Source organism: Psychrobacter sp. WY6 (assembly GCF_018448495.1).
In the GTDB taxonomy this organism is placed as follows: Bacteria; Pseudomonadota; Gammaproteobacteria; order Pseudomonadales; family Moraxellaceae; genus Psychrobacter.
The window spans coordinates 2,537,542-2,595,212 of record NZ_CP049902.1; the positions used below are offsets into that span (position 1 = coordinate 2,537,542).

35 protein-coding genes, 1 tRNA gene and 17 pseudogenes (1 of these 53 running past the window's edge) are annotated in these 57,671 nt (G+C 42.7%); 24 read left to right on the plus strand and 29 right to left on the minus strand.

Going from position 1 to position 57,671, the window contains the following annotated elements; all coding sequences use genetic code 11:
• The first annotated feature begins 218 nt into the window (after positions 1 to 218).
• Positions 219 to 881: a hypothetical protein gene (locus tag G7Y90_RS12655; RefSeq protein ID WP_250162532.1), complete on the plus strand. Its 663-nt coding sequence runs from the start codon at positions 219 to 221 to the stop codon at positions 879 to 881.
• A 102-nt stretch (positions 882 to 983) separates the two neighbouring features.
• Positions 984 to 1,547, plus strand: a complete 564-nt coding sequence (locus G7Y90_RS12660; protein ID WP_045447249.1) for a hypoxanthine-guanine phosphoribosyltransferase — start codon at positions 984 to 986, stop codon at positions 1,545 to 1,547.
• Between the two features lie 80 nt (positions 1,548 to 1,627).
• On the opposite strand, the gene G7Y90_RS12665 is transcribed toward G7Y90_RS12660, so the two are convergent.
• The 5 genes and pseudogenes from G7Y90_RS12665 to G7Y90_RS12685 form a co-directional block, all read right to left on the minus strand.
• Positions 1,628 to 1,918, minus strand: a complete 291-nt coding sequence (locus G7Y90_RS12665) for a MepB family protein (RefSeq protein WP_250163995.1) — start codon at positions 1,916 to 1,918, stop codon at positions 1,628 to 1,630.
• Positions 1,919 to 1,956: 38 nt separating this feature from the next.
• The gene (locus G7Y90_RS12670) at positions 1,957 to 2,145 is read right to left on the minus strand and encodes a hypothetical protein (protein WP_250162533.1); all 189 of its coding nucleotides are present in this window, start codon (positions 2,143 to 2,145) and stop codon (positions 1,957 to 1,959) included.
• A 37-nt stretch (positions 2,146 to 2,182) separates the two neighbouring features.
• The gene (gene recD / locus G7Y90_RS12675) at positions 2,183 to 4,396 is read right to left on the minus strand and encodes an exodeoxyribonuclease V subunit alpha (RefSeq protein ID WP_250162534.1); all 2,214 of its coding nucleotides are present in this window, start codon (positions 4,394 to 4,396) and stop codon (positions 2,183 to 2,185) included.
• 74 nt (positions 4,397 to 4,470) lie between these two features.
• Positions 4,471 to 9,004 (minus strand): annotated as a pseudogene (locus tag G7Y90_RS12680) (UvrD-helicase domain-containing protein).
• Positions 9,005 to 9,080: 76 nt separating this feature from the next.
• Positions 9,081 to 13,619, minus strand: coding sequence for an exodeoxyribonuclease V subunit gamma (locus tag G7Y90_RS12685; RefSeq protein ID WP_250162535.1), 4,539 nt, complete (start codon positions 13,617 to 13,619; stop codon positions 9,081 to 9,083).
• Positions 13,620 to 14,076: 457 nt separating this feature from the next.
• Between G7Y90_RS12685 and G7Y90_RS12690 the strand changes: the two genes are divergently transcribed.
• The 4 genes from G7Y90_RS12690 (at position 14,077) to G7Y90_RS12705 (ending at position 15,592) form a co-directional block, all read left to right on the plus strand.
• A complete protein-coding gene (locus G7Y90_RS12690) occupies positions 14,077 to 14,598 on the plus strand; it encodes a hypothetical protein (RefSeq protein WP_201581311.1) in 522 nt (173 codons plus the stop codon).
• 69 nt (positions 14,599 to 14,667) lie between these two features.
• Positions 14,668 to 15,156 (plus strand): hypothetical protein, encoded by a 489-nt coding sequence (locus G7Y90_RS12695; RefSeq protein ID WP_250162536.1) that lies wholly within the window; start codon positions 14,668 to 14,670, stop codon positions 15,154 to 15,156.
• An 89-nt stretch (positions 15,157 to 15,245) separates the two neighbouring features.
• Positions 15,246 to 15,449 carry a hypothetical protein gene (locus G7Y90_RS12700; protein WP_250162537.1) on the plus strand — a complete coding sequence of 68 codons (204 nt, stop codon included), beginning with the start codon at positions 15,246 to 15,248 and terminating at the stop codon, positions 15,447 to 15,449.
• A gap of 67 nt (positions 15,450 to 15,516) precedes the next feature.
• Positions 15,517 to 15,592 (plus strand) — tRNA-Arg (locus G7Y90_RS12705).
• Positions 15,593 to 15,823: 231 nt separating this feature from the next.
• Here the strand turns inward: G7Y90_RS12705 and G7Y90_RS12715 are convergent.
• Positions 15,824 to 17,340, minus strand: a pseudogene (locus G7Y90_RS12715) (NAD(P)/FAD-dependent oxidoreductase).
• A gap of 672 nt (positions 17,341 to 18,012) precedes the next feature.
• Between G7Y90_RS12715 and urtA the strand changes: the two are divergent.
• The 13 genes and pseudogenes from urtA (at position 18,013) to G7Y90_RS12780 (ending at position 30,665) form a co-directional block, all read left to right on the plus strand.
• A complete protein-coding gene (gene urtA / locus G7Y90_RS12720; RefSeq protein WP_201560966.1) occupies positions 18,013 to 19,323 on the plus strand; it encodes an urea ABC transporter substrate-binding protein in 1,311 nt (436 codons plus the stop codon).
• A gap of 136 nt (positions 19,324 to 19,459) precedes the next feature.
• Positions 19,460 to 21,259, plus strand: a complete 1,800-nt coding sequence (urtB, locus tag G7Y90_RS12725; RefSeq protein WP_201560954.1) for an urea ABC transporter permease subunit UrtB — start codon at positions 19,460 to 19,462, stop codon at positions 21,257 to 21,259.
• Between the two features lie 10 nt (positions 21,260 to 21,269).
• A pseudogene (urtC, locus tag G7Y90_RS12730) lies at positions 21,270 to 22,336 on the plus strand (urea ABC transporter permease subunit UrtC).
• Positions 22,337 to 22,494: 158 nt separating this feature from the next.
• Positions 22,495 to 23,298 (plus strand): urea ABC transporter ATP-binding protein UrtD, encoded by an 804-nt coding sequence (urtD, locus tag G7Y90_RS12735; protein ID WP_349773351.1) that lies wholly within the window; start codon positions 22,495 to 22,497, stop codon positions 23,296 to 23,298.
• A gap of 63 nt (positions 23,299 to 23,361) precedes the next feature.
• Positions 23,362 to 24,060, plus strand: a complete 699-nt coding sequence (gene urtE, locus G7Y90_RS12740; RefSeq protein ID WP_201560956.1) for an urea ABC transporter ATP-binding subunit UrtE — start codon at positions 23,362 to 23,364, stop codon at positions 24,058 to 24,060.
• A 44-nt stretch (positions 24,061 to 24,104) separates the two neighbouring features.
• Positions 24,105 to 25,088, plus strand: a pseudogene (locus G7Y90_RS12745) (urease accessory protein UreD).
• 133 nt (positions 25,089 to 25,221) lie between these two features.
• Positions 25,222 to 25,523, plus strand: a pseudogene (ureA, locus tag G7Y90_RS12750) (urease subunit gamma).
• A 112-nt stretch (positions 25,524 to 25,635) separates the two neighbouring features.
• Positions 25,636 to 25,905, plus strand: a pseudogene (locus G7Y90_RS12755) (urease subunit beta); the annotation flags it as partial.
• Positions 25,891 to 27,669 (plus strand): urease subunit alpha, encoded by a 1,779-nt coding sequence (gene ureC / locus G7Y90_RS12760; RefSeq protein ID WP_284143875.1) that lies wholly within the window; start codon positions 25,891 to 25,893, stop codon positions 27,667 to 27,669. The pseudogene G7Y90_RS12755 and the gene ureC, both read left to right, overlap by 15 nt.
• A 127-nt stretch (positions 27,670 to 27,796) precedes the next feature.
• Positions 27,797 to 28,384, plus strand: a complete 588-nt coding sequence (gene ureE, locus G7Y90_RS12765; protein WP_201560959.1) for an urease accessory protein UreE — start codon at positions 27,797 to 27,799, stop codon at positions 28,382 to 28,384.
• A pseudogene (locus tag G7Y90_RS12770) lies at positions 28,377 to 29,190 on the plus strand (urease accessory protein UreF). Before ureE ends, G7Y90_RS12770 begins: the two are co-directional and overlap by 8 nt.
• A gap of 38 nt (positions 29,191 to 29,228) precedes the next feature.
• Positions 29,229 to 29,882, plus strand: a complete 654-nt coding sequence (gene ureG, locus G7Y90_RS12775) for an urease accessory protein UreG (RefSeq protein WP_201560961.1) — start codon at positions 29,229 to 29,231, stop codon at positions 29,880 to 29,882.
• A 105-nt stretch (positions 29,883 to 29,987) separates the two neighbouring features.
• Complete coding sequence (locus G7Y90_RS12780) at positions 29,988 to 30,665, plus strand: HupE/UreJ family protein (protein WP_201560962.1); 678 nt, start codon at positions 29,988 to 29,990, stop codon at positions 30,663 to 30,665.
• A 280-nt stretch (positions 30,666 to 30,945) separates the two neighbouring features.
• On the opposite strand, the gene G7Y90_RS12785 is transcribed toward G7Y90_RS12780, so the two are convergent.
• Both G7Y90_RS12785 and G7Y90_RS12790 read right to left on the minus strand, forming a co-directional pair.
• On the minus strand, positions 30,946 to 33,582 hold the full coding sequence (locus G7Y90_RS12785; protein WP_250162541.1) for an ESPR-type extended signal peptide-containing protein: 2,637 nt from the start codon (positions 33,580 to 33,582) through the stop codon (positions 30,946 to 30,948).
• Positions 33,583 to 34,038: 456 nt separating this feature from the next.
• Positions 34,039 to 35,181, minus strand: coding sequence for a M14 family metallopeptidase (locus G7Y90_RS12790; RefSeq protein ID WP_250162542.1), 1,143 nt, complete (start codon positions 35,179 to 35,181; stop codon positions 34,039 to 34,041).
• A gap of 59 nt (positions 35,182 to 35,240) precedes the next feature.
• Here G7Y90_RS12790 and G7Y90_RS12795 point away from each other — a divergent pair, with 59 nt between their 5' ends.
• Entirely contained in the window at positions 35,241 to 35,897 is a 657-nt protein-coding gene (locus G7Y90_RS12795; RefSeq protein WP_250162543.1) for an IS1595 family transposase, read from the plus strand.
• A 59-nt stretch (positions 35,898 to 35,956) separates the two neighbouring features.
• On the opposite strand, the gene G7Y90_RS12800 is transcribed toward G7Y90_RS12795, so the two are convergent.
• Positions 35,957 to 36,412: a hypothetical protein gene (locus G7Y90_RS12800; RefSeq protein ID WP_250162544.1), complete on the minus strand. Its 456-nt coding sequence runs from the start codon at positions 36,410 to 36,412 to the stop codon at positions 35,957 to 35,959.
• A gap of 302 nt (positions 36,413 to 36,714) precedes the next feature.
• Positions 36,715 to 37,659: a D-Ala-D-Ala carboxypeptidase family metallohydrolase gene (locus tag G7Y90_RS12805; RefSeq protein WP_201560924.1), complete on the minus strand. Its 945-nt coding sequence runs from the start codon at positions 37,657 to 37,659 to the stop codon at positions 36,715 to 36,717.
• A 263-nt stretch (positions 37,660 to 37,922) separates the two neighbouring features.
• Between G7Y90_RS12805 and rodA the strand changes: the two are divergent.
• Positions 37,923 to 39,063: pseudogene (gene rodA, locus G7Y90_RS12810) on the plus strand (rod shape-determining protein RodA).
• Positions 39,064 to 40,024: 961 nt separating this feature from the next.
• Positions 40,025 to 40,592 (plus strand): annotated as a pseudogene (locus G7Y90_RS18070) (septal ring lytic transglycosylase RlpA family protein).
• Positions 40,593 to 40,762: 170 nt separating this feature from the next.
• Here G7Y90_RS18070 and radA read toward each other — a convergent pair.
• The 13 genes and pseudogenes from radA to G7Y90_RS12875 all read right to left on the minus strand — a co-directional run bounded on the left by radA (position 40,763) and on the right by G7Y90_RS12875 (position 51,825).
• Positions 40,763 to 42,219 (minus strand): annotated as a pseudogene (gene radA, locus G7Y90_RS12820) (DNA repair protein RadA).
• 334 nt (positions 42,220 to 42,553) lie between these two features.
• Positions 42,554 to 43,258, minus strand: a pseudogene (gene lptB, locus G7Y90_RS12825) (LPS export ABC transporter ATP-binding protein).
• A gap of 148 nt (positions 43,259 to 43,406) precedes the next feature.
• A pseudogene (gene lptA, locus G7Y90_RS12830) lies at positions 43,407 to 43,887 on the minus strand (lipopolysaccharide transport periplasmic protein LptA).
• Positions 43,888 to 44,073: 186 nt separating this feature from the next.
• Positions 44,074 to 44,268, minus strand: a complete 195-nt coding sequence (locus G7Y90_RS18075; protein WP_284143742.1) for an LptA/OstA family protein — start codon at positions 44,266 to 44,268, stop codon at positions 44,074 to 44,076.
• Between the two features lie 10 nt (positions 44,269 to 44,278).
• The gene (gene lptC / locus G7Y90_RS12835; RefSeq protein ID WP_284143743.1) at positions 44,279 to 44,656 is read right to left on the minus strand and encodes an LPS export ABC transporter periplasmic protein LptC; all 378 of its coding nucleotides are present in this window, start codon (positions 44,654 to 44,656) and stop codon (positions 44,279 to 44,281) included.
• Entirely contained in the window at positions 44,653 to 45,219 is a 567-nt protein-coding gene (locus tag G7Y90_RS12840; protein WP_201560936.1) for a KdsC family phosphatase, read from the minus strand. Before G7Y90_RS12840 ends, lptC begins: the two co-directional genes overlap by 4 nt.
• A 98-nt stretch (positions 45,220 to 45,317) precedes the next feature.
• Positions 45,318 to 46,308, minus strand: a pseudogene (locus G7Y90_RS12845) (KpsF/GutQ family sugar-phosphate isomerase).
• A 213-nt stretch (positions 46,309 to 46,521) separates the two neighbouring features.
• A pseudogene (hfq, locus tag G7Y90_RS12850) lies at positions 46,522 to 47,054 on the minus strand (RNA chaperone Hfq).
• Positions 47,055 to 47,523: 469 nt separating this feature from the next.
• Entirely contained in the window at positions 47,524 to 48,672 is a 1,149-nt protein-coding gene (gene miaA / locus G7Y90_RS12855; RefSeq protein WP_087815931.1) for a tRNA (adenosine(37)-N6)-dimethylallyltransferase MiaA, read from the minus strand.
• 91 nt (positions 48,673 to 48,763) lie between these two features.
• Positions 48,764 to 48,988 carry a hypothetical protein gene (locus G7Y90_RS12860; RefSeq protein ID WP_250162545.1) on the minus strand — a complete coding sequence of 75 codons (225 nt, stop codon included), beginning with the start codon at positions 48,986 to 48,988 and terminating at the stop codon, positions 48,764 to 48,766.
• A 263-nt stretch (positions 48,989 to 49,251) separates the two neighbouring features.
• Positions 49,252 to 50,511 (minus strand): DNA mismatch repair endonuclease MutL, encoded by a 1,260-nt coding sequence (gene mutL / locus G7Y90_RS12865; RefSeq protein WP_250162546.1) that lies wholly within the window; start codon positions 50,509 to 50,511, stop codon positions 49,252 to 49,254.
• A gap of 176 nt (positions 50,512 to 50,687) precedes the next feature.
• Positions 50,688 to 51,210 (minus strand): annotated as a pseudogene (tsaE, locus tag G7Y90_RS12870) (tRNA (adenosine(37)-N6)-threonylcarbamoyltransferase complex ATPase subunit type 1 TsaE).
• Positions 51,203 to 51,825, minus strand: a pseudogene (locus tag G7Y90_RS12875) (6-pyruvoyl trahydropterin synthase family protein). The pseudogenes tsaE and G7Y90_RS12875 overlap by 8 nt, the downstream one beginning before the upstream one ends.
• Positions 51,826 to 52,220: 395 nt before the next feature.
• Between G7Y90_RS12875 and G7Y90_RS18080 the strand changes: the two are divergent.
• Complete coding sequence (locus tag G7Y90_RS18080; RefSeq protein ID WP_020443648.1) at positions 52,221 to 52,343, plus strand: hypothetical protein; 123 nt, start codon at positions 52,221 to 52,223, stop codon at positions 52,341 to 52,343.
• An 89-nt stretch (positions 52,344 to 52,432) separates the two neighbouring features.
• On the opposite strand, the gene G7Y90_RS12880 is transcribed toward G7Y90_RS18080, so the two are convergent.
• The 4 genes from G7Y90_RS12880 to G7Y90_RS12895 all read right to left on the minus strand — a co-directional run bounded on the left by G7Y90_RS12880 (position 52,433) and on the right by G7Y90_RS12895 (position 54,526).
• Positions 52,433 to 52,765, minus strand: coding sequence for a YnfA family protein (locus tag G7Y90_RS12880; protein WP_055125033.1), 333 nt, complete (start codon positions 52,763 to 52,765; stop codon positions 52,433 to 52,435).
• 12 nt (positions 52,766 to 52,777) lie between these two features.
• Positions 52,778 to 53,584, minus strand: a complete 807-nt coding sequence (locus tag G7Y90_RS12885) for a PhzF family phenazine biosynthesis protein (protein ID WP_201539693.1) — start codon at positions 53,582 to 53,584, stop codon at positions 52,778 to 52,780.
• A gap of 89 nt (positions 53,585 to 53,673) precedes the next feature.
• Positions 53,674 to 54,003 carry a DHCW motif cupin fold protein gene (locus tag G7Y90_RS12890; protein ID WP_045446391.1) on the minus strand — a complete coding sequence of 110 codons (330 nt, stop codon included), beginning with the start codon at positions 54,001 to 54,003 and terminating at the stop codon, positions 53,674 to 53,676.
• A gap of 61 nt (positions 54,004 to 54,064) precedes the next feature.
• Positions 54,065 to 54,526 (minus strand): methyltransferase family protein, encoded by a 462-nt coding sequence (locus tag G7Y90_RS12895; protein WP_087815920.1) that lies wholly within the window; start codon positions 54,524 to 54,526, stop codon positions 54,065 to 54,067.
• Between the two features lie 325 nt (positions 54,527 to 54,851).
• On the opposite strand from G7Y90_RS12895, the gene htpX reads away from it, so the two are divergent.
• On the plus strand, positions 54,852 to 55,766 hold the full coding sequence (htpX, locus tag G7Y90_RS12900) for a protease HtpX (RefSeq protein ID WP_055124936.1): 915 nt from the start codon (positions 54,852 to 54,854) through the stop codon (positions 55,764 to 55,766).
• 104 nt (positions 55,767 to 55,870) lie between these two features.
• Here the strand turns inward: htpX and G7Y90_RS12905 are convergent, their stop codons facing one another.
• Together G7Y90_RS12905 and G7Y90_RS18590 are read right to left on the minus strand one after the other, a co-directional pair.
• Complete coding sequence (locus tag G7Y90_RS12905) at positions 55,871 to 57,145, minus strand: saccharopine dehydrogenase family protein (protein WP_055124939.1); 1,275 nt, start codon at positions 57,143 to 57,145, stop codon at positions 55,871 to 55,873.
• Positions 57,146 to 57,429: 284 nt separating this feature from the next.
• Positions 57,430 to 57,671: pseudogene (locus G7Y90_RS18590) on the minus strand (carboxynorspermidine decarboxylase) (it continues 984 nt past the right edge of the window).

Here is a 57,671-nt window from a genome sequence, read left to right on the forward strand (position 1 = left end):
AATTAGTCGGCGACTAGTGACTTAGCGCACCTGTCCAAAGGCTGTTTATAGAAGTACTGTGGTATCAATCCATTAATAAGGCTTTGCATTCTATCGTTAGCACATGTCACTAGTCAGCATATGGTGAGTCTTTGACTGCAACCCATTTAGATACTAACTGATTTAACGACAAATGTAACGCTGGTTAAACATGAAAAACAACAAATAAAGGAAGCACCATGGCGCATTATTTGGGTTTGTACCTTCATAAATTGAAAGCATTAATCATTGACGCTGAGCAAGTGATTGCCTCAAATGAGGAGGTGGAATACCCATATCGTGATGCCCTGACGCATCAAACAGCACGTGATCTAATCGACAATTTGTTGATTGGATTGGTAGATATTATTCCAAACCCTGAACGTCAAGCTTCGATGCGCAAAATTGTTGGCACAGTTGAAAAAGCAACAGATACGCTGCTTAACATCTTACTCGGTAAAGAGAATAACGAAGAAGTAATGCCAAGCTTTCATTTCTTGAGAGATCGGGCGACGTTTATTGATAATGAAGGTGTAAAACGAGTGGGTTTCAAATTATCTGATGCAGATGCGCAAACCATCGAAAAAGGCTTTGCTGCTATCACACCTGAGCAAGTAGATATGAAAGCATTTAAAACAGCGCTTGAAACCATGAATGAAGAGACATTGACTCATTTTATCAGCCGCTATGCTGAAACGCTGAAACTTGGCATGATTAAACGCAAAGCTGTCCCAGTTGCCAAAGCCGCCATTGATAAAGGCATGAGTATGGCCTTAAATAAGTTGCTACCCGACCTACCTGATCGCTCTTTAAATCGTTTAGCAAACTATTACCGCCCTTTCATCGTAGAAAAGCCGGAATAAATGCCAGTATTTGATTAATTTTGCCTCAAAAGACAGATGGTATTGGGCAAATTCACTAAAATTTGCTAAAATAAGCGGCACTTTTTACCGAAGGCGCACCCGATGACCCAAATCAGCAACCAAGAAATTGAAAAAACATTACGCAACTCAGAGTGCCTTATTAGTAGCATCGAAGTAGCCGCTGCTTATGAGCGCCTTGCCGCCCAGCTCAACCTACATTATGCTGGTTTAAACCCAATCGTTATGGTTGTTATGAATGGTGGACTTATTCCAGCTGGTCAACTTCTGACTCATTTGACGTTCTACCATCGCATGCATTATATTCATGCATCACGCTATCGTGATAATGCAGGCACCAATGAGCTAGATTGGAAATTCAAACCTGATGTTAGTATCGAAGGTGAGCATGTATTGCTGATTGACGATATTTTTGATGAAGGTATCACGCTAAAAACAGTTGTCGAAGAATTAAGCAAAGAAAAACCTTTATCACTTGAGTGTTGTGTGTTGCTTAATAAAGAGCATGATCGTAAAGTTGAAGATTTTGATGTTGATTTTGTCGGTATCAATGTTGCAGATCGTTATGTCTATGGCTGTGGTATGGATTTCCATGGTTACTTGCGTCATCTGCCTGGCATCTATGCCATCAAAGAAGACAAAGTTTAAGTTCTATATTTGAGTTCAAAAAAAGCATCCGATTTGGATGCTTTTTTATTGCTTAGATTTTGCACTTACTGTTAATTTTGCTACTCATACAAAGCCCGTATGTTTTCTGTAGGCAGTATGTTTGTACCAGTCACCACGAAGAAATAATCGAGTTGCCAATTCTGTGTTTTCTTAGCGGTATTACTGGTTGGCTTATCCCAGCTAGGATACACCCTGATACCCATCTTACCTTTTGTAAAGTGAGACTGAAGAATATGATGTCTAAGCAAGACATTTTTTGGAAAAACAAACTGCCCCAATGTATGGTTGTCTTTAAATGTCGTGATTACTAACAAGTCTGGTGACGAATCATATTGAAAAGGTTGATTAATACCTTTGGAATCCTTTTCCCAAAAGGTAACGAACTGCCCTACTTTAGTAGGTGTTGTTTAGCTACTCTGAATCTAACTGTTTTGACAGTCAGTCTGTTCATTAATTCAAATGTACCAGCAGCATATTCTAGATTTTGTTGCTCTTCTTTAGTTGAAGCAATAATGAATTGGTTGGGTTTATAAATAATTTCATTAATATACTCTAGCACCGTATCAAAGGTATGCAACTCTAGTCCTCTTTTTATATTTCTGAGCATTTTTCTATTAACGCTGAGAAAACTGTAATGCCAAACCTGTATGGCGCTCAGTAGGTGTTTGAACAGCCTTTTCAAAAGCAGATTTTGTACTATATATGGTTACCTGTTTCTTAGCACGGGTCACCGCCGTATAAATAAGCTCTTTGCTTAGCAATCTAGCATGACTATTATCAAAAGTAATGGCAACGTGCTCAAACTCAGATCCTTGCGATTTATGAATGGTCATCGCATATGCGGTGGCAATCACCTCTTCATTTAGCAGGTTGACGGGAATCCCCTGTGTTTTATTCTCGAAAAAAACTTCTAATCGACTTCTTTCATCCGATGTTTGTAAGCAAAAACCAATGTCACCATTAAATAATCCTAACTCGTAGTTGTTTTGTAAAACCATCACAGGACGGCCATGGAACCATGTGTTTTGACCCAGTGGTAGCTTTAGTTCAGTTAGGTGCCATTGAGTGAGATAGTTATTAATGTAGTGATCGCCCCATTCACCATTATGACCAGCACTTAGAATTCTAAACTCATTAAATGTCTCCATTAATGATGTAATCGTATTTTTTACTGATTCTGGCATGGATTTTTCGATTGGATCTTTTAGGAGTTCTTTTACTTTACTTATATATTTGATATATTTTAGCGACATTTTTGAAATAATTTCCTTATTGCTTAGGCTATTTCTTGTCTTATTATCTTTAAACTCATTTGTTTGCAGCGTATTTACATATTGAAAACTCAAGGCTTCATCTTGCCTTAACAGCTGCCAGATGGCTTGCGTATCTACCTCTGCCTGATTAATTTGGGAGGCAAGTTTGCCAATACCTGATTCTGCACTAAACCTGCGGCTTTCGGTTAATTCTGCATGAATGGGTTGTAACAGTGGGATATGGCACAAGTCAGCCAATACTGCTCCTGCATCGACTGCTGCTAGTTGGTTCGCATCGCCTAGCAATATAAGCCTTGCACCTGGTTTCACTGCACTTACGAGATAATTAGCCAACTCGACCCCGAGCATCGACGCCTCGTCAACGATGATAATATCTTCGCCAAGTGGATTGTTAGTATCGTAGCGCGGTCTACCCGTCCGACCAATACCTAACAAACGATGGATTGTCTTAGCTTCTTGTAACTGTAGATCAATATCTGCTGCATCGAGAGCAGCTTGTAAAGATTCCTGCATGCGCTGGGCGGCCTTACCAGTTGGTGCTGCCAATGCCAGACTGGCACTATCTGTACTGAATCTAATATTTCCAGCCCTGTATCCCCCACTCTCTGTCGCTTGTTGCAGCGCAATGACTAACTGAGCCACGGTATAGGTTTTACCTGTACCTGGACCACCAGTAATAATACTAAATGCATTATTATTAGTCACATTAATAGCTGCTATCTGCTGATCGTTTAAATTTTTGGGTATTGATATATTTAGAGGGATTATCTGTTGATTTAAAATAGTATTAATGTGCTGTGCTAAGTTAAATTCTGCTTGCCATGCACGATGTAGCCAAAAAATTATTAATACTGCTGAACCTTCTGTTTTTCGACTGTCAACCTGTTTGTAAATAATAGGTTGATTTTTTTTGCTTAGGCTATTTAATTTATCGTTATTATTAATGCTACTATTAACCTCAGCTAACAAATTGTGTTCGTTAACTAGGCGCATAAAAAAACTTAAGTCCGTATTTTTCAATAAGTGATATAGTGTAGCAATCATGTCAAAACGCTTGGTTAGTACCTCTTTTTCGTGGTTGCTAAGCGCCAATTGCATCCACAGCTGATCTCTCTTATCAAATAGCGTGTCTAGCAATACGAATAGCGACCTTTCAGTTATAGAGTCATCTTCTGATTGCGTATTTAGTTTGCTATCTATCAGCGCAAAGATTGGCATTGCTAGCATCTCTAATAACTGTTGCTGCCAAGCATATAGCGTAACTGCCTCATCATTGATTTGACCTTGCAATGCTTCCTCATGCTCAGAGGACTCAATGGTCAATACAGTATGCCCCTCTTCCAAGTGAGTCGCTAACATAACGAATAGAGCGGTGAATAAATTACTTTCTTCTGTTTTATCGACTTGCTTACTATCAGTATTAGCTTTTGCATCCGTTGCCTTATACGCTAAATACGTTTGCTCGCGGCGTAGCAATATATAATCACTGATGTTACTAGCCCAGCTTTTTTGTAGCCCAATTACTGCCTTGCTCTCTTTTTTATTATTACTCATAGTATGCTTGTCTCTATGTTGAAATAGTTAATCGATATCATGTTTTTTAGCATTTAATCATTACTTATAACCTACTAGTTGGGCATGCCAAACAACGCATCTAGAGCCTTAATGAACTCAATTGGAATATCCCACGTCACTAATCCATAGCGGTCGTTGTGCATTGAGTGGCTATTATCAGCCTCTTTAACATCTTGTGATAGATCATCAGCTGCTTGAGAGTTGGGATCATACACACCTCGTAAAAAAACATACTCCACAGCGCCTAAATACTTATCTTCATTGCCTGCATAATCATGTATTCTCATTGAAAGGAATCGATGTAACGCTACTTGATAAATCGCTGCTTGTAGCCAGTACCCTGCCTTGGACATTGCTTGCTTAAGTGTATCTTCATTATAATCGCTTAGGCTATTTCCTAGAAAGTTGCTTTTATAATCGACAACGTAATACTTGCCAGCATGTTCGTACACTAAGTCAATTTCGCCGCGTAAATAACGATACAAATGCGCTTTGTTTTGCGGAATAAGAGTGACGTGTTTGTCCATCTCATTAGGGAGATATTGTTGGAAGAGTTTAGTGATATCCTGTACTTTAAATTTCTCTGACAACCCCATATTGAACTCTAACTCAGAAAACCGCTGACCTGCATTAAGAGAGTTTAATGGTTGATTGGAGGCCAATAGCGGCGCATGTAGCACCTCTTCAATCCAATTGATTAGTGCCTCATGCTTGGTAGCATCTATTGAAGCAAGATCAAGTGAACTAGTATTGAATGAACCGTCATCGCCTTGCTCTTGCTTCTTCGCTTGTGATCGACGGCCTTGCCTCAGCGCTACTATAAACTAGAGGCAGTTGATAGCTGCTGATCGCTCTATCAATAACCTGAGACCACTGCGCTTTATTGTTGAAATCAATTTTTTCAAATATCTCATGCAAGAACGTACCCGCATTAGCACCTTTCACAAAGGTAAAGCGGACATCATCCTCTGATTTGAGGCTTAGTTCACTGTCTTGTTCGAGAGACTCTTTGCTATTAAGTGAATGGAGATCTGAAACTGAAGACTCTGTCATATCGATGTCTATCGCATCATCAATACGCTCATCCATTATCGCCATTGTTTGTGTAGATTCATCGAGCTGACGTGCCAAAGCGGTAAAGCTGGTCTTAGCCCAACCATAAAAATAATTGGTTTTCATAACCTCTGCAAAAGGCGCATACTCAATAGTCTCTGTGGCAGGCTTATGAGCACTTGACTTGGTAAGAGCGAGCTGAACATTGTCATTTACGCCTGCTGATTTAGTATCGTTGCTTGCGTAATTCTTGTCGTAGAACTCATTGACCTTATGCCCTCTGAGCATGCCTATCGTACCTTTGAGTCTATCAGGCAACTCAAATTTCGCTTCTGGTGATTCAAACCAATAAAACACCGGCTTTAACTCAAATCCTTTTTATTGTTAGGATCTCGCAGCACGACATAAAGCTGGCACGAGTAAATGCCACATAACCAAGCCGTCGCAGCTCATCGAAATCTTCCCGCGTTTCGATATTGGTGTAATAGTCCTCTGTAGTCGCTGAGCCTTTTAAGGATGAGAAGCGGCGCTGGTTTCCCGTTGATTCACTATCTATCGAATGATAAACTTCTGTCGACTTATGCACTAGCGCTGAAGGCGCTTGTTGGGCATTGTACAAGTACAACCCGTAGTCTTCCTTATTCCCAGACTTCCTACTGGCATCACCCATTCCCAATACATAGACAATGGGGAACTCAAGTCCTTTGGACTTATGAATGGTCATCAACTGTACGCCAGATTCTGTAGGCAGTGGATATTGCTTAGCCCAATCACTGTTAGGGGCAGCATCTATATTTTGTCTAAACCAAGCCAATAGTTCATGCTCACCCATACCTAGGCCATACTGCGCCAAGATATCCATCACATGACGCAAATCCATGATATGACGATCGCCTTCTGGACGAGCCGCTAGCGCTTGCCAAACGCCTTGTGGCTGTATGGGATTTTTATCTAACAAGTAATGCAATGCCGACAAGATGCCAAAGTGCTGCCAACGTTGTGCGCCTTCTTTTAGATAAGTAATAAAGTCTTGATAGCTCTTTTTATTATCAGTAGCCTCATTAACTGAGGTATCCTTAGAATTAGAGTTGTGTGAATGGGAGCTCGTTGTACTACTGCCCTCAGTAATGCCTGACTCATGATCCGTCATCATGGCTTTGATGTTTTTAATACTCAGTCCATATAGATGACTGGTCAACACCCGATTAATCATGTCATGACGATACGGATATAGCATGGCACTCAGCAGCGCCGCCACATCTTCTGCCATGATGGTTTCAAAGATACTGACATCACTGGTAGTTAAGGTCGGTACATTAAGCTTAACCAACTCATCCTCAACCCGCTTTAAGTCTTTTTTGGTACGTGCCAGCACGCCGATATCACTGGGCTGGATAGGCTTGCCTTTTAAGGTCTGATCACTACTAAGCAAAGTCGCAATATGACGCGCCGTGATTTCATGCTCATCGTACTCAAGCTCTTTGTCTTTATCATAAGGTAAGTGTAAGACGCTCACTGGCTGGGCAGAGAGCACCTCAGTCACTAAGGTAGTGCTGTGAGCGTCTGGTTCATTAAACCAAGACAGATTTTCTGGTTTTGCCGCTTTGATATGCTGGTAATAAATACCTGCGCCTAATTGAGCTAACTTATTCTCACCAGTGGTTGCATCAGCCATGCCGAACCAACAGTTTAGGGCATTAATCACACCAGCATTTGAGCGTCGGTTAATATCGAGCGTCCAAAGCGTGCTTTTATCAAATTGAGCTTTCATGTAGTTATAGTTAGCCACATCGCCACCACGAAACCCATAAATAGCCTGCTTAGGGTCACCAACCAATAGCAGGAACTCATGGCTGGCTTTTTTAGTAGCTGACTGTTTATCATTATCAGCAACCTTGCCCTTTTTCTTTGGCAAATAAATGCTTTCAATCATAATGGCTTGTGCGCCATTGATATCTTGCGACTCATCAATCAACGCCACAGGATAGTGGTGACGGATATAACGTGCCAGCTTCTCTCCTTGACGACCAGTTAATGCTTGGTTTAAACGCACCATTTGCAGGCTAAAGGTAGTCTCACCACGCTCTTCCAAAATAATTGGTAGCCTGTCACGTACCGCCAGCACGATATGACGATTAAGATTGGCTAAAACAGTCACTATGTATTCATCGAGCTTTTTGCTTTCTTCAATATAGCGTTTAAAGTCACGAACGACCTGCGACTCATTAAATATCAGATTAACTCTTTCGCCATCTTTTGGTTTATAGAATTGTTTGCCTACGTCATCAGTTTTCTGAAAAGCTTGTATTAACTTTCCTGTATAAGTTTTTGCGTCTGATATAAATTTGTAAGCGGCTGGACCAAAATCTTTTAATGCTTGAATGATTTTCGGCCAAGAGTCTCTATTATTTGTAGCTGTCCTTTGGGAACGTCATAGTACTCGCCGTCAGGTTTAAAAAAGATATCAAGCTCATCGCTGCGCCCAATGATAGTATTTATAAGCCGCTCATAGCCCTCAAACGAAAAGTCATTTACTACAATCTCATCAATCGGCGCAGAGATAAAATTAAGCGATCGAGTCACATATTTTTTATGATCACTCACGGCAGTCAGCTTACCTTGCTGATCCATTAGCGCGTAAAGTTTAGGCTGCTCATAATACAAACGGCTCTGAAATTGACGTAGCTCATCATGAACAATGCTGTCAGTCACCTGTTCAATACTGCTGTCTTCAATAATCCCCATGCCCTGCTGGTGACCCGTCTCGCTGCTGTACTCCGTCAACCATTTTTGCGCCAAGCTATCGAGCGTACCCACAAACAGTTTATCCAACGTGGTTAAAACCAGTGCGGTACGCCTGATAGCTTCCGTCATTGGATAGCTGTACACGTGATCCAGCAAATAACCGACGAGATGCAGGTTAATGGGATCTTGCATGATGCCATCTAAGCGCACATATTTAGCCTGTGCTACCAACCAGTCTTCACGGTCTTTTTTTGCTTGTACACGCTTTGTGGCAGCAGCTTGCTTATCAGTAGCAAGGTCTTGGTTTAACTCATCAGCGCCTATCTCAGTATTTAAATCCGTACTTGATTGTTTGCCCTCTTGTTTATCCTTATCGCTTTCAGGCATCACCTGCAATATATTGGGATACAAAGCCTCCTTATTACTGATGTCAGCACTTAAACTGTTGACCCACTGCAATAATTGATAAAAATCCGCCAAACGATCATGAATACGCTGACGCATCTCAGCGGCAGCGGCTCGCGTAAAGGTAGTAGCAATAATTTGCTCTGGCGCACGTCGTGCTTCAATTAGCAGGCGCAATACAATGCCTGTTAGCGTCCAAGTTTTACCAGTACCAGCAGACGCTTCAATCAGGTGCTTGCCCGTTAGGTCAACATCAACTGCTGGTATCACATCAGCCTTACGCTCACTCATAGGATCTGAGTGAGGCGCATCTGAGTGCTCATCGAATAAATGTGGCTGTGTAGAAAGTTCAATGATATTGGTTAGATCAGTCAAGTCTGTCATATGGGCGCATACTTTTAATTATTATTTATTAAAACAAGATAGCAAAAATTAATTAGAGGCTGTTCTAGATAATGGGCTAGCCATCTAAGTCAATTAACGCAGTAAACATCGGCTCGTACAATGGTCGCGCCAAGGTGGTCAACGCGTCTGACAAAGCCTTAAATCCATCTTGATCACGTAGTACATATTGCCAAATGGCATGCTGAGAGCAAGTATCATATACTGTGTCTGTATGATAGCCAGACCGTAACCAATCTGAAAAGTCTGCTCGTTTTAGCCAATAACTGCCGCCTTCACTATCTTCAGATTTTGAACACTGATCAAGGTAATTGAGTGCATATTCTGGTAATAACGTGATAGGTACTAGACCTGTTAACTTACCAAAAACAGCCCATTTTATCAGCTCAATCACAGCATCTTCATACACAATGGGGCTTAGCTTAAATGCGATTACTTTGTCATATTTTTTGATTTGCGAGCTAGGCTTATTAAAGCGCCAAATACTCACGCCATCATTTAATACCACTTGCTCGGCAGTGGTACGTCTGACCACTTGCCAATACAAATGTGATAACCAAAATTTGAGTAAATGCCTAGGACTGGCAGAATTGGGCAATATGTTTAACCACTGCTTAGGTGATTGCTGAGCATAAGGCATGCCCGCCTGAATATGAGAGTGGCTATCATGCGCATCTATCGGCACTGCTGTTGGTAATGATACTGGTGCTAATATGGGTACTGAGCCTTTTATTTTAATGGCTTTAGGCAACAACTTGAGCAGCGTTTCTACCTCTTCGATATCTGCTTGGCTTTTTGACTCGTTATTAATACTATTTAGCAAGTTTGCCAGCTCTATCTGGACAGGATGCTCGGCGGTTGGCGTTAGTTGTAGCTGCAAACCTGTCGTACCCTCTGCTCCATCTTCATTAGGTACAATATTTTCGCCAAAACCATTAGCTATTAACTGCTCTTTAAATTCCAAACATTGCTGTTGCAGTTTTTGTTGTTGATTGGGTAATGTAGTTTGGCGAGCGACACCAGCGGGCATAATTTTTTGATACATCAGGATTGGAGTGGAACTTTCAGCAGTTGTATCACCGCCATTGGCCTTACTCTCATCGGCGACCAATTGCTTAATCAAATGATCTTTGATTTGATAGGTAGTCAAACTGTCTAAAAATAATGGCTCTTGATGTGATAGTGCTTCTTCACCTTGCACCACATGCACCTTCTGAGACCGTAAGAACGCTTTGGCAGGATGGCGTACTTGGTAAGCCAGCACCCCTTCAATGTCTATCTCTCCAATATCAAACACAGTATCAGATAAATTCTGGATGAGCGCCTCTGTCATGCTACTACCATTGCTAGTATCAACTACCGTATCTAGCGCTAGCATATCAGCCAATGCAGACAAGGTTTGATTGTCTACTTGACCTAATTGTCCCAAGCCTTGACCTAGCACCTGAGCAATTGACTCATACTGTGCTCTTGTGGGTAGGCCAACCAGTTGCATAGGCTTACTAGCCACTCGCCCTTTCAATGTATCAAACACCGCTTGCCAAAGCGGCGCAGGTGGAAACTGTTTTTTCTGAGCCAGCTTGGTTTTACGCATCGCTGTATTTAATAAAGCATCCAGTTCATCAATCATATCAACAGGGCTTGCATCCTGAGCATTGATATTAACGTTGGCATTAGCATTGCCATCAATATCAGTAGACGCTTGCTCAAAAATATCAGCGCCTTCAGTTTCGGTCTCAAACAGACTCTCATGGAAAGGCAGAGCAGGATGCTCAGTCACTAACCACTGCTTAATCAATTTAGGCAAATAGCGCTTGAGACTCTCGGTAGTGGGATCAATATTCTCAGGCAATGTATCCAGCGAATTCACCTGCCACTGCACCTCACCTTGCAAAAACTGTAGCAATTCGCTTACTGGGTTGGCTGGCAGGTGCTCGTGGGTATCCGTCAGGCTTTGACCGTTGTAGAACATCCAACAAGCACTGCGCGCGCATAACAGCGCATCTAAAAATGCGCCATTATCATCGTCCTCACTGACTCTGTCACCACGACGTGAGTTAGTCGCTTTCATCAAATCATAGCGGTTATCACGGTCACGCCCAGGGAACTCTGAGAGATCCATGTTGAGCATGACCACCAACTCAAAAGGAACGTTTCTTAAGGCACCAAACTTACCAAAGGTAATCACCCCAGTCGGCTCCGCACTGACTTGCTGACTCTCAAGCTCGTTTTCGATACTGTCTAACATAAAGCTTAATTTAAGCGGTAGTTGCTCTACACCTGCTAGCCTCTGCTCTACTTCTCTGTTGGCGCTATCGCCACTGGAGTACTGTCTGTAGTGACGATTGGCTCGTAGACTTGACTTAAAGCCATTCATCGCATTGTAGATGGCTCGCATGGTACGTGTTTGATCCACATCACCAAAGTAACGATGAATCACTTGTCTCTCAATCTGATCGAGCCAGTCTTCCGCTTTCATTTTTTTTGTATGGTCATCCCTTCGTGCGACCAAACCGGTATAAATGCGGCAAAGCGCTTCAACAATCAACGCATCATTTAGGCTCACTTGTGGTAACGGTAAGGTCATTTCTGGTAAGGCAGTGCTTGGCCATTCATCTTCATTTAGAGCATATAAGCAATCACTCAACTCAGCCTCTGGCATGACCAGACCTAGCGTCAATCTGTCTAACGCTTGCGCAAAGCTAAAGCGATAGTCATAGTCATTACTATCTAACGTTTGCTTAAGATGCAGCTCGTCAAAACCACGAATAAAGCCTGCCTCTACCAACAAATCACAGCCACGGCTCATTTGCTCATGAGTCAGTCCAAAGCTTTCAAACAAGGGCGGCAACATCAACCAGTCTAAGACTTCAGCTGCTTCAAAACGAGCGCTATGACTACCCAATAGTTTGTAAAAACCGATAATGGCTTCCCATAACTGGCGAATATCGGCATCAACAACACCTGTCACTTTAGCAGGCAAAGTCAAACCGTCTTGACCCTTACCATTGACGAAGATAGAACCAATCAGCGCATGATGGCGCTCGACATCGGGTAGCAGCACAACAATGTCAGATATATGACGTTTCTTTTCACCAAGCTTGATAGGTTCATTTAACCAGCGACCAATCATAATACGCAACACTTCAAGCTGGCGCTGCAAACTATGACACGAATGAATGCTTAGGCTATTATCTTGGGAAGAAATTGCCCAAAAACGGTCTATCTCAAAACGCTTATTCTCTAACGCTTCATCTTCATACCAAGCTGTCTCTTGTTTATCCTCATCAAAACTTGACTCTATTTGCTGGCTTACCGCTTGCGAGACTGTAGCAGCCGTTGCTTGCTGAGTCGATTGCTCATCAAGCATTAACACATCGTTCTGTAAACGCTTTAACAAACTTGGACTATTCTGAGCGCTACTAGCATCATAGATATACTCAGCAGCAACCCCATTATTAGAACCAATGCTCAGCGTATCATCAAAATTATCTTGCCATTCAACCAGTGCATCGTCGTACTGCTCATTACCCGACAAGTTGGCAAGCATGGCAAAAGCATCGCGCGACTGCTTGCCTAAACGTGATAGCAAACTGTGACCATAATCACGCAAAAACACGCTTTCAGGGTTAATAATCTGTTGGCGCTGTAACCATGATTTATCGACGATATCGGCCCAAAACAGCTTTGACGGATTATAATGTAATAGCGTGATATTCATGTACTTCGATAAGCGCTGTAAAAAATCAAGCTCGGTCTGTGGCAACTGTTGAATGGTAAAAATGCGCAGTACTTTGGGCAACTGAGCACGCTCATTCGCCTTATTATCTTTCAAAGCCGACCAGAAGACATCTTCAAGTGCCACACGGTGTAGATGAACGTCAGCAAACAAATGCGACCACAAAAATCGTTGCGCCGCCTCTAACTCAACATAATGCTCCACCAGCCATTCAGGCGTGCCGCGCGCATATTTATCAAAACGCAGTGACAGTGCATCTTTATCTGCTATCAACTCATCTACATTTAGCGGTTTGTTATACGACCATAACGCCAACCAATCCTCACGGTGAGTCAAATAGCGGTTAAACACTCTTGCCAAATCGCTTGCCAGCTGCCAAATACGGGCATCTTGTTGCGCCTTATCCTGTTGTAAGCTGTCTTGTTGAGCACTTGCCTGTGGGTCATCAATCAAAGATGCCAATAGCGGATTGACTGGGTGTTTCTCATCTGCAACAATCGACTCTTGATAGTAAGTCAAATACCCAAACAATCGCCACTGCATGACCGTTGGTGACAACACCGCCACTTCTGGCACATTTAGGGTTGCCGCTTCAGGGTCATTCTCTAACAAATACGCGTTATGGCGGGTTAACACATCCTGCATGAGCGTCCACTGATACTGACCCCAAAACTTAGTACGTACCAAGGTACTAATCCCAGCACGACTGGCAATGGTTTTGTCCAACCAATCGCCCAATACCATTGACGGCACAATAACAATAAAAGGCTCAAAAACAGGCTGATCCTTAGACTGATATTGCACAAGCAGTTGATCAACAAGGTTTTCGGTGCGGTGCGATTGAATAATGGTAAACATAGAGGATAGTCTGATTGAAGTTATAATATGAGTGATAGTGTGATGTAGACGGTCGTGAATGCCTGAAATGGAATAACATTTGCGTTAACTCTCTAATGCATATTGATGGCTGCTAAGGAATACCACGAAGGATACTCACCAATCTATGTTTCGCGGTCGTTACTACAATGTATTTCTGCTAGCATGGCTGTCATAAACACGATGCAAATGACAACAACGATTAACTATCATTGCATCATCAGTGATTATTTATAACAATCATAAAATAGGCTGCTGATTAGTGTGCCATCGATAGCTATCGTTTACTAGTATATGTGCCACTATTATAATATCTTACGACAGATAGTGTCGCATTGATAAGTCTCATATTTACGAATAGAGAAGTCAGTGCTGTTGTCAGATTAATTGCTGTAATTTTTATGTCCATAACCCTTTTTTAACGGAATAACTTAATACTATGCCCTTGCGTCCCATTGATGCCATTTTCGTTCATCCTAAACGACGTCTATATGTTGTATACTATCGCGGTGAATTGTGGCAATTGCCACGTATGAAAATTGACGACAGATCGTGGCAAAACAGACAGCCCTATACTGATGACAGTCGCTCGCTTTATTTGAGCATCCATCAAGCCATTAACGACCCCATACTTGCACAAAAACTGCGAACATTGAATCTGCCTGTCGCAGTGCGTGGGAGCACACTGCCACGCTTTGAAGCATGGTGGGAAGCCCATGGTTTTGAATGGCTTAAAGACAAGCTTACGATGGGCGAATCGCCATTGGCTGCACACCAAATAAAAGCCATTGACAATGATGTTACCTCCCCCTCAAACGATCAACCTGTGCTATCCAATCAAAATAGTACAATTGGTCATAAGAATAATAGCGAGAAAAAACTTTTACCTGATTCAGAAACCGATGTTTTTGCAGATATGCTTGCGGACTTAGCAGATGAAGTGTTACACCAACAGCTTTAAAAATCATACGTCACACACCGCATTTTATGTAAACTTGACACAAACCCATTAAGAGAAGAGCAGTAACATATGAGAGACTACAAGCTGCTACTGGCTGGGCTAATTTTACTGCTGCTGATAATCTTTATTGCAATCTTTACGTGGTTATGGAGCAGTAACCGTAAAAATATAGATCCCCTACCGATCATGGCAAATGCAAATGAGTCGTCAGCCACCACTCAAGACGAGGTAAATACCCTCACCGACAGTACGCTGTATATAAAGGCTGAAGAGGATTTACAAGCACCCTTGGACGATATCATCGTTAGCTTCGAATCTCGTTATCCTCATGTGCAGGTTGTGCCAAGTTATGTACCCGCCAGCGACCTCTTAACATTATCAAACGCCAATCCTAGCCATGATAAACGCTCAGAATTAGGCGCTGATATAGACATGATCATCGCTAACGACAGTCTATCTGCAGACCGTCTCACACCGTTACAAGCAGAGCTAAAAGCGGCTCAAGATAAAATAAACCAAGACAAAGCAAATATCAGCAATACTGATGATAAAAAGTAGATGCTGCTGAGACTGACAATGCAGAGGCACGTACCCTAAATTCTTTCAGCTATGCACTGAGAGACAAGCAAGCGCTTGAAGGGGTTATCTTGACAGAAAATACTGCTGCTATTAACTTCCGTAATTTTTTACTTTCGAGTACCGGACAAGATATATTAGCAAAGTACGATTATTATAATATTGAAGGTTATAAAAACAGTGTAAATGATTTATTTAATCCAACATCACGTACACAAGAAGCATCAAATGCCAACACTGTGAATGTCGCTGACGCCTTGAGTAATGGCAATTAATCATAAAATCTTTATATTTTGTTGATTGCTTTTATGAGCAATTTTTCCTACAATGTTATTCCAAAATGCGCCTATAGCTCAACAGGATAGAGCAGTTGCCTCCTAAGCGATCGATCCGAGTTCGAGTCTTGGTGGGCGCACCAACAAACATTGTCAAAAGTAATCAAAAGACCTCACAGCCTATCAGTTGTGGGGTCTTTTAATGTCTTATCGCATCATAACATTGCATAACTGACGATGTATTTTCATACAGCATACCTTCAACACACAAAAAAGCCTTTCAAGCTTTATATTTTATAGCTTGAAAGGCTTTACCGATCACATGCTTTTATCTAAGTGAGCGTTTTAATATTAGAGTTCACCTAAAGCCGCTCTTAATCTATCTTCAACATCGATTTTGCCACGGCTTCTGCCACTTTTATGCCATCAATCCCTGCTGACAATATGCCACCTGCGTAGCCAGCGCCTTCGCCTGCAGGGAATAAGCCTTCGGTGTTAATGCTTTGGAATTCTTTATTACGTTTAATACTGATTGGTGACGATGTTCTGGTTTCTACACCAGTGAGTAACCCATCATCAGATGAAAATCCTTGGATTTTCTTATTAAACGCTGGAATGGCTTCACGTATGGCATCCACGGCAAAGTCAGGTAATGCTTTGCTTAAGTCGGTTAAGGTAATGCCCGGTGTGTAAGAGGGTTTTACATCGCCCAATTCTGAGTTTGGTTTACCTTTTAAGAAATCACCAATGGTTTGCGCTGGTGCACTGTAGTCTTTGCCGCCTAATTCAAACGCTAAGGTTTCTAGTTGTCTTTGTAATTCGATACCAGCAAGGGGTGGTTTGGGTAATCTTGCTCTGGGTCGATGCCTACCACAATGGCACTGTTGGCGTTGCGCTCGTTTCTTGAATATTGACTCATACCATTAGTGACCACACGGCCTTCTGATGCGGCGGCAACCACGGTTCCGCCTGGACACATACAGAAGCTATAGACAGAACGACCATTTTTGCAATGATGAACCAGTTTATAATCCGCAGCGCCTAGTATTTCGTTTCCAGCATTGTCACCAAAGCGTGCTTGGTCTATGGTTGACTGTTTATGTTCAATTCTAAAGCCAATCGAGAAAGGTTTTGCTTCAACATACACGCCTTTATCATAGATCATTTGGAAGGTATCACGGGCGCTATGACCAACAGCTAAAACAACATGGTTCGTTTTTAAGGTTTCGCCAGTATTAAGTGTCACGCCTGTTACTTTTGAGTCAGTGATGTGCAAGTCGTCTACGCGAGTAGCAAAACGGACTTCCCCACCGAGTGCTATGATCTCGGCACGCATTTTTTCTACCATGGTGACTAACTTATAAGTACCTATGTGCGGTTTACTGACAAATAAAATCTCCTCTGGTGCGCCAGCTTTTACAAACTCGGTCATGACTTTACGGCCATAATGATTGGGATCTTTCACTTGGCTATATAATTTACCGTCAGAAAAAGTACCTGCTCCGCCTTCACCGAATTGTACGTTAGATTCTGTGTTTAATTTACGCTGACGCCAAAAACCAAAGGTATCTTTGGTGCGTTGTCTGACTTCATTACCACGTTCAATGATAATAGGCTTAAAACCCATTTGAGCAAGGGTAAGTGCTGCTAATAACCCACAAGGTCCAAAACCAATAACAACAGGACGCTCAGTTAAATGCTCTGGCGCTGCACCTACATATTTGTAGCTGGTATCTGGTGTGGCTTTAACATGATTGTCTGACTCAAACTGAACCAGTAAATCATTGGTCAAATCCGAGTCGGTCAGTGTGATATCTAGCGTATAAATTAATTGGATATTTCTTTTATTACGAGCATCATAACCACGTTTAAACATCACAAATGACGCCATTTTCTCAGCAGAAATTTTAAGTTTTGGGTTATTGCTGTTGTTAACTCTTCAGGTGCATGATTTAACGGCAATTTAATTTCAGTTAAACGTATCATTGGTTACTCATAAACTCGTGTAGAAAACAGTCTCGCATTTTACTGGTACTGATACAAATAAGCGAATAAATATTTTACTTACGCAGGGTAAATTTACGGTTTCTTCAGCATAGATCAGCACCCTATTATAAAAACTAAATGTCAGACTTCATCCCAAGCTAGCTACCAAGCGTAATGGCTAACGTGCTTTAGCTAAAAAAACTTATCTTTAGTTGCGTTAATATCATTTAGTACGTTTGCTTCTTAATTTCCTTCTGTTCACACTTTCTGAACTCAAAAAAACATCGCTTCTGATATCGTCATATTTTACCGCTTTAGCATTTCTTAACCAGACATAAATGGTGCATAGAAAATCATAAAAACCATCATGGTGCGAAAAAATGCAATATCTCCTAAAAAGACCGATATTGGTGCATTTGTCTAGTATTTTATATTGGCATAGATATTGAAGTATTAATAGCAGTTAGGAATGGCTCGTTCACTCGGCCTACCAGGCTGCTACTTTATCTTTCTGGAGAAATATATGTCTTTATTGCCAACGCTTATCACTGCTACTCCTATCAGTACAAATTATCGTATCGACTCAAAATTGACATCACGTTTGTCTCTGCTAGCAGTAGCCGTTGTCGGCAGCTTAAGTCTTATAGGTTGTCAAAAACCTGCGGAAACCAGTGCAGAAACCAATTCTACAGCCACAAAAACCGAAACGGCCGAGATCGCTACTACCCCTGTGGCAGATGGTGACACCATCAAAGTTGGTATCTTGCATTCTTTATCTGGGACGATGGCCATCTCTGAAACATCATTAAAAGATACTGCGCTCATGACCATTGATGAAATTAATGCCAATGGCGGTGTGTTGGGTAAGCAGCTAGAGCCAATCGTCGTAGATCCCGCTTCTGATTGGCCGTTATTCGCTGAAAAAGCACGTCAGCTGTTAACTCAAGACAAAGTGGATGTGATATTTGGTGGTTGGACGTCGGTATCACGTAAGTCCGTGCTGCCTGTCGTTGAAGAGTTAAATGGCCTCATGTTCTACCCTGTTCAGTACGAGGGTCAAGAGCAGTCAGAAAATATCTTCTACACTGGTGCTGCACCTAACCAACAAGCCATTCCTGCCGTTGAATACTTAATGAGTCCAGAGGGTGGTAGTGCAGAACGCTTTGTCTTACTTGGGACCGATTATGTCTATCCTCGGACTACTAACCAGATACTGCGTGCTTTTTTAAAGTCTAAAGGAGTCGCTGAAACAGACATCATGGAAGAGTACACCCCTTTCGGTTTTAGCAACTATCAGACCATCGTTGGTAATATTAAAAGCTTCTCTACCGGTAAAAAGACGGCGGTTATCTCTACCATTAATGGGGATTCAAACGTACCCTTTTATCGCGAGCTTGCCAACCAAGGCATTAAAGCATCTGATATTCCAGTCATGGCATTCTCAGTAGGAGAAGAAGAGCTTCGCGGTATCGATACCAGCTTATTGCAGGGGCATTTGGCATCATGGAACTACTTTATGTCGGTTAAAAATCCTGTCAACAGCGACTTCACTAAAAAATATAAGAAATATGCGCTGGATCATAAGCTACCCAATGCTGACAAGGTCGTGACCAATGATCCTATGGAAGCCACCTACGTGGGTATCAATATGTGGAAACAAGCAGTCGAAAAAGCTGGTACGACTAATGTCGATAAAGTGCGTATTAGTATGGGAGGTCAGACTTTTGACGCGCCATCAGGGTACACGCTGAAAATGGATGAGGAAAACCATCATTTATGGAAGCCTGTCATGATCGGTCAAATCCGTGCCGATGGTCAGTTCGATGTAATCAGCAAAACGCCAACAGTCATTCGTGCTGAGCCATGGAGTCAGTACATCCCTAAATAAGTTTATGGTCACCCAAGCCTCAGTCCATAATCCTTAGCCCCTTAATGGTATCAATACCAGCAACCCTTTAACCTCTACTGATAAAACAGTTTTTAGTAGAGGTTAAAGGAGTGTTGACTGCAAAAAAGGAACCATCATGTCACATTACTCTTCCTATTATAAAAGTGACGCGCAAGCCAATTATTTTAACAAAACTTTTATCATCGCCTTACTATCTTTACTCCTTCTCATTGCTATCACATCGCCTGCTCATGCTCACGAGACATCAGCAGTACACAGCCATGGCGAGAAACTATCGACTAATACTGTGGCAGCGACATCCAATGCTGTAAGTGAAGAGACCTTACTTGCTCAAGACGACACCTTGCTTGCTCAAAACAAGCAGTCTCTAACAACATCAGCTGATCTTGCGATAAGTAAAGGGGATGCTATCGAACAGTTCGTTGCTGCTGACTTCACCATTCGCCAAACCATGCTCAACCAGTGGCCGGGGTCAGTTGAGAGTTTGGATACTTTAGTTGAGCTGATAAAAAACGATGAGCTGTACCAAGGTAATGGTGGGCAAACCTACCTACTTAACAGCGAAGATGAGCTATTTACTTATCCTGCTAAGCAGCTGACCACCGAGTGGCCTAGTGACTTGGCGCAAGTGACTTTGACCAATACGCTACGCTCAGCCTTAGTATTTGGACAAGCCAAGGTTAAGCTTGAGTCAAACGATCCTACGCAACGTGTGCAGGCAGTTGCCATCTTAGCGGACAATATCGAACAGCTAGATCCAGTACTTATAAGTACTGCTGCCGCTAATGAGCAAGACGACGATGTCAAAACGGCGCTGAGTATTTTACAAGCAAGAATTGATTTTAGAGATGGCGACGTCACCAAGCAAATTGCCGCGCTTACCGTGCTTGCTGATAGCGATAGCCCACAAGTATTAGTGGATGTTAAAAAAGCATTGGCGGCAGATGATATCGATCCTGTGCTCAAATCTGCGCTGTTAGACGCTGAGGATAGTATTGAGCAGCGCATTACCATCAGTACTTGGATAGGTCATCTATTCACGGGGCTTAGTACGGCAAGCATCTTACTACTCGCAGCATTAGGGCTGGCCATTACTTTTGGGCTACTGGGTGTCATCAATATGGCTCATGGTGAGCTCATTATGATTGGTGCTTACGCCACTTATATGGTGCAAAATCTCTTTCAAGCGTATTTTCCTAGTATGACTGGATGGTATCTGGTTGCTGCTATACCCGTCGCTTTTTTAGTTAGTGCCATTATTGGCATGGTTATCGAACGAATCATTATTCGCCCGCTTTATGGTCGTGAGCTTGAAACCTTACTGGCAACCTTCGGTGTCAGTCTGATTCTCATGCAGTTGGTTCGGATGATATTTGGCGCACAAAACGTCGAAGTCAGCAATGTCGACTGGTTGAGCGGTGCATATCAAGTATCCTCGAGCCTTGTGCTCCCCTTCAATCGTATCGCTATTATCGGCTTTACCATCATCATTCTTATGCTGTTGGTGTACTTACTGAACAAGACTCGCTTTGGGCTATTTGTGCGCGCTGTGACTCAAAACCGGCAAATGGCACGTGCAGTTGGTATCTCCTCTGCTCGCATCGACATGTTGGCATTCGGCCTTGGTTCAGGGTTGGCCGGTCTCGCTGGCTGCGCTCTAGCACAAGTGGGTAACGTCGGACCCGACTTAGGTCAAACTTATATTATTGATGCGTTCTTAGTCGTCGTGGTTGGCGGTGTTGGGCAAGTATGGGGCGCGGTATTGGCATCTTTAGGTCTTGGTGTCAGTGGTACGGTGCTTGAGATTGGCATTGGTGCTGTGATGGCTAAGATTGTGTTACTGGTTCTTGTGATTTTGTTTATTCAAAAACGTCCACAAGGTTTATTCGCCCTCAAAGGCCGTTTTGTGGATTAAGGAGAACCTCATGCGTTTGACTCAATTATTATCTGATTCCCCACGTAATGCTATTTTGATTGGTTTGTGTTTTTTAGTGCTACTGATATTGCCTTGGCTCCATTTGTTACCTGAAACCTCTAGTTTTCACCTGTCTGCTTATTGGATAACTTTGATTGGTAAAATAATGGCGCTCGCCATGGTAGCACTGGCTTTAGACTTGGTCTGGGGCTATGCCGGCATTCTAAGCTTAGGTCATGGTCTTTATTTTGCGCTAGGAGGTTATGCTTTTGGTATGTACTTGACGCGTGAAACTGCTGGCACGGGCTTGCCAGATTTTATGCGTTTTTTGAGTTGGACCGAATTGCCGTGGTACTGGGCAGGCACTCAACATTTCTGGTGGGCGATGGCTTTAGTGGTGCTAGTTCCCGGTCTGGTCGCTTTTATCTTTGGCTATTTTGCTTTTCGCTCAAAAATCAAAGGGGTTTATTTTTCGATTATCACCCAAGCCATGACCTATGCTGCCGCCTTATTTCTTCCGTAACGAAACAGGCTTCGGTGGTAACAATGGCTTCACAGGTTTTACCACGCTATTAGGCTATGACATCACCGCCTCTTCAACGAGGGCTGTGCTGTGTTTTACGACTGCTTTGGCGCTGCTACTGTCCTATCTTGGACTACGCTATCTGATGAGCCAGCCTTATGGGCGTGTGCTTGGTGCCATCCGTGATAGTGAAAATCGCTTGCAATATCTAGGCTATCGCACGCTTTGGTACAAGCTTTCAGCTTGGGTATTGTCTGCAATGATAGCTGGTATCGGGTGCTCTATATGTACCGCAAGTTGGTATCATTAACCCAGGCGAGATGAACCCCGTCAACTCTATCGAGATGGCAGTCTGGGTGGCTGCTGGAGGCAGAGGTTCATTAATCGGTGCCATTGTAGGCGCTGGTACAGTCAATGTGATTAAAACCTATTTTACCGTCGCCTACCCAGAGTTCTGGTTACTTATTCTAGGCGGATTATTTGTGGTGGTTACTATATTTCTCCCTAACGGCATCATTGGTGTACTCGATCGTTTTAAGAAGGAAAAAGAATAATGTCAATAATATGTAATAATGCTGCTTCCCAAAAAACAGCTAACGTGCGCTTATTAAAAATCAAAATGATCCTAGTATACATAAGCCAATGGGAAGTTTTGACAATACAAATAACATAACGATTGCAGAAACCAAGCCTACCCGACCCAGTCACTAGTTTGGCTGAAGATTATGGAGATAGCGGTGGCTTAGCGCATCCTGTTTCTAAATCAGGTCCAGATATGAGACATGGTATTGCGCTATATTTAGAAGACGTTAGCGTGTGGTTTGACTCGTTTCGTGCACTCAATGATTTGTCTTTATACATTGAGGCGGGCGAGCTACGCTGCATCATCGGCCCTAATGGCGCAGGTAAGACGACTTTAATGGATGTTATTACGGGTAAAACGCGCCCGACCACAGGCAGCGCATTTTTCGGTCAAGTACATAATTTAGCCAAACTATCTACCGAAGAAATAGCTGAAGCAGGCATTGGCCGTAAGTTTCAAAAACCCACCGTATTTGAGAAATTTACCGTACTTGATAACTTAATGCTGGCTGCACCAAAGGACAAACGGGTATCAAAAAGCTGGTTTACTAAAATTGACGCAGAAATCCAAGATACTCTTGACTCAACGCTTGATCAAATACGCCTAAAAGAGCTGATTAACAAGCCAGCAGGATTATTGTCTCATGGTCAAAAACAGTGGCTAGAGATTGGAATGTTACTGATGCAAAGACCAAAACTTATCTTACTTGATGAACCAGTAGCAGGCATGACCGCCGAAACGGAACATACTGCTGAGTTATGTCTACGCCTTAAAAAGAATCACACCTTAATCGTAGTTGAACATGACATGACTTTCATTGATGCCATAAGTGAAAAAGTAACGGTCTTAGCAAATGGCGCTATTTTGGCTGAAGGCACGTTGAGTGAAGTACAGAATAATGAGGCCGTTATTGAGACCTATTTGGGTCGGTAATAAGCTCAGGTCGATAACAAATAGTAACACTTAGAAATAGACCTAAAAAATAGAGGTGCTTATATGTTAGAAATCAATGCCATAAATCAATATTATGGTGGCAGTCACATTTTACGTGATATCACCCTCGCCGCCCCTGTAGGAGAATGTAGCGTGGTACTGGGTCGTAATGGCGTCGGTAAAACCACCTTGCTTAAATGCTTGATGGGCATCCTACCAATAAAATCAGGTGAAATTTTATTAGACGGTAAGGACATTAGTCAGATGACGCCTGAGCAGCGTGTACGCGCAGGACTCGCTTATGTGCCGCAAGGACGCGATATATTTTCTACTTTGACCGTTGAAGAAAACATTCTGATTGGCATGGCGAAATTCTCTCAACGAAAAGCAAGTAAAGTACCCAAACACTTATATGATATATTTCCAGTGCTGGACGAAATGAAGCATCGCCGCGGTGGCGATCTATCTGGCGGTCAGCAGCAGCAACTTGCTATTGCTCGTGCGCTTGCATCAGAGCCTCGAGTACTAGTACTTGATGAGCCGACTGAAGGAATCCAACCGTCCATTATTAAAGACATTGGTAGAGTCATTCGTAGTCTTGCTAATAAAGGCGATATGGCAATTGTTTTAGTCGAGCAGTTTTATGAGTTTGCAGAAGAGCTTGCCGATAACTATACCGTGCTTTCTAGAGGACAAGTCGTAGCTCAGGGGGCAGGAGTTGACATGGCAAAAAACAATATTCAAGAGTTGGTGGCAATCTAAAAGAACACTTTCTAAAAGGACACTTTCTAAAAAGGAACACAATTTTGACTTGGCAATCCTCACTACAGCTCCATTTCGACTGCGCCTCTACTGCTGCAAAAACTCGGCTGTGTCATCGTGCCCATACTGGCGCACTCATGGTGCAGCGCGCGCTGTATCCTGAGCCTGATAGTACTGATAACAGCCAAGCAGGGATTTGCCATATTTATGTGTTGTATCCTGCTGGCATTGCTGATGATGACCGCTTAACATTGGAGTTTAACCTACACTCTAATAGCCATGCGGTGATTACTACTCCTGGAGCCGGAAAATGGTACGGGCAACGCCAATCATTACGATCCTCTAGACCCAGCGACTCATCAAGGTTTAACAACGGTACTCAATCGGCAAACAGCAACACTTCTAACGACTGTTTTAATGATGTTGTCAGCGCAGAACAGCATATCGACGCACGTCTCGATGACCACGCCATTCTTGAATGGCTACCACAAGAAAGCATCTATTACGATCATTCTGTCTCTACTGCCAATAATCGCTTTATTTGGCTAAGACGGCAAGTTTATTGACTTGGGATATTTGTGTGTTCGGACGTCAAGCATATCAAGAGACTTTTGCTAATGGTCATTATACCAACCGCTTAGAGATATGGCGTGAGAGTGATTTATTGGTCAGTGAGTGCACCTCCCAGCAAGCCAATACGCGCTGGTTTACCTCACCATTAGGACTGAACAATCAACATGTGCATGGCTTTTTGGGCAATACCTAGCACAGAGGTCATTGCACCTGAGTTACAGAATAATCCGCTCAAGCTTGGCCAATATTTAGATGCCACTATTACCGAGATACGCCATCTCATTGATACGCAGTCACTACCTATTCACTGTACTCACAATTTTCAAGGTATTAATTGCCGTTATTTAGGGGCAGATGTGCGCGCTTGCTTTGAGGCTTTTTACCAAATTCGCGAGCTTGTCAGGTCTAAATGGTACGCGCTTGAGCCTCATCGACCAAGGATTTGGGACACTTAATATCATGTGCTCCCACTTAATCTCATCCTTGAACAAGGCTTAATCAAACTAGAGTGACTCTACTTATCCTATTTACTTGATAAAGATTAAAAACGAATCATAGTCTTCAAAAGACAATTATTAAGGAAGTTTTATGCAGTTAAATCCTACCGAAAAAGATAAGCTCTTACTATTTACCGCAGGCATGGTGGCGGAACGTCGTAAAAACCGCGGCGTCAAGCTCAATTATCCTGAGTCTATCGCTTATATCAGCATGTTACTGATGGAAGGCGCGCGTGATGGCAAAACCGTGGCGCAACTGATGAGTGAAGGAGCCACTTATCTCTCTGCCGATGACGTCATGGAAGGCATTGCAGAGATGATACATGATGTCCAAGTTGAAGCGACTTTCCCGATGGCACTAAGCTAGTGACAGTGCATAACCCCATCGTATAGCTTGTTGCTATGAAGCTGTAAAACGATATTGAACTAGAGCCATTGCCATAAGACGATTAAGGATAATAAAAATGACGATAAAAGCAGGCGATATAATATTAAAGCAGGCGATATGGCTTTGAATGCTGGTCGCTATGTTCAAACCATAACGGTAATCAATACCGGCGACCGCCCTATTCAAATCGGTTCTCACTATCACTTCTATGAAGTCAATGCAGCACTGAGCTTTGATCGAGAGTCGACGCTTGGCTATCGACTCAATATCTTATCTGGTACTGCGGTACGCTTTGAGCCGGGCCAAGCGCGCGAAGTTGAGCTAGTCGCTATCGCCGGTAAGCGACACATTTATGGTTTTTCAGGCAAGGTTATGGGCGTTGTAGACCCTAAAACCTCTCAAAATACCTCAAAAAAACGCATTGACCGACGTATCTATGCCGAGCATTTTGGCCCTACCACAGGGGATAAAGTACGCTTAGCCGATACGAATTTATGGCTTGAGGTTGAGTATGATTTGACCAGTCATATTGATCACCAGCGTGATATTGATAGCATCAGCATTGGTGAAGAGGTTAAATTTGGTGGCGGCAAGGTAATCCGCGATGGTATGGGTCAATCACAGCTAATAGGTGAGCAAGTTGCCGACACTATTATAACCAATGCTTTGATTGTGGACTACAGCGGTATCTATAAGGCAGATGTCGCTATTAAGGGCGGTCGCATTAGCGGTATCGGTAAAGCCGGTAACCCTGATATTCAGCCTAACGTGACGTTACCTATTGGCGCTGCTACCGAAATTATCGCAGGAGAAGGTAAAATATTAACTGCTGGCGGGATCGATAGCCATATTCACTTCATTGCACCGCAGCAGTGTGAGACGGCATTAATGTCTGGTGTAACCACAATGTTAGGCGGTGGTACGGGACCTGCTGAAGGTACTCTTGCCACCACTTGTACTCCTGGTGCTTATCATATTCACAGCATGCTAAAAGCCACTGATGCTATTCCGATGAATATCGGATTCTTAGGTAAAGGCAATGTTAGTCTACCTGCCCCCATTGTAGAGCAGATTGAAGCGGGTGCTATCGGGCTTAAGCTTCATGAAGACTGGGGCTCCACGCCCAAAGCCATTGATAACTGCCTTAGCGTGGCTGAAGAATATGATGTGCAAGTGGCGATTCATACTGATACGTTAAATGAAAGCGGCTATTTAGATAGCACTCTAGGCGCGTTTAAAGACCGCTGTATTCACACCTTCCATACCGAAGGCGCTGGCGGCGGTCATGCCCCAGATATCTTAAAAGCTATTGGCGAAACCAACGTTTTACCCTCATCAACCAATCCAACGCGCCCTTTTACTATTAATACCATTGACGAGCATCTCGACATGCTCATGGTTTGTCACCACTTGAGCCCAGCCATTGCTGAAGATGTCGCTTTTGCAGAAAGCCGTATTCGTAAAGAAACCATTGCCGCCGAAGATATTTTACAAGACATGGGTGCCATCTCCATGATGAGTAGTGATTCGCAAGCGATGGGACGCGTGGGAGAAGTCATTATTCGCACGTGGCAAACAGCTGATAAAATGAAAGCCCAACGCGGTCATCTGGCTCCTGATCAATCAGCTAAAACTGAGCAAGCATTAGAAAATATCATGCTAAGTCCCACTGACTCTGATAGCAGCATGATAATTTTCGTATCAAACGCTACCTCGCAAAACACCATCAATCCTGCCATCACTCATGGCATTAGTGACGAAGTGGGATCCATTGAAGTAGATAAATGGGCGGATTTAATTTTATGGTCGCCTGCATTTTTTGGCGTAAAGCCCGACCTTATCATTAAAGGCGGCTTGATTGCGGCAGCGTCCATGGGCGACCTCAATGCTTCCATTTCAACCCCGCAGCCTGTGCACTATCGCAGCATGTTTGGCAGCTTGCCCAAAACAGTGGCGCAGACTTGCATCACCTTTATGTCAAGTGCGGCTATTGATAAGGGGGTTGCTAGACAACTAGGGTTAGAAAAGGTCATTAAAGCGGTACACAACATTCGTAAGGTACGTAAACAAGACATGAAGTTTAATAGCTACTGTCCTAAGATGGAGGTCAACCCGGAAACCTATGAAGTGTACGCCGATGGTGGCTGCTGACCTGTGAGCCTGCCGACTATCTACCGATGGCACAGCGCTATTTTCTATTCTAGCTGCTTTTTATTGTCGTGCTGACAATCCACCATCAGCTGTCAACCATCTACTTTAACGGACTATAAACATAATTATGAACATTTATACGCAACGTCTTGATCTATCAACCCTTAGCGCTGAACAACAAGCAGTTATTGATAGGCAAAAACAGGCAGAAAACTTTTTATATTTAGATTTCGATACCCGTCAGCGTAGCCGTTTTAAAGCAGAAACTCAGCATCAAGAATCCATTGGTGTTGATTTGCCACGTACGGAAACCATTAAGAATGGCAGTGTTTTAGCAGACTATCAAGGCAACTTGATACAAATAATAGCTGCCAAGCAGGGATTAATCGAAGTGACTGCCGATAATGATTTTGACCTTATGAAGGGCGCTTACCATTTAGGCAACCGCCATGTGCCTTTAATGCTGACACCTAATGCACTCTACTTTGAGCCTGACCATGTTTTAGAAGCGATGTTACATCAACTTGGCCTACATACCCAAGCCGTACAAGCGCCATTTGAGCCAGAAACGGGTGCGTATAAAGGTGAGCACGGCGGACATTCTCACTCTCATAGCCACAATCGTGATCATAGTCATAGCCATGCACATAGTGATAACCATCAGCATAATCACTCTGACGCTCACAGCCATAGCCATGAGCATAATCATGACTAATCACGCCACACACTCACAGCAGACTACCCGTACCGCACAAGGTATAAATGATCTGAGTAATACAGAGGTAACTGGACGTTTGCTCATGCTGGCGTCAAGCAACCTACCTATTGGCAGTTATACCTACTCGCAAGGCATAGAGCCTGCTATCGAGTCAGGGCTTATTCATGATGAAAGCAGTAGCATGGATTTTATGAGTGATTATTTGGAACTGGCATTGTGTCGTTATGAGCTACCGCTACTGGCTCTGATGATAGAGGCACTTATGATTAATGATGTGGCGCTGACTGATGCTTTAGGTGCCGATTACCACGCTAGCCGCGAAACCAAAGAATTCGTCTATGAGTCAAGTCAATTGGCACTGTCTTTATCCGCATGGTTAGATAATGTTCTTGAGCTCAATGTGCCTGATAGCTTACTCGTTCATGGTTTTTTGCCACTGTTTGCCCATATCAGCTCGCACTGGCAACTTAAGCCTGTACAAGCCATGACCACCTATGCCTTTGGTCAAATTGAAAACATGGTGCTGGCTGCGGTCAAAACCGTACCGCTTGGACAAATGGCAGGACAGCGCATCATTTGGCAGCTGCAACAGTTATTAAGTCAGCAAATACAGCCACTGGCTGCTAATGTCCAGCAAAAATTTTCGCACGCTCAACATATGGCGTTAATGACTGATCGCTCTGATATAACAACATTTAAGCTAAATCTTCTCTCAACAGCTACATATGTCCGCCAACCTACCAAATTTAGCCATACTATCTTGTCAGCATGAAAGGCAATACAGCCGCCTATTTCGCTCTTAATCGCTAATAAATACAACTCTCATCAAGGAACTTTATCTATGGCACTAACACCCAAAGTCGAAAACAAAAATTTAGAAACGACGCTCTCTCCGCTACGTTTAGGCATTGGTGGCCCTGTAGGCTCAGGAAAAACGGCATTGACGCTGAGACTATGTCAACGCCTGCGGGATGACATCAATATGGCAGTGGTGACTAATGATATTTATACCAAAGAAGACTCTGAATTTTTAACCCGCAATGAGGCGATGCCAGCTGAGCGCATTCGCGGTGTTGAAACCGGTGGCTGCCCGCATACTGCCATTCGTGAAGATGCCTCAATTAACTTATCTGCCATCGCCGAATTACAGCAGCAATTTGCAGGTCTTGAGCTTATTATCATCGAGTCTGGTGGTGATAATTTGGCAGCAACTTTTAGCCCTGAATTGTCCGACTTGACACTATATGTCATTGACGTGTCTGCAGGCGATAAAATTCCTCGTAAAGGCGGCCCTGGTATCATGAAATCGGACTTGCTCATTATCAATAAAACCGACCTTGCCCCTTTCGTAGGCGCGTCACTTGAGGTGATGGCACGTGATGCCAAAAAAATGCGGGGCGATAAGCCTGTGGTCTTTAGCAACATGAAAACGGGTGAAGGCGTTGATGACATTGTTGCTTTTATCTTAGATAAAGGCATGTTAAGTGTGGCGTAGAATGCCTTAGGTGATGGCATCAATAAGTGCTCTACAAACCGCTGATGGATCAGTGGATTATCAGTCAGTTTTTATATCGATTTGTTTATTTATTAAGGATTTATCATGACAACAGACACAGCCAAAACGATGACACGCAAAAACCTCTTCCAAAAAACCACCATGATCAGTGGCTTAGCACTGTTATCATTACTACCAACACTCGCATTTGCTCACCCTGGGCATGAGTTGATGGCAGCAGATGGCTCATTTAGCCTTTCAATATTGTCTGGTATCATGCACCCTTTGACTGGGTTCGACCATCTGATGTTAGCGCTTGGCATGGGGATGCTATTTACTCAAATGCACAGCTTTAAAAAAGGCTTTGTAGCACTATTAATTGGTCTAGTAACAGGATTTGTACTGAGTTTAAGTGTGAGCTTGAATAGCGTGTTTATTGAATATGGCATTCTACTCTCTATCGTACTACTGACCATGGCACTTATGAGCCGCTACTTTAATGTGGCATTGAATCAAAACCACGAGATGTCCGTCAAAACCGTGTATAAATCCTTAGTCATTGGCTTTGGTGCGCTTGCTATGTTCCACGGTGCAGCTCATGCAATCGAAGTGCCTGCAAACAGTAATACCGCTGGCTTCTTTACGGGTATGATTATTGCCATGCTAGGTCTATATACTATCGGCAAAGGATTTGCCACTTATCTAAACACTCACCTGCAAGACAGTTTGATTATTCAACGTGTTATAGCTGTTGTCGGTTTATGCGGTGTGCTGTTAGGGTAACTTTGTTAATTTATACACAGAGTTATTGAACACGGTAGTAAGTTGAAGTGTAATGCACGCAGGTGACATTATATAAATTGCCTTGTGACATTGCCTTATGACCCTAAGCTTATGGCAGCGCTTAAAGAAATAAGGCAGCTCAAGCGACCGCTTAGCTCGCGGCAGGATTGGCATTCAAAAAGGTTTGGGCTATAAGAAGTTTTAGATAATAAGTAAAAATGGTCATCAGAGAAAAAGGACAAGTTAATGTCCTTTTTCTGGCTTTTGGTTTACTTAATGCTTACCAGCTAAAGCCCATACCCATGCCACCAGAGTTCTCATCTTTCGTGAAAGCACCACCGAGACTAAAGCTGGTATTGGGATTAATGACACGCTGATACCCCAATGAGACCGCTTGCTCGGAGCCCTGAAAACCTGCGCCCACGCCTATACGGTTCTTACCTTGTAGACCTGACGTGCTGGTTGCCATGTTTAACATCGCAGCACTCATCGCACCTTGACGATCAAAACGATCATCAATTTCCTTAAAGCGCTGTCCATTGTCTTGCAGATAATTGTGAATAGAGTCATTTAGAGCATTAAATTTAGTATCAGTATAGGTGTTCGAGGTTTCGATAGCGCTTGTTTTTGCGTCTTGTAACTGACTGACATTGACTGCGTCATTATTAGCGGTACCATTAGCAACATTGATAATCTGACGCTGGTTAATATCCGAACCAACCGACACTGTGTTTTCACGGCTAGAGCTAGAGTCATTACCGAGTACCACGGCGTTTTTTGCCGTAGTATTGATATTATTGCCGAGCACAAAAGTATTGTCGCCAGACACGGTATTATTATTGCCCATACTATAGCTGTTATTGCCACTGACCGTACTTGGATCGCCAATCGCACCTGAATGATTTCCAGTCACTTTATTACCAGTGCCAATGCTGATAGCTTGCTCACCGATTGCTTGGGCTCCATCTCCCATTGCAATAGATTGCTTGCCCTGCGCCGCCGCATTAGTGCCTAAAGCCATTGCGTTGTCTCCACTAGCAATCGCTTCTGCAGACGTACCACCATTGATGCTTAGGTATTTATGCTGTGCAGCAATGTCCTGTTTAACGCTCAATACCTGATCATTCGTATAACTTTGTGACAATGCCAGAGTCTCTGTTGCTTTGCCATCGGTATAGCCTTTTGAGGCGGTTAAGGTTTCGGTCGCTTTGTCGTCGGTGTAGCCTTTGGATGCGGTTAAGGTTTCAGTTGCTTTTTCGTCGGTATAACCTTTCGATGCGGTTAAAGTCTCGGTTGCTTTTCCGTCGGTATAACCTTTTGATGCGGTTAAGGTTTCAGTTGCTTTTTCGTCGGTATAACCTTTCGATGCGGTTAAAGTCTCGGTTGCTTTTCCGTCGGTATAACCTTTTGATGCGGTTAAGGTTTCAGTTGCTTTTTCGTCGGTATAACCTTTAGAGGCGGTTAAGGTTTCAGTTGCTTTTTCGTCGGTATAACCTTTCGATGCGGTTAAGGTTTCAGTTGCTTTTTCGTCGGTATAACCTTTCGATGCGGTTAAAGTCTCGGTTGCTTTTCCGTCGGTATAACCTTTTGATGCGGTTAAGGTTTCAGTTGCTTTTTCGTCGGTATAACCTTTAGAGGCGGTTAAGGTTTCAGTTGCTTTTTCGTCGGTATAACCTTTAGAGGCGGTTAAGGTTTCAGTTGCTTTTTCGTCGGTATAGCCTTTGGAGGCGGTCAAAGTCTCGGTTGCTTTGCCGTCGGTATAGCCTTTGGAGGCGGTCAAAGTCTCGGTCGCTTTGCCATCGGTGTAACCTTTGGAGGCGGTCAAAGTCTCGGTCGCTTTGCCATCGGTATAACCTTTGGAGGCGGTCAAAGTCTCGGTCGCTTTGTCGTCGGTGTAACCTTTGGAGGCGGTCAAAGTCTCGGTCGCTTTGTCGTCGGTATATCGTTTATTTACCGCATCTGTATCATTTGTCGCATCTGCCACATTAGTGATACGTTTTTCGAAACCCTTGCTACCAACTGAAATCGTATCTCTTTCATCTGCAATGGAGAAACTACCTATGGCGGTTGCGCCTGTCGCAGTTGCTTGGCTATTACTGCCAAACACGCTGCTGTCTGTACCTGATGCGGTATTCTGATAACCAACTGCAACACTATAGTTACCCTCTGATGTATTTTCAAAACCGATGGCACTACTGTCTTCACCTGATGCTGTATTATTATAACCGACGGCACTGCTATTTACATTCGAGGCGGTATTTTTATAGCCAATTGCACTGCTATTTATGTTCGATGCCGTGTTGTTATAACCAAATGCACTACTATAACCCTCTGAGGCGATATTATTAGAGCCTACCGCACTGCTATTGATACGCGCTGCGGTATTGTTATAACCAACAGCACTACTGTACTTAACTGATGCTTCATTATTAGCACCTAACGCACTACTATAATCACCTGATGCCCTATTAGTATAACCAACCGCACTGCTATAACTACCCGAAGACTTATTGAAAAATCCCACTGCATTGCTAGAGTTACCTGTTGCTTCATTTGCATGACCTAGCGCACTAGTCGCTTCATTTGAAGCTTTATTGTCAATACCTAAAGCACTGCTATTGAGACCGTCTGCTGCATTATTTATTCCACAGGCTACTGCAATTACACCTGTTGCCGTACTTCCTCCCGAAACAGGATCCGTTACGCATACCACGCCTGCCCACACTGTCGAGCCACTGATCGCTGCGATACTGAAGGCAAGCCCTTTTAGAGTCAACATCTTATAGTCATTTGAGCGAGCTATCAGGGCGATAGTGCCAGTCGTGCCGCTAGTCTTACCAGCGCTCTTAGTATTTTCAGACACCACCACTATACAACCTAATGATTGACTCCAAATCTTTTTAAATACTTTATTCATAGCTCGCTCCATAAGTCCAAAAACTACTCGTTGATAAAATCAAGGCTATCTATGTCACTTACTATGCCACTTACATTAACCATGCTCATAAATGACAACTGTCATTTATTAAAACATAAAGCTAACATACCTGTATATTTATATTAAAGGATGTTTAATATTCAGGGCTGTCTTAGATAAGTAAAATAATCTGGGATAGTTTTATGGAAAAAGAGCGTTATGAGCAAAATTCGCCCACCCAAACGCTCACAGCACAGTTAGCATAACGATTGTTATATCGGTAAGAGTGAGCGCGTCCGGTAGGATTGCAAGTGCCCTTCTGGCACTCGCAAGGTCTGGCAGCAGATCAACCTGATGGCGTATCTAAGGAAATTTGGAATGGCATAGAGAGTGTTGAACAAGTAATCCTTGAGTGGATGGACTGATTTCATAACCCAAACAATCCACCTAAATGATTCACTCACGTAAATCATCCACGACTGCCAACATAGCCACTAATGAGGCTTCCCCTAATTTCATAGAGCGCTCTGGTGACCAACCTGTATCCGCATCGGGGACATTATTGTTGTCTATAAATGGCATCTCCAAGGTATTGGCAAGGCAGTCAAAGCGTTCGGCAACCCAGTGAGTCGCAAGCGTCATATTCGCTGTACCCGGTGCATCTACGTCATAGCCTTCTTCCGTCTGAAAGTCAGCACTGGCGATCTTTAACACTTCTGAGAATCTATCGCGTAGACGTGCGAGGCGGTCACTATAATTTGGTGTACCCTGCGAGCCAGCAAGGAACACAAAAGGTATTTCTTCATCACCGTGTACATCATAAAACAAGTCAACACCCGTCTCTTCCATTTTATTAATGACATGAAAGACTTCTGGGCTGGTTTCTAAACTTGGATTTGACCAAGCACGGTTTAGGTTAGTCCCAACTGCGTTAGTACGCAAATGACCTCTCACGCTGCCATCTGGGTTCATATTGGGCACAATATAGAAATTAGCTTTATCTAATAACAGTTTACCCGTGGCATTATCACCATCTAACAGGCTATGCAGTAGACCATCGACCAACCATTCGGCCATCGTCTCTCCGGGATGTTGACGTGCCGTAATCCAAATATTGCGTTTAGGCGCATCGTTATTGCTAGCGCCATCACTAATTTTGACTAAGGTTAAATCGCGCTTATCAAGGGTTTCTCCCAAATGCTCTAACGTCACTAATGGATGCATTTGCACCGCTGCTAATAAATCTTGATGACGCTCATCACTGTAAGGGGCAAAAAAAGCAATTTGAATGGTTTCACATTCCAACTCTGACGTTATGGTTAGTTTGCCGTCTTTATAAGAAGTTGGCAGACGAAACCAATAGTCGCGATCGTACGACGCCACCGCTTGGTAATTCTCCCACCCTGCAGGAAATGCTGCATCCCCTGCATTCATAATATTGAGCACATATTGCTCACCAACCTCACCTGTCAAGCGAAAATTAAACCACTGAAAAAACTCGCCACCGACGTCCGGACGAATAGCCAATTGGATATTTTTTTTATCTTCTAAATTAATAACCTCAATATTACCAGCATCGAAATTAGCAGTGATATGCATAAATTTTCCTTAATTATTTCTGGGACTGTGGTAGATAAGCACTATGCTAGACTACTTTTATGAAGATAACCCATTGTAAAATAAGCAAAAAACTACAGCGAAGGCTATTAGAGTTTTTTACGGCTGAAGTAACCGCTAGAACAGCCGCAGATTTGCTCAATATTCAGCCTAACACTGCCGTACTTTGTTATCATAAAATAAGACTAGTGATAGATTACCATCTCTCACTAGAAGCTGATGAGCTCTTTGATGGTGAAGTCGAATTAGATGAAAGTTACTTTGGCGGCGTACGCAAAGGCAAAAGAGGTCGCGGGGCTGCTGGTAAGACAGCTGTATTTGGTATTCTAAAACGAAATTGTAAGGTTTATACCATTGTCGTAGCAGACACCAAACAGACGACTCTAATGTCTGTTATTAAGCGTAAAATCAAGCCTGACAGCTTTGTTTATACTGATAGTTATCGAAGTTACAATGCGTTAGATGTGAGCGAGTTTAAACATTTCAGAGTCAATCACTCTAAAGAGTTTGCTTGCGGTAAAAACAATCACATCAATGGCATTGAGAACTTTTGGAATCAGTCTAAACGAATACTCAGAAAATATAATGGGATCGATAAGAAGAACTTCCATTTATTTTTAAAAGAGTGTGAGTTTAGATTCAACTATGGATCACCGTCTACTCAGCTTAAAACTCTGAGAATATGGTGTGATGTTTAATCCTTATCTACTACAGCCCCTAAAAGTCGATAGTGGGTTGTCCATGCAAAAAAATGCTCTTAACCAGAAATAGTCACTGCCACGTCATACATGAAATTTTCAGGCTTATAAGTTGCACCATTATAGGTCAATCGAATCACGTGCTTGTCATAAGAGTCTACTTTATAATCACCATTGGCGAAGTCATGCAGCGCTGGCACTATCAGTAGCGCTTCAATTTGACTGTCGTTAATGCTAACCGAGATCTGCTGACCACTGCGTGGGTATAAAAAATAATCACAATGATTATTCACCATCACTTCTGCAGTACGCTCAACGACCTGACTGCCTATTTCTTCTTGTATGAGTTTTGGACAGATATCTGAGCGCTTTGAAGCCAGCCGAGCATAAGAGTTCTTAATATTATCTTCAATATCTTCAACGTCCTGTAAGTTTCTGTCAGGATCAGTAGCGGAATCTTCTGCCGTTAGAGAGCCTTGTTCAGAAAACGTTTCTGGGCTACAAGCACTGACCAATAAAGAGAGAGCAAAACTGAACCAAACAAAGCCATATACGTGTTATTTGATTGTAAAAACGCTTTTTTTGGCTTATCAGACTTATGTGTGTTCACCATCGTTGAATACCGCTTCTTCATAAATCCTACTTACAATAGACGCTATGTGATTTCATAAACTAAATGATCATTAACCATAGTTTTTTAATGCTAAACTATTCATCATTTAGCGCTGCCTTTCATCAGTATTATTATAGCGCTTTTAATCTAACTTAATTCGCTCTGGCTTATATTTATTTGATTTTTTAATAGATCATAGATGACTTAATAGCGGCACGAAGATGAGCTGCTGGCATGATTAAAGCCCCATTTACGATAACCATCGGTGTCTATATGTATCGCACCCGTAGCATATAGGCCTAAACCGAAATTGTGAGATTGACCCTGATATTGCCAAAACTGGCACAAGCCATCTTGCATCGTACTGAGCCGCCATAAGTTATCTTCATACTCTGGCACCCAGATGTCAATAGCACTGGCATTCATATGCTTGCTACTGTCGGCTCCACCTGCACAGTCATTAAGGCCAGGACTGCGATATACCGAGCGTATTTCACTACTGATAGGTAGAATTCCTTGATGCTTCAATTCGCCGTACAAACGTAATGTCGGGACGATATTTGCCCATAACTCTTGCGGTGGCAGCTGATAAGGCTCATAACCACATTTGCTCCAGCTTCGCGCTGTTGTGAGCAATTGCGACATAGGCGGTACATTGTGTACCCCTACCCGCGAATTTAGGTAGCGTTGAAAATCTGCCACTTGCCTAGCACGGTAGCTATTGCTATTCAACCACGCGTTAAAATCCATACTAATAGAATCAGTATAAGTACTATTGTAAGTATTGTTCGCAGTGCTGTAGCTGTTATTACTGTAAGTTGTATTATAAGCAGGCGCGCGCCGATTGACATTCATGCGCTTATTTTCTTCAATAGACAGACTGTCATCGAACTCAAAATCACGCTGCTTTTGAGCAATCAATCCTTGCATGCTATCGCCACTCAGCATGGTAACGCCAGAATTATAGCTTGTAGTATTCGTCGAAGGTCTGATGTGAGCGTTACTACTACTACCCTGACGTACTTGGATACGGCGCTCACTATTGTCGCTGATAATAGCGGCATGAACAGAGATGCTACTGGCACAGATGAGTAGTGCAAGCATAGGCTTGTGAATCTGCCTATAAGGATATTTTTTTGTATTGGTCATTGCAACAAGCTACCGCTAAAAACGTTTTATCGATACTATCAAATTTTCAGCAAGCAAGCTAAACTATCGCCTCTAATCAGAGGCGTGTTATTGGTAATTAACACTTATCCTTATAATTTTTATAATTATGTGACTTTATTTCTTATGTGTTACTTTATCTACGATATTTTACTTGCATAGATATAGATATGGTGCGATTGCCTTTAAATGTTGATCTGATTTGAAAATTCCCTCTTACCTCAATTGCCAGACACACTTTGCCTATGTCTTCTAATCCGCAATACCGTTTTTCACGTCAGAGCCATCATTTAGGCCAAGGCCATGCACCATCGTTATGGCAGCGTATACATATCGATCCATGGTTGACCCTTCTCTTATTGACGGTTTGCTGCATTGGTTTGACAATTTTATATAGTGCGGCCGGTCAAGATGTCGGTATGGTATTACGTCAAATGGTCAGCTATGGTGTGGCCTTTACGGTTATGTTTATCATGGCACAGATACCGCCTAGCCTTTATCGCACTTTTACACCTATCTTTTATGTAATGGGATTAATTTTATTGGTATTGGTCGATATCATCGGTGAAGTACGTATGGGTGCTCAGCGCTGGATTAATTTACCAGGGTTTGGCAGTGTGCAACCCTCAGAATTTATGAAACTTGGGATGCCAATGATGTGTGCTTGGTTTTTATCCAAGCGTGATCTACCGCCCTCTCTATCTAGCATCGTCATTACCTTAGCCTTAATCATCGTCCCTGTATTATTAATTGCAAAAGAGCCTGATCTTGGGACGTCGCTATTGGTGGCAGCCAGTGGTATCTTTGTGCTTTTTTTGGCAGGGTTGTCTTGGCGATTGATTTCAGCTGCCGCCATATTAGCGATACCGCTTATTGCGATTGCTTGGAATTTTCTATTACATGATTATCAGCGTACCCGTGTCTTAACACTGCTCAATCCTGAAGCCGATGTACAAGGGGCTGGGTGGAATATCATTCAGTCAAAAACCGCCATCGGTGCGGGTGGACTCACTGGTAAGGGCTATTTAGAAGGCACGCAGTCGCATTTACATTTTTTACCAGAAGGTCATACTGATTTTTTATCGCGGCTTTTTCAGAAGAGTTTGGCTTGTTGGGTGTGATTTATTAATGTTCATTTATTCCTGTTTGCTCCTGCGCGCCTTATACATCGCTTTCACCCATCCTGATGTATACAGTAGATTACTAGCGGGTGCAATTGCCATGTCTTTCTTTGTTTATGTGTTCGTTAATGTGGGTATGGTTGGTGGTATTTTACCCGTCGTTGGCGTTCCTCTGCCCTTCATTAGCTATGGCGGTACTGCAATCGTCACTTTGATGGCAGGATTTGGACTACTTATGTCCATTCACACTCATAAGCCCAGTTGACGCACAGTTACCAGTGATTCTCTAATGAACATTCAAACTTTATCTTAATGCTATTCATGTTAAAAATCAAAAGACACAGGCTATATAAAAGTTGTAAGGCGGATGAATCAGCCAATTAAAGCCTTTATCTAAATCATTGTTACATGCAAAATGGTTGAAAATAAATATAAATCAACAACAAATTAAGGGTTTTTAACAAATTTTATTGTTTCATCATTTTATGGCAAGTCCTATAACTTGCCATAAAGACCCTCCTATCTACTTTTGATAATAAATACAAGCCATTGATTTAATTGAAATGATTAAAAACACCCTTATATTTCCTCTCATTAAAACACTTCGTTGCCAATTGGTACTGATAGATTTTAATCCTTGTTTTTTACAAATAATTGCGTTAACCTCGTTTTACTGTACTTTGATACATAACCCGTACATAGCTACTAATAAACTTTGCATTTAATTATATTTTGGTTGTAGCTCGTACGTATAGTTAGCGAATTGTAGATTCCAAGCTTTCAAATACACTACTTAATTAACGGTTTAATAACAAAGACACACGCAATGCCTTCTAAAACCTTTATTAATTTAGCAATGTTAGAAAGTTTGTAAATAGCACATATAGCGGACTCGGTACTCAACCTTTGTATTCGGATTGGGTATTCTACTAATATCGTTAGCTGTCATTTGAGCGTTTCATAAGTATCTTTGGGCGTATTATCCTGACCCGCTTATGATAATAAAATGAAAAATTACCATACCTTAAAATCTATAAAAGCCACGTTTAGTATCAATAATTATATGAAAAAAATATTGATGATGCGGCTTTAGAGTTTGTGACGCTGTTAGATTGGTCTAACATTGCCACGCTCAGTCTAGAACTATTAGAGTTAGATTTTAAAGTATAAGTTATAGAGGTATCTATGAATAAGCGTTTATCTGGTTTACTTACCATGTCAGCAGTATTGTTTGCTGGCTCCGCAGTTGCTACTGCAAATGCTGTAGAAGCCAAACCTCTCTTGCGATGATTTCACAAGATAACGCCTCCCATATCGATCGTGTACTTGGTGAGCTTAGCCGTCAACATGATGGCGCATCAAGTTTGGTGAAGTCAGCACGCCAACCAACCTCGTTGGCACTTAGCAGCTCACTGTTAGCCAGTGACACCTCTCAACTGACTAATGATGAAGATGTATTAGAGCGTCTGACAGCCGTAGCCTCTAACTCGGTCAGTAAATTTAAGCAAACAGGCCTAGCCTCTTGGTATGGTCGTAAATTCCATGGTCGTAAAACAGCCAGTGGTGAAACATTCGATATGAATGGTTTGACAGCGGCGCATCGTTCACTGCCATTGAATTGCTATGTTAAAGTCACCAATAAGACCAACGGTAAAAGCGTCGTGGTAAAAGTGAATGATCGTGGTCCATTCCATGGTAACCGCGTGCTAGATTTGTCTTATGGTGCTGCCAAAAAACTCGGTTACGGGTAAAGGTGTGGGTAATGTTGCTATTGAGCGCGTTTCAGGACCATAATTCTAAAAAACAGTCTATTTGTATTAGAGCATAAAAAGCGCCTAACACATCAGTGTTAGGCGCTTTTTTATAGTTTCAGTTTATTGTATCCATTAGGCTACAAATAAAGCTGTAGCGCTTAGCAATAACTTATAAAACAAGGTGTAATCAAAATGATTAACCCTTACACCTTACAGTTCAAATGCACTCTCAATGGCATCATCGAGACGTTCAACGGCAATCACATTGATGCCTTTAAATTGAGGAGCATCCTTAGCAGGCGCATTGGCTTTTGGGATAATGGCATACTTAAATCCATGTTTCATCGCTTCCTTTAAACGTTCTTGACCGTTTGGTACAGGACGGATTTCACCCGACAATCCCACTTCACCAAATACAGCCAATGACGATGGCAAGGCTTTTTCTTTAATACTTGAGGCACAAGCCAACAATACTGCCAAGTCAGACCCAGTCTCTATAACCTTGACACCACCGACGACGTTGACATACACATCTTGTCCGCTAGTATGAATACCGCCGTGTCGATGCATGACGGCCAGCAGCATGGACAGACGCTGAAAATCCAATCCTAATGCCATTCGTCTAGGTGAGCCTTGCGAATCATCCACTAATGCTTGCACCTCCACCAACAAGGGTCGTGTGCCTTCGCGGCTGACCATGACGACAGATCCAGCAACGGGTTTGTCATAGCGACTTAAAAATATCGCTGATGGATTGGCGACCTCTTTCAGTCCCATATCTGTCATACCAAAAATACCTAATTCGTTGACGGCACCGAAGCGGTTTTTGACGGCACGAATCATCCGAAAACGTGAGTCTGATTGACCTTCAAAATATAAGACCGTATCAACCATGTGTTCAAGAACGCGCGGCCCTGCGAGCGTGCCTTCCTTGGTTACATGACCCACTAAAAATAGCGCGGTGCCAGTCTGTTTGGCGTAGCGAGTCAAGATGGCCGCAGACTCTCGAATTTGACTGACGCCGCCAGGTGCAGAATTGATTGCATCCGTATAAATGGTTTGAATAGAGTCAATAATAGCGATGGCGGGTTGCTCTTGAGTCAAGGCGGCACAAATAGTCTCTACATTGGTTTCGGCCAGTACGCGTAATCTATCGGCCGGTAAATCTAAGCGCCTAGCGCGCATAGCAACCTGTGCCAATGATTCTTCACCAGTCACATACAAGGCGCTACCTGCCAACGAGTCGGCACGTGCCATATTAGTCGCAGTTTGCAGCAAAATCGTCGATTTACCGATACCAGGATCACCGCCGATTAAAACGACTGAACCAGCAACCAATCCTCCACCAAGTACACGATCAAACTCACTAATACCAGTTGGTAAGCGTGTGTCTAGCGTCACGCTCACAGCATTAAGCGGCATGACCGCACTATGCGTACCCGAATAATTTCCTGATGGTGCACCACCTAATTCACGAGAGGCTGATCGATTTGCTGCTGGTTTAGAAACGTTTTTATTGTGATGGGGCATGCTCACATTTGGTGCTTCGACCAAGCTGTTCCATTCACCGCAATCGGTACATTGCCCTGCCCACTTGCCAAATGCGCGCCGCAATGCTGACAGACATAACTGCTCTTTTTTTGCCATAACGTATGAACCTTATTCAAGTGTCCAATCAAGATTAATTGATAAAATATCGTGACGCTCTAATAAGCGTTAATTTGAGAATGATTTTTGAGATAAATTCGCCATCAGTCGCATGGACGATCTAATAGAAGAGGTGATGCTAAATGTGATGAATAGCTAGATATAGGAAAAGTAGCAAGCGCTGTCTTGAGAACTTAATGGAAATTATAAGTCTAACAGACAGCGTAAATAGTAGCGCGAAAAACACGTTGAGATATTAAGGTTGTATTGAACATTTAAAAATACGCAGAGCTAATCGATGCGCATTTAGCAAAAATGTATTCGAGACAAGTACAATATTCAACACATCCTCGTTTATACGTGAAAGTCTTTACCCAGATAAACGGCTTTCACCAATTCATTTTCTAACACTTCACTAGAAGTACCTTCAGCGATAATAGCACCTTCTGAGACGATATAAGCTTTCTCACAAATAGCCAAGGTATCGCGAACGTTATGATCAGTAATCAAAACACCAATACCACGATTTTTGAGGGTCAAAATAACGTCTTTGATATCACCAACAGAGATAGGATCCACGCCTGCAAATGGCTCATCTAATAAAATGAACTTTGGGTCAGCCGCCAATGCACGGGCAATTTCACAGCGACGACGCTCACCACCTGATACGCTCATACCTAATGATTTTCGTACATGCTCTAGATGGAATTCACCGATTAGTTTTTCCAGCTCTTGCTTTGCTCGCTTTACTCAATTCTTTGCGAGTTTCTAAAATAGCCATGTTGTCTTCGATAGACAATTTTCGAAAAATAGACGCCTCTTGTGGTAAGTAACCAATTCCTGCCCGTGCACGCTCATGCATGGCATATTTAGACAGATCCATTTTTCCTAAAGTGACACGGCCTTGTCCATATTGACCAACCCTACCACCATATAAAAGCTGGTTGTCTTCCCTGCACCATTTGGACCTAATAAACCAACGACCTGCCCTTGTTCTACGGAGAAAGAGACATCTTTCACAACCCAGCGCTTACCATAGCGTTTGCCTAGATTTTGCATTGATAGTCGCGTCGCAGGTGCTGCGTTATTGTTGGTTGCTAAAGGGTTTGTATTTTTATTATCACTCATAACTTACTCATACGGTTGCGGAATTCAAGCACTAATACACTAAGGGATGTTGATACAGTTACATTAACCATTCAGCTTTTTAGCGGATGCTACTTTGGCTACCATTACTACTGGGCGGAAACACCAACTCTACGCGCTGATTACCGCCAGCAGTTGCTTCAACATCACCAGCTTTTAGGCTATAACGAATGACATTACCCGCAAAACTGGCGCCATTTTGAACCAACTTAGCATTACCCGTCAAAGTAACAATACCCGTGACCGCATTATAATCAATCTTATTGGCTTGACCTTTCGCCAGCCCTTTTTCTTGTGTGACTACCTGTTGCATGGTTGCAGGGCGTCCAGTCGCTACTGCTGAATTAATACTGCGACCCTGTGATAGGTTAACCGTAATGTTATCAGCGGTCATTTTAAACGTACCTTGAGTGATAATGACAACCCGAGTAGCTGGTAACGCCTGTACGCTCACTATAGGTCGCTTTATCAGCCAATAGTTTGATTTCTTGATTGGCATCTGATGGCAGCGCATGACTGTAAAGTGGCAGTGCCAGCAGCATAACCGTTGGCAGCACATGTAATTGACGCAAGCGGCACGCTGTTAGATTGAAGCGTGCTAATGATGAGCGCAAAGTAGGCAAAAATTTAGATGTCATAAAAATCACTCGTTTTATAATGGGTAGTAGGATTTGCAAACTTTATGCTAGCTGCTATTTTTATTACATAGTCAATAAGAGTTACTGCGATCAAAACAATGCTTTATCTTGGCGTTCAGCTGGAGTAAAAGCGACGGCAACTTGACCAAACTCATATTCACCGGTCTCAAGGTTGGCGGTCATGCTAGAAGCTTCAAACCGATTCATGCCTTGTTCAATCTTAACAGGCGCGTCACTATATACTTGCCCTGATTTGGTATTGCCTTTAAGGATACTACCTGTCACCTTTATCGGTTCAATATCTGGCGTCTTTATTGCCTTCACTGACCAGTGAAAAGCCCCCTGACAAGCTGAGTTCACCCGTTTGCTGACTGATAGCAGCACTACCCGCTTCAATACGATAACGCTGCTCTGCCGATGGCTCCCAATTCATAGTGATGCCTGACATCTCGTCTAAATTGGTCTCTGGATTGTGCGTCAATGTTTTGGCAGTCAGCTCATACTCAGTTTCGCCTTTCTCATTAGTCTGTACCGCTTTGATATCTGTTGCTTCATAATCAACATCGGTTGCTTCCATGCTAACTGGCGGCGCTATCTCTCCTTGCTGTTGAAAAAACCAACCTGCAATACCAGCGATAATCAAGGCAAGAACTATTAAAACACGAGTATTCACGACAAATTATCCTGAGTTTTTGCTGCATCAAGCGTATAATACGCGATGAAGTCTTGATAGTGTCCATGACCTTTCAAAATGAGGTCACATACTTCACGTACAGCGCCAGTGCCACCTGATCGGGTGGTGACCATGTCACTGCGATTGATGACTTCAGCATGCGCATTGGGTACTGTTGCAGCAAATCCAACGGTCTGCATCGCTTTAATGTCTGGTAAATCATCGCCCATGTAAGCGCAATCAGCAGCCGTGATATTGAGCGCTGGATCAAGTATGGTTAGTAGCTCATTTAAAGCAACCAGCTTATCATCACGACCTTGCACCACATAATTAACGCCCATTTCCGTGGCGCGCTTATCTACCATGGCACTGCTACGACCTGTAATAATAGCCGTCAAAATGCCATAACGTGCTAACGACTTAACGCCTACGCCATCATGGACAGAAAAGGCCTTGGTCTCGATACCATTGGCATCATAGATAATTTGACCGTTTGATAAAATACCATCGACATCCATTATCAACAGCTTTACTTGTCCGGCTTTTTTGATTAAGTCTTGCATCATATCCCTCTTTCTTAAGGCTATTTTTTACATTTATTGTTATAAATCGATACTGTGCGAATCTATACTGTATAAACCGATATCTTTATTAATGCTATTTATTTTACACCGGCTTGTAGCAAATCATGTACCGTAATAATTGCTTCTAAACGATCTTGGTCGTCAATAATTAGCAACTGGCTAATACCATTTTCATTCATCACACTGAGCGCATCTGATGCGCGCATGGTCTTACTAATGCGCCGTGGATTACTAACCATTACTTCAGCCATCGGCGTTTGCAAATCGATGCCTTTTTCTAGACCACGGCGTAGGTCACCATCTGTAAATACCCCAACCACCTTATCATTATCATCGGTCACCACCGTCATTCCTAAGCGCCCAGCAGACATAGTAAAAAGCGCTTCTTGCAGTGGCGCTTGCTGATGAATAAGCGGCAAATCTTCTGACTTAGTATGCATTAAATCTTCAACTCGCGTTAGCAGCTGACGACCTAATGCGCCTGCTGGATGCGATAATGCGAAATCCTCTGAGGTAAAGTTGCGCGCATGGACTAAGGCAACGGCCAATGCATCGCCAAGCGCTAAGGTCGCCGTGGTACTGGAAGTAGGAGCAAGATTAAGTGGACAAGCCTCTTGCGATTTACCGAGCGTCAATACAATATTCGCGGCACGAGGCAACATACCGCGCTTATCACGGCTAATACTAATCAGTGGAATATTTAGGTGTTTGACCACTGGCAGCAGCATCTTAATCTCATCGGACTCACCAGAGTTAGAGATAGCAAGCAGTACATCACCTTTTACCAACATGCCTAAATCGCCATGCCCAGCTTCACCAGGATGCATAAAAAAGGCTGGCGTGCCAGTAGAGGCAAACGTCGCCGCTATTTTACGCCCAATCAATCCTGACTTACCCATACCAGTGACCACGACTCGACCCTTACAAGCTAAAATAATCGCATGCTTGTGCAAACCTATCGTCTATCTGCTCTGTTAGCAAAGCCAATGCCGATATCTCAGTGTTAATCGCTTCGATAGCCTTACTAATAAACTGCTCATGGGTTAGATTGATTTGGGTATTACTCATGGATTCGCTCTATTTTATAATGAATCAATACTGTATTTTACTATACTATGCCCAATATTAATAATAATCTACGAAACCAATCGCTAACAACTCGGCACGTCATTTTAGACCATTATTATACGTTTATTTATACAAAAAAACCCACTATAAAAGCAGGTTTTGATCGGATAAATCACGTATTAGTAATGCACCTTCGATAATGAATCTTGCTCTCTAACCATTGTTATCATTAGATCCATCATTTGGCTTTTCCTCAAAACCCGTATTATCTGCTGGGTTTTCGAAGCCACGGTCTTGACCAAAACCGCCACGTTCAAAGCCACGCTCCTGACTCTGACCAAAGCTACCACGCTCAAAACCACGATCTTGACCTTGGCTAAAACCGCCACGATTAAAACCACTGCGATTAGACGCAAAACCGCGCTCTTCAAAGCCACCTGTGCTAGCAGGATTACTACCGCGTTCAAATCCGCCGCCTTGATAACCTGCTGGAGCAGCGCTTTGCGGTTGAGTACTTGTACCTGTCGTTGTCGTACTGCTACGTGGATTACGTGCCGGCACGACGGTTGAGATAGCGTGTTTGTATACCATTTGACTGACAGTGTTTTTGAGCAATACCACGTACTGATCAAATGATTCAATCTGACCTTGCAGCTTGATACCATTGACCAAGAAAATAGAGACAGGAATACGATCTTTGCGCAGCGAGTTCAAAACGGATCTTGTAAAGTTTGTCCTTTTGACATGAGAGCTCTCCTAAATATTATTAATTATGTTTTAGTGCCAATTATTTTAAGTGTTCATTTAATTATAATGGCTAACGGCAGATACAATAATAAATTTTCTTTATAAAACGTATCTAAATAAACGCTACTTGTTCTTAAGTGATTCCACTTTATCGCGAATACATTATTATTGTAAATAATTAAGTAACTAGTTGTTTCAGTAGTTATTTTTATCAACAAACGTCAATTAATATTGATTGAAAACACAGTTAGGCTAATATTACACCTACTATTTTGATGAATTTAAATTATAACAGCTATCTACGATATATTTTGATACTAATTGTCATTACTTTCTAATAGTTGCATAGAGCTTTTTGCAACTATATTTTTAGTACACCATATTGTATTTATAAGGTATTAACTCATACCATATTTTGAGGCGATAGTGATTTTGCTATAACTGATAGCTTTAGTATCATTGATAGATTTAATATAAATAGTCTCTTGCCTGCGCCATGGTAGTGAATGCTTTTACCACCATATTGCGGTCTATAGAATAGCCTTCCTCACTAGAGGTATCGGCTGCTATCGCCCCATCCATGGACTTACTAGGCAATTGCATGACTTTGCGTAACCATGTGTACTGACGTTTTGCCAATTGTCTTGTCGCATATAATGCCTTATTTTGCATTTGCTGACAAGCAAGTGCCTGGGTCGCATCATCAGATAAGCTTGATTGAGCTGAAGACTGCAGCACTTCAAAAGCACTGTAAAATTGCGCTTTGTCTAGATGAGGCTGTTCAAATACTGGGTGATCGATATGTACTAGGTATTCTAGTACTTGGCGATAACCAACGCAGCGCATGGATGGTAGATTTGGCGTTAAAGGATAGCGCTCCAGCAGACCAATGACCTCAGTCACCAACCCGTCATTCCACATGATATCTAAACGTTGCTCGATACGTGTATGCAACCATGGACGATCAGGCATGACTGTCAATGCATGCCATTGCTGATTGGGATTATTTGCCAATGCCTGCTTGGGCTTGCGCTGCCAGTCACTTATAGGAATGTCAGTTTGCAGATAAACTTCAACTGCTCGGGTGATGCGCTGAGTATCAGTCGCATTAAGGCGCTCATGGCTGATCGGATCTATCTCACCCAAATAGTCGTAAAGCGCACTAATGCCTTTATCTTGCCGCCACTGCTCCACACGTGCGCGAACACTATCATCACTGTCAGGTACTGGAGATAGCCCGTCTAGCAGTGCCATGTAATACATCATAGTACCGCCAACCAGCAACGGTATTTTGCCATTCTCGTGACAGCTATCAATCAAACGGGCAACGTCATTCACAAATTCGGCGACGCTATAGCTCTGCATAGGATCGATAATATCAACCAAATGATGTGGATAACGCGCCAACTCAATAGCGGTTGGTTTTGCCGTACCGATATTCATATCACGATAAATCAGCGCTGAATCTACTGAAATTAGCTCATAACGCCCTGTATCATATAACTCATAAGCCAGTGCAGTCTTGCCACTTGCTGTCGGCGCCATCAAACACACCACGCTATTATCTGCTAAATTGGCGTTTAGGCGATAAGATGAGCTGTCAGATGAAAGTTGCATAGGCTTGCCTTTATTAATGATATTAGTAGCAATAAATAACTTTGAGCAGTGTCATTGCTAAAATTTGCTTATTATATTTTTGTCGTTATAGCTATCTTGACTCAGGCGCAGATAATAGCATCAATGTTGCTAATTGATTACCATCTATCGCTTTAATCGCATGCTGAGTCAGTAACGCGTCGATATCCGCCAAGAACACCATCAAGTCTTGCTTTGACATTTGCATGCTCACGGCAGCAAGTTGCTGATTAATGTCATTTGCACTGTGCAGCCATTGATCTTTTTTATGCCCTATTGCTAAGTAAACTTGACTCAAATAACGAACGCATTTTTGATTGCCAATTCTCTGCACCGAGCAATACACATTGGCTTTGATGATAAAACAATAGCCAAGGCAGTGCTTTATTCTCACTATATGTCGTGCCAACAGATTCGGTTAATGCCTCATTTAAATGAGTAACAACGTCTAGGCAATAAGGCAAAGATGTCGAATGTATTGCGACATCGTTAGCGATACCTCTGGTGTTTTGACTTGTTTTCTCAGAAACACTTGGTACGTTTAAGGTTTGAGGCGAATACCTATTTTCTGACAACTGATAGGGTTGTTTGGGCGCTTTTACCTGCCTGGCTTTTGCTTGAATAAATGGTCGTTGATGTGTTTGGCATTGCAGTAGCGAATGCGTTATCGATAGACAAATTACTATCTACTATCTGACTATTACCTAGTATTTGAATAGCATTAGCAGAACTGATCGTCTCTGTAGTCACTACTGTCTTAAGTTTTGTCCGAATCGCATGGCTTACATGCGCCATAATATTATTGAGCGGACTTATTTTAATACGCTGTTTAGATGGATGCACATTGATATTGAGCCACTGAGTGGGCAAATCAAAATAAAGCGCATAGCCAGTTCCTACCAACTGAGCAGTTTGGGCAAGTTGGCGTAGCTGATTGCTTATCAATGCTTCTTTTACCAGTCTGCCATTCACATAGATTAATTTTGGTAAGGTATCCTGCGAATCAGTGATAGGCCATAACCAACCATTAACGCTTGCTTGATCGCCAAAGCCATTATTAACATATTCTCTGGATGGCTGCATTAAACTGGTGAGGTCTATCGCTATCTCTAACGCCTTTTTGGTTAACGACAACCCAGTCGCTTGCTCAAGACGTGCCAATGGCAAAGGATTGACATTATTATTGCCATTAGCATTTGTAGAAACGGTATTTAAAGACTTTGAATTTGAAAGCCTTGTAGTTGAAGACATCGTACTTAAAGACATCGCACTTGAAGAAAGTGACAATCGTTTTTTATTATCATGAAACAGCGTCAGTGCCACATCTGCTCGCGCCAAAGCCACTTCGCGCACAATCGTTTCGATATGACCGAACTCCGTCGCAATAGATTTCAAATTGCCACGGCGTGCTGGTACGTTAAAATATAAATCTTTAACCGTAATGGTGGTACCACGATGATGCACAACTGGCATGAGCTTTGGCGCATCATCTAACACACCTGCGACTTGCAACTGGCGACCGATGCCACTGTCATCATGGCTACTGGTTAAAGTCAGCCGAGATACTGCCGCCGTCGCTGCTAGTGCTTCCCCGCGAAAACCCAACGTCGTAATACCGTGTAAGTTAGCGACATCCGCGACTTTACTGGTTGCATGACGGGTAATTGCCATGACCATATCATCGGGATGAATACCCACGCCATTGTCGACCACTTCAATCATACCCATGCCGCCTTGAGTAATATGTATCTCAATATTGGTCGCACCAGCGTCAATGGCATTTTCTAGCAGCTCTTTGACTACAGCTGCTGGGCGTGTCACTACCTCACCCGCTGCCAATTGATTGATGAGCAGCGGCGATAGTTTTTGATGCGAGTATAAGAATGATTGTCTGGCATTTTCGGCATTAAGAGGTATCGTTGTTTTACGTGATGATAAGTAGTACTGGCAGATATTGATGACTTATATTAAGGTCTGTTGAACATTCAAATGTATAATTAAATCTTAACAGAGGATAAATCCAAGCCTTGCGCTTGTCCAGCCTTCGATAGCCGCAGCTCGACTTGACGAGACTCATTATCCTTATCAGTGCTAGTAGCTTGCGTCATATCGATAAACAAGGTCGGCGGTGGTAAATATGTCCGCACGGCTTGCCCATTCGATGATAACCAATGCATTTGGCTCATCCAGATATTCATCAAAACCGATAAAAGACAGCTCTTCTGGGTCTTGCAGACGATACAAATCCGCGTGGTAAACTGGCTTGACTGAGCCGTCTGTTTGCTCGATGCTATAAGGCTCGACCAAGGTATAAGTCGGGCTTTTGACGGCACCTGCATGCCCGAGCGCCTGCAACCAATAGCGAGTCAGAGTCGTTTTACCTGCCCCTAAATCACCTGCCAACCAGACACTACCTGTCAAAGGTAAAGCTGCCAATTGTGCAGCCAAACGCTGAGTATCGGCTTCTGTATACAGTGTCAGCGTCTTAGCATTTTTGTCCTCTGTTGTACTATTAGGCATCGGGCTTACCTACCTGCACTTTCGTCTGTACCTGCATAGTCACCGTTGGGTTGATAAAGCTTTCACCGCGGATCAATTTGGCATATAGCTCAGGGTCGTGCCACTCGGCACTGACTTGATCGCTAAACTCAAACGCTTCTAGATGAAGCTTACCCATTTGCTCATTCGCCACATCATCAGCAAAGCACTGCGCGTAACCGGTAGCGGTTTCATGTGCAATCACCGAGTAAACGCTGACATCAGATTCACCGTTTTGCATTTGGGTTTGTTTTAGAATTTCTTGCGCCCAAAAGAATATCACGCGTGAAAACTGCTCTGCCGATGGCGATACTGGCAAGCTTATCCAGCGCGCACTGAATTTTTACAGGCAGCGACATACTCAGGGTCGTCTTTATTCCAAAAACAAATCGCGTGATCAAAGCTGTCGATAATGTCCTTGATAGACGATTTTAATAAGCCAAAATCATAGACCATTTGCCCATGATCCAAGCGCTTAGCCTCAAGAATCAGTTCAATCTGATAACTATGACCATGTATAGAGTGTTTGCAGCGCTCAGAGCTACAATTACGCACAATATGTGCATTTTCAAATTTAAAAAGTTTACGGATACGCATAACAATCAACCAAAACAGTAAGCATTTTTATGCTAAATATGAATATTATAAAAGTTTGCCGCGACGACTTATCGGCTTGTGGCTTATTATAGCAAATCGTGATGACTCCGTAAGTAAGCACTTATTAATAGCAGTATTGACTAAATAAATTCATGGCATTGAAAATCTACTTATAAAACTCATTTATCAAACAAATTTTTAGAAGGAGCATTATACAAGGGATGGATACAGGATTGACTCAAATCGTAGGTGAATTGTGCTAGCGCTATCTATTGCGACCCCTTAAGCATATACTCATTGCAGTACGCACTATTTGCGTCATCAGCATTAATCTAACCTTAAAGCTATTTACACTGGCTTAAAAGGTATTACGGCTTATCTCAAGAGGAAAAACCATGAGTAAAGGTCAAGACAGTAAAAAGAACGTAAAAAAGAAACCGCTATTAACGGCAAAAGAGAAAAAAGCTGCCAAACAATCTAAGAAAGACGACAACGGCAGTATCTTAGGTAAACATTAATATTTAGTGCATCATTGTGTCACTTAAATCTATGCCAATCGAACCTCACGGTTTGATTGGCATTTTTTATGCTAGGTGCGGTCTTTATGCTAAGCACCGCGCGGCGCAAACATAATAATTGCCATGCCTAATAACGCAACCGCAGAACCTACTATATCCCACGTGGTCGGCCTGATACCATTCACCGTCCACAACCATAAAATAGCCATCGAAATATACACGCCGCCATAAGCCGCGTAGACTCTACCAGCTGCGGCAGGATGTAAAGACAACAGCCAAACGAAAGCGACCAAACTTAGTACGCCAGGGACAAGCAGCCAAATAGACTTACCTTCTCGCAACCATAGATAAGGCAAATAGCAGCCCGCTATCTCTGCTAATGCGGTCAGCGCAAACAGTCCAACGGTTTTTAATTCAGTCAAAACCATCTACTCCTAAACGGTGATAAATCCTGTCATATACTGTACGGCATTGCCAGAAATCATTACTCTGTCACCTGCGACGACACAGTCTAGAACCCCGCCGCGACGTGATGCTTGATAAGCGACCAAGTGATTTTTACCCAAACGCTCCGCCCATAATGGAGCTAAAGCAGTATGAGCTGAACCCGTCACTGGGTCTTCATCGCCACCATTGGCTGGCCAAAAATAACGTGAAATAAAATCATAGTTTTTGTAGCCAGCAGACTTAGCCTGACAAGTCACCACCACATCTAAAGGCGCAAGCTGTTTTAGCTGCTCGTTATCACGCGCTACTGTTAATACGTCGGACTCAGCATTATAAATCACAAAATAGGCTTGAGTATTTTTATAGACTTCAACGGGTGCAATAGATAGTCCTGCAAGCAAGCTATCAGGGATATTGTCAACTTTCTTAGGATTAGTATTAGGAAAATCCATTTGTATTTTGCCAGTTTCTGTCTGTACGATGGTCAATATACCAACCGCTTTGGCGGAAAATTTAATGGTTTCTATACTAGGATTTTTGTTAAATAACACAAAGGCTGACGCCAAGGTTGCATGACCGCAAAAAGCAATCTCAGTCAATGGTGAAAACCAGCGGATATGATAAATGCCTTTATCATCAAGAACCATAAAAGCTGTCTCGGATAAGTTGTTTTCAAAAGCAATAGACTGCATTAAATTATCAGAAAGCCAATCTTCTGTAATAACGACTGCCGCTGAATTGCCTTTAAAAACGGTATCCGTAAAAGCATCGATGACATTTATTTCTAGTTGCATTTTATGTTCTCGCTTTATTTTTATAGATCTATAGTTTTATAGCTTTATAGCTTTATAGCTTTATGAATTTTATGGTGTTACTGGCAATATCAATCAACAATAAATAGCTTAGCGCCTATCTTCGTTGACGAACGATGTGCAATCGTATTGTCCGCCACTTGATAAGTCATGCCCGCTGTTAAGGTAAAAGTACGACCATCTTTTAGTTCGGTGTTCAGCTCGCCCTCAACACAGAATAAAATATGTCCTTTATCGCACCAGTGATCGGCAAGGTAGCCTGCGGAGTACTCAACCATATGCACATTGATATTGTTAAATTCGCAAGTCTTCCAATACCCCGTGCCCGTTTCACCTCTGTTTTCTACCGCTTCTACTGTCGTCCAATCGGTAATAGCAAAAGGTATATTTTTCATTTCCATAACGTCATCTCCCTGATTTTATTGTTCATTTATTTATCATCAAATCTTTACTTATTACACCTTAAATCCAGCGCCGCACTTTATTTAGATAATCCTGATAAGTTTTGCCAAATTTCTGTGCCATCATCCGCTCTTCTGGCTGGATTTGAAAGTGCGTCATATAAAGTATAAAAATAGGCAATAATACAAACGCCAGAAGGTGAGACAAATAGAACGCCCAGCCTAATAATATAAGCACCAAGCCCACATACATCGGATTGCGGCTATACTGATATATACCACTGGTCACTAAACTAGAGACCTGCTCTAACGCTTGCGGATTGGGTGTGGTCTGAGCTATTCTAAATTGAGTCACACCCATGATACCTAAGCTCAGACCCACCACACCCAAAGCCACTGCCAGTACAGTTGAGCCGTTGAGTGAGAACGTCAAAGCAGGAACCATTTTAGAGACGCCATACATAGCAGCGGCGGTAATAATCACTTGGGCGACTGGAGGGACTTTAAGTGCTAGAGCGTTCATGATTAGACCTCATAGAGCGTTAAATGAAAAACCTTAACAGTGAGTGCTCATTATACCTGCTCACTATTTTCGTTTTAATTTTTACTTTTAGCCCTTAACTATTTAAACCGTCAAAAAATAATTGTTTTCACCTTTTAGATGTCGCTATCCTTTATTTTTATTCTTTGCTCGCTAACCATATCACTGTATTTATACGGTTAACTGGGATTGTTATTTATCAAAATAACGCCATTTATGTAAAGTAAAAACATATATAAAAATATAATACCTCATAGAGTATTATGTCTTAAAGTTGTATTTAAATTTAAATGAGGAAACTGGCATCATGATGCGTATCGGATTGTTCTTATTAACCAACTTAGCGGTGATTGTGGTATTTAGCATCGTGTTTGGTATTTTATCCAGATTTTTTGGAATTGGTGGCGTACATGGTGCGGGCGGGTTAAATTACACCAGTCTTGCCATTATGTGCGGCGTATACGGCATGGTTGGTTCGATGGTATCACTATTTATCTCGAAGTGGATGGCCAAAAGATCAACGGGAACGGTGGTTATTGAAACGCCAAGCAATGCCACTGAAAAATGGCTTGTAGATACGGTCGCCAGACAAGCGCGAGCGGTAAATATTGGCATGCCAGAAGTGGGGATTTTTAATAATTCTCAGCCAAACGCGTTTGCCACAGGCTGGAATAAAAACAAAGCATTAGTCGCTGTTTCATCTGGCTTATTGCAAAGCATGACACCCGATGAAGTAGAAGCGGTATTGGCGCATGAAATTGGTCACGTAGCAAACGGTGATATGGTCACCCTTGCGCTCATCCAAGGAGTGGTAAACGCCTTTGTGATGTTCTTTGCGCGTATTATTGGTAGCTTCGTCGATCGGACGGTGTTTAAAAATACCAGTGATAGTCCAGGTATTGGTTACTTTATCACGAGTATTGTGATGGATATTTTGCTTGGATTTTTGGCGTCTGCTATCGTTATGTGGTTCTCGCGTCTACGCGAATTCCGTGCGGATCAGATGGGTGCAAAACTTGCCAGCAAAGACAAAATGATTAGTGCGCTTGATGCCTTGCGTCCTTCTGAGCAGCGTCCAGATCAAATGCCTGAGAGCATGAAAGCATTTGCTATTTCATCAGGACAATCTACGGGCTTTAGTATCGCAAACCTTTTCCGCTCACATCCAACGCTTGATGACCGTATTGCGGCGTTGAGAAATTATAACCCTAGTGAGGGGTAATGACAGGATCAGCTCCCCTACCTGCTCGTAAAATTAACGTAAAAACCCAGACATAAAAAAAGCCTATCTATAAAAGATAGGCTTTTCTAAATCAAACTCGTTATTTAAATATCAAACGCTAATGCTCTGTCGCCTTCGCTATCTTTGATACGCGTTGGCAAACCAATCTTATTCAATAGATTGATAAATGGCTTGGCATCCAGCTCTTCGACGTTAACCATCTTGCCAGCATCCCACTCACCAGTTGCGACCAGAATCGCCGCAGCGACGGGTGGTACGCCTGCGGTATAAGAAATACCTTGGCTACCAACCTCATTATAAGCGTCTTTATGATCTGAGATATTATAAATAAATACCTCGCTATCAACGCCGTTGATTTTGCCTTTGACCTTGTCACCGATGCAGGTCTTGCCTGTATAATTCGGCGCAAGAGAGCTTGGGTCTGGTAGAACCGCTTTCACTACTTTTAATGGGATAACTTCTTGCCCTTCAGCAGTCATCACTGGCTGCTCAGAGAGTAGACCCAAACTTTGTAGCACAGTGAATACATTAATATAATGCTCACCAAAGCCCATCCAAAAACGGATATTTGGTACGTCTAAATTGGCGGATAACGAATGCACTTCATCATGGCCACTTAAGTAACTGTTTTGCACGCCAACCACTGGTAAATCGTCAGTACGCTTCACTTCGAACATTTTATTAGACTGCCACTTGCTGTCCTGCCAAGAGTAAACCGTACCAGTAAATTCACGGAAGTTAATCTCAGGATCGAAGTTAGTAGCGAAGTATTTACCGTGGCTGCCAGCATTGATATCAATGATATCGATATCCGTCACCGAACCTGCATCCATCATGTCATAGCCAAGACGCGCATAGGCGTTGACCATACCGGGATCAAATCCTGCGCCCAAAATCGCCGTGACATTATTGTCCGCACAGCGCTGTTTGCGCTGCCATTCGTAATTGTCATACCATGGCGGCGTCTCACAAATCTTGCGTGGATCTTCGTGAATGGCAGTATCGATATAAGCAACACCTGTCTCGATACAAGCTTCCAATACCGTCATATTGATAAATGCCGAACCGACATTGATGACGATTTGGATACCCGACTCTTGAATCAGCTGTATCAGCGCCTGAGTATCCATAGCATCCACTTGATGCGTATGCAATACTGCAGGCTGCTTGAAGCTATTCTTATCTTTCACGCTTTGGGCGATGGCATCACATTTATCTTGCGTGCGCGAGGCAATATGAATCTCGCCAAGGATATCGTTATGCATCGCACATTTATGCGCGACCACTTGAGCGACACCGCCGGCTCCGATGATGAGTACGTCTTTTTTGCTAGATTTGGCTTGTTGGTTTGTGTTCAATGAACAATCCTCCTTTGTGTCTCTGTCGATACCATCGATAGTGGCGAGTCAAAACAGAAACGAGTGAATGATATGCGTGAATTAAAAAGGAAGACCGAGGAAAACCCACGCACCGTCGGGCAAAGCACCATTTAATTGTTGGCTTTTGCCCGTGGCGATTATAACAATTTTTATGACGTCATCGGTAAAAATAATGTATAAAAAACAGACGAGTTAAAGTCATTCAAAAACAAACTTAAGTCTTTGATTTATAAAATTTAAATCAATTTATCGACACAACTAAACTAAGACAAGCTGGCTTTGTAATCTTGATAATCAAATTCGCGCTGCACATCTATACTGCCATCTAGACGACGAATCACAATCGCCGGCATATTAACACCATTGAACCAGTTCTTTTTCACCATGGTATAACCTGCGGCATTACCAAAGGTTACGGTATCACCTATTTTTAGGTTATTTGGCAAGGCATACTCACCAAAGATATCGCCCGCCAAACAAGAACGACCATAAATAATGGTATTAT

What these genes read in the sequence shown, in the direction of transcription:
- G7Y90_RS12780 (WP_201560962.1), top strand. Translation starts at nt 29,988, where the DNA reads ATGACAACAGACACAGCCAAAACGATGACACGCAAAAACCTCTTCCAA.
- G7Y90_RS12790 (WP_250162542.1), bottom strand. Translation starts at nt 35,181, where the DNA reads ATGCATATCACTGCTAATTTCGATGCTGGTAATATTGAGGTTATTAAT.
- G7Y90_RS12805 (WP_201560924.1), bottom strand. Translation starts at nt 37,659, where the DNA reads ATGACCAATACAAAAAAATATCCTTATAGGCAGATTCACAAGCCTATG.
- G7Y90_RS12655 (WP_250162532.1), top strand. Translation starts at nt 219, where the DNA reads ATGGCGCATTATTTGGGTTTGTACCTTCATAAATTGAAAGCATTAATC.
- G7Y90_RS12890 (WP_045446391.1), bottom strand. Translation starts at nt 54,003, where the DNA reads ATGGAAATGAAAAATATACCTTTTGCTATTACCGATTGGACGACAGTA.
- miaA (WP_087815931.1), bottom strand. Translation starts at nt 48,672, where the DNA reads ATGCAACTTTCATCTGACAGCTCATCTTATCGCCTAAACGCCAATTTA.
- htpX (WP_055124936.1), top strand. Translation starts at nt 54,852, where the DNA reads ATGATGCGTATCGGATTGTTCTTATTAACCAACTTAGCGGTGATTGTG.
- ureG (WP_201560961.1), top strand. Translation starts at nt 29,229, where the DNA reads ATGGCACTAACACCCAAAGTCGAAAACAAAAATTTAGAAACGACGCTC.
- ureE (WP_201560959.1), top strand. Translation starts at nt 27,797, where the DNA reads ATGAACATTTATACGCAACGTCTTGATCTATCAACCCTTAGCGCTGAA.
- G7Y90_RS12690 (WP_201581311.1), top strand. Translation starts at nt 14,077, where the DNA reads ATGCCCTTGCGTCCCATTGATGCCATTTTCGTTCATCCTAAACGACGT.
- G7Y90_RS12840 (WP_201560936.1), bottom strand. Translation starts at nt 45,219, where the DNA reads ATGCAAGACTTAATCAAAAAAGCCGGACAAGTAAAGCTGTTGATAATG.
- G7Y90_RS12785 (WP_250162541.1), bottom strand. Translation starts at nt 33,582, where the DNA reads ATGAATAAAGTATTTAAAAAGATTTGGAGTCAATCATTAGGTTGTATA.
- recD (WP_250162534.1), bottom strand. Translation starts at nt 4,396, where the DNA reads ATGAGTAATAATAAAAAAGAGAGCAAGGCAGTAATTGGGCTACAAAAA.
- G7Y90_RS12895 (WP_087815920.1), bottom strand. Translation starts at nt 54,526, where the DNA reads ATGAACGCTCTAGCACTTAAAGTCCCTCCAGTCGCCCAAGTGATTATT.
- G7Y90_RS12685 (WP_250162535.1), bottom strand. Translation starts at nt 13,619, where the DNA reads ATGTTTACCATTATTCAATCGCACCGCACCGAAAACCTTGTTGATCAA.
- G7Y90_RS12885 (WP_201539693.1), bottom strand. Translation starts at nt 53,584, where the DNA reads ATGCAACTAGAAATAAATGTCATCGATGCTTTTACGGATACCGTTTTT.
- G7Y90_RS12695 (WP_250162536.1), top strand. Translation starts at nt 14,668, where the DNA reads ATGAGAGACTACAAGCTGCTACTGGCTGGGCTAATTTTACTGCTGCTG.
- G7Y90_RS12795 (WP_250162543.1), top strand. Translation starts at nt 35,241, where the DNA reads ATGAAGATAACCCATTGTAAAATAAGCAAAAAACTACAGCGAAGGCTA.
- urtE (WP_201560956.1), top strand. Translation starts at nt 23,362, where the DNA reads ATGTTAGAAATCAATGCCATAAATCAATATTATGGTGGCAGTCACATT.
- G7Y90_RS18080 (WP_020443648.1), top strand. Translation starts at nt 52,221, where the DNA reads ATGAGTAAAGGTCAAGACAGTAAAAAGAACGTAAAAAAGAAACCGCTA.
- G7Y90_RS12660 (WP_045447249.1), top strand. Translation starts at nt 984, where the DNA reads ATGACCCAAATCAGCAACCAAGAAATTGAAAAAACATTACGCAACTCA.
- urtB (WP_201560954.1), top strand. Translation starts at nt 19,460, where the DNA reads ATGTCACATTACTCTTCCTATTATAAAAGTGACGCGCAAGCCAATTAT.
- ureC (WP_284143875.1), top strand. Translation starts at nt 25,891, where the DNA reads ATGGGCGTTGTAGACCCTAAAACCTCTCAAAATACCTCAAAAAAACGC.